Annotated in this window: 50 protein-coding genes, 14 tRNA genes and 2 riboswitches (1 of these 66 running past the window's edge); of the genes, 59 read left to right on the forward strand and 5 right to left on the reverse strand. The window is 47.5% G+C overall.

Going from position 1 to position 57,671, the window contains the following annotated elements; genetic code table 11:
- Window positions 1–24: 24 nt before the first annotated feature.
- From C7R94_RS17870 to guaA, 18 genes are all read left to right on the forward strand, one after another.
- A tRNA-Ser gene (locus tag C7R94_RS17870) sits at window positions 25–115 on the forward strand.
- A gap of 24 nt (window positions 116–139) precedes the next feature.
- Window positions 140–216: transfer RNA gene (locus C7R94_RS17875), tRNA-Met, on the forward strand.
- An 8-nt stretch (window positions 217–224) separates the two neighbouring features.
- Window positions 225–309: transfer RNA gene (locus C7R94_RS17880), tRNA-Leu, on the forward strand.
- A 14-nt stretch (window positions 310–323) separates the two neighbouring features.
- Window positions 324–397, forward strand: a tRNA-Glu gene (locus C7R94_RS17885).
- A gap of 87 nt (window positions 398–484) precedes the next feature.
- Window positions 485–560, forward strand: a tRNA-Val gene (locus tag C7R94_RS17890).
- A gap of 57 nt (window positions 561–617) precedes the next feature.
- Window positions 618–694 (forward strand) — tRNA-Met (locus C7R94_RS17895).
- Window positions 695–699: 5 nt separating this feature from the next.
- Window positions 700–776, forward strand: a tRNA-Asp gene (locus C7R94_RS17900).
- 35 nt (window positions 777–811) lie between these two features.
- Window positions 812–887 (forward strand) — tRNA-Phe (locus C7R94_RS17905).
- Between the two features lie 18 nt (window positions 888–905).
- Window positions 906–981: transfer RNA gene (locus tag C7R94_RS17910), tRNA-Thr, on the forward strand.
- A gap of 4 nt (window positions 982–985) precedes the next feature.
- Window positions 986–1,060, forward strand: a tRNA-Gln gene (locus C7R94_RS17915).
- 5 nt (window positions 1,061–1,065) lie between these two features.
- Window positions 1,066–1,141 (forward strand) — tRNA-Lys (locus tag C7R94_RS17920).
- A 67-nt stretch (window positions 1,142–1,208) separates the two neighbouring features.
- Window positions 1,209–1,290, forward strand: a tRNA-Leu gene (locus tag C7R94_RS17925).
- A gap of 51 nt (window positions 1,291–1,341) precedes the next feature.
- Window positions 1,342–1,417 (forward strand) — tRNA-Gly (locus C7R94_RS17930).
- A 7-nt stretch (window positions 1,418–1,424) separates the two neighbouring features.
- A tRNA-Arg gene (locus C7R94_RS17935) sits at window positions 1,425–1,501 on the forward strand.
- Between the two features lie 196 nt (window positions 1,502–1,697).
- Window positions 1,698–2,651 (forward strand): AAA family ATPase, encoded by a 954-nt coding sequence (locus C7R94_RS17940; protein WP_106783395.1) that lies wholly within the window; start codon window positions 1,698–1,700, stop codon window positions 2,649–2,651.
- Window positions 2,652–2,665: 14 nt separating this feature from the next.
- Window positions 2,666–3,871: a DUF58 domain-containing protein gene (locus C7R94_RS17945; RefSeq protein ID WP_047072440.1), complete on the forward strand. Its 1,206-nt coding sequence runs from the start codon at window positions 2,666–2,668 to the stop codon at window positions 3,869–3,871.
- A 4-nt stretch (window positions 3,872–3,875) separates the two neighbouring features.
- The gene (locus C7R94_RS17950) at window positions 3,876–6,110 is read left to right on the forward strand and encodes a transglutaminase TgpA family protein (protein WP_199197945.1); all 2,235 of its coding nucleotides are present in this window, start codon (window positions 3,876–3,878) and stop codon (window positions 6,108–6,110) included.
- A 20-nt stretch (window positions 6,111–6,130) separates the two neighbouring features.
- Window positions 6,131–6,233: riboswitch (purine riboswitch) on the forward strand.
- 158 nt (window positions 6,234–6,391) lie between these two features.
- Entirely contained in the window at window positions 6,392–7,930 is a 1,539-nt protein-coding gene (guaA, locus tag C7R94_RS17955; protein WP_047072477.1) for a glutamine-hydrolyzing GMP synthase, read from the forward strand.
- Between the two features lie 67 nt (window positions 7,931–7,997).
- Here the strand turns inward: guaA and C7R94_RS17960 are convergent, their stop codons facing one another.
- Window positions 7,998–8,474: an NTF2 fold immunity protein gene (locus C7R94_RS17960; protein WP_233220599.1), complete on the reverse strand. Its 477-nt coding sequence runs from the start codon at window positions 8,472–8,474 to the stop codon at window positions 7,998–8,000.
- Between the two features lie 146 nt (window positions 8,475–8,620).
- Window positions 8,621–8,722, forward strand: a riboswitch (purine riboswitch).
- A gap of 195 nt (window positions 8,723–8,917) precedes the next feature.
- Between C7R94_RS17960 and C7R94_RS17970 the strand changes: the two genes are divergently transcribed.
- From C7R94_RS17970 to ggt, 18 genes are all read left to right on the forward strand, one after another.
- Window positions 8,918–10,294 carry an NCS2 family permease gene (locus C7R94_RS17970; RefSeq protein WP_047072435.1) on the forward strand — a complete coding sequence of 459 codons (1,377 nt, stop codon included), beginning with the start codon at window positions 8,918–8,920 and terminating at the stop codon, window positions 10,292–10,294.
- A 294-nt stretch (window positions 10,295–10,588) separates the two neighbouring features.
- The gene (locus C7R94_RS17975; protein WP_106783514.1) at window positions 10,589–11,890 is read left to right on the forward strand and encodes a histidine--tRNA ligase; all 1,302 of its coding nucleotides are present in this window, start codon (window positions 10,589–10,591) and stop codon (window positions 11,888–11,890) included.
- Window positions 11,891–11,949: 59 nt separating this feature from the next.
- Window positions 11,950–13,446: a M1 family metallopeptidase gene (locus C7R94_RS17980; RefSeq protein WP_106783405.1), complete on the forward strand. Its 1,497-nt coding sequence runs from the start codon at window positions 11,950–11,952 to the stop codon at window positions 13,444–13,446.
- Window positions 13,447–13,465: 19 nt separating this feature from the next.
- The gene (locus C7R94_RS17985; protein ID WP_106783407.1) at window positions 13,466–15,004 is read left to right on the forward strand and encodes a M1 family metallopeptidase; all 1,539 of its coding nucleotides are present in this window, start codon (window positions 13,466–13,468) and stop codon (window positions 15,002–15,004) included.
- A gap of 182 nt (window positions 15,005–15,186) precedes the next feature.
- Window positions 15,187–15,675, forward strand: coding sequence for a 5-(carboxyamino)imidazole ribonucleotide mutase (purE, locus tag C7R94_RS17990; protein ID WP_012684280.1), 489 nt, complete (start codon window positions 15,187–15,189; stop codon window positions 15,673–15,675).
- A complete protein-coding gene (gene purK, locus C7R94_RS17995) occupies window positions 15,672–16,835 on the forward strand; it encodes a 5-(carboxyamino)imidazole ribonucleotide synthase (protein ID WP_106783409.1) in 1,164 nt (387 codons plus the stop codon). Before purE ends, purK begins: the two co-directional genes overlap by 4 nt.
- Window positions 16,832–18,127, forward strand: a complete 1,296-nt coding sequence (gene purB / locus C7R94_RS18000; RefSeq protein WP_047072425.1) for an adenylosuccinate lyase — start codon at window positions 16,832–16,834, stop codon at window positions 18,125–18,127. Before purK ends, purB begins: the two co-directional genes overlap by 4 nt.
- A gap of 376 nt (window positions 18,128–18,503) precedes the next feature.
- On the forward strand, window positions 18,504–19,067 hold the full coding sequence (locus C7R94_RS18005) for a GNAT family N-acetyltransferase (RefSeq protein ID WP_047072424.1): 564 nt from the start codon (window positions 18,504–18,506) through the stop codon (window positions 19,065–19,067).
- A gap of 421 nt (window positions 19,068–19,488) precedes the next feature.
- Window positions 19,489–20,004 (forward strand): sigma-70 family RNA polymerase sigma factor, encoded by a 516-nt coding sequence (locus C7R94_RS18010; protein WP_047072420.1) that lies wholly within the window; start codon window positions 19,489–19,491, stop codon window positions 20,002–20,004.
- Window positions 20,005–21,172: 1,168 nt separating this feature from the next.
- Entirely contained in the window at window positions 21,173–21,871 is a 699-nt protein-coding gene (locus C7R94_RS18020; RefSeq protein ID WP_106783414.1) for a response regulator transcription factor, read from the forward strand.
- Window positions 21,868–22,884: a sensor histidine kinase gene (locus C7R94_RS18025; protein ID WP_047072416.1), complete on the forward strand. Its 1,017-nt coding sequence runs from the start codon at window positions 21,868–21,870 to the stop codon at window positions 22,882–22,884. Before C7R94_RS18020 ends, C7R94_RS18025 begins: the two co-directional genes overlap by 4 nt.
- 249 nt (window positions 22,885–23,133) lie before the next feature.
- Window positions 23,134–23,904 (forward strand): ABC transporter ATP-binding protein, encoded by a 771-nt coding sequence (locus C7R94_RS18030; RefSeq protein ID WP_047072415.1) that lies wholly within the window; start codon window positions 23,134–23,136, stop codon window positions 23,902–23,904.
- Entirely contained in the window at window positions 23,879–25,765 is a 1,887-nt protein-coding gene (locus tag C7R94_RS18035) for an ABC transporter permease (RefSeq protein ID WP_106783416.1), read from the forward strand. Before C7R94_RS18030 ends, C7R94_RS18035 begins: the two co-directional genes overlap by 26 nt.
- Before the next feature lie 71 nt (window positions 25,766–25,836).
- A complete protein-coding gene (locus C7R94_RS18040) occupies window positions 25,837–26,307 on the forward strand; it encodes a nucleoside deaminase (protein WP_047072413.1) in 471 nt (156 codons plus the stop codon).
- Between the two features lie 184 nt (window positions 26,308–26,491).
- Entirely contained in the window at window positions 26,492–26,968 is a 477-nt protein-coding gene (locus C7R94_RS18045; RefSeq protein WP_047072412.1) for an Lrp/AsnC family transcriptional regulator, read from the forward strand.
- Window positions 26,969–26,992: 24 nt separating this feature from the next.
- Entirely contained in the window at window positions 26,993–27,574 is a 582-nt protein-coding gene (locus C7R94_RS18050) for a chromate transporter (RefSeq protein WP_047072410.1), read from the forward strand.
- Window positions 27,571–28,101 (forward strand): chromate transporter, encoded by a 531-nt coding sequence (locus C7R94_RS18055; protein ID WP_047072409.1) that lies wholly within the window; start codon window positions 27,571–27,573, stop codon window positions 28,099–28,101. The genes C7R94_RS18050 and C7R94_RS18055 overlap by 4 nt, the downstream gene beginning before the upstream one ends.
- Before the next feature lie 422 nt (window positions 28,102–28,523).
- Window positions 28,524–30,134, forward strand: a complete 1,611-nt coding sequence (gene ggt, locus C7R94_RS18060) for a gamma-glutamyltransferase (protein ID WP_106783418.1) — start codon at window positions 28,524–28,526, stop codon at window positions 30,132–30,134.
- Between the two features lie 49 nt (window positions 30,135–30,183).
- Here ggt and C7R94_RS18065 read toward each other — a convergent pair whose 3' ends face one another.
- Entirely contained in the window at window positions 30,184–30,651 is a 468-nt protein-coding gene (locus C7R94_RS18065) for a hypothetical protein (RefSeq protein WP_106783420.1), read from the reverse strand.
- Between the two features lie 115 nt (window positions 30,652–30,766).
- On the opposite strand from C7R94_RS18065, the gene C7R94_RS18070 reads away from it, so the two are divergent.
- The 11 genes from C7R94_RS18070 to C7R94_RS18125 all read left to right on the forward strand — a co-directional run bounded on the left by C7R94_RS18070 (window position 30,767) and on the right by C7R94_RS18125 (window position 43,594).
- Window positions 30,767–31,363, forward strand: coding sequence for a TetR/AcrR family transcriptional regulator (locus C7R94_RS18070; RefSeq protein WP_047072402.1), 597 nt, complete (start codon window positions 30,767–30,769; stop codon window positions 31,361–31,363).
- A gap of 17 nt (window positions 31,364–31,380) precedes the next feature.
- Window positions 31,381–31,713 (forward strand): hypothetical protein, encoded by a 333-nt coding sequence (locus tag C7R94_RS18075; protein WP_047072400.1) that lies wholly within the window; start codon window positions 31,381–31,383, stop codon window positions 31,711–31,713.
- Between the two features lie 374 nt (window positions 31,714–32,087).
- Window positions 32,088–32,507, forward strand: coding sequence for a response regulator (locus C7R94_RS18085; protein ID WP_047072399.1), 420 nt, complete (start codon window positions 32,088–32,090; stop codon window positions 32,505–32,507).
- A complete protein-coding gene (locus C7R94_RS18090; RefSeq protein WP_106783422.1) occupies window positions 32,504–34,708 on the forward strand; it encodes an NAD-dependent epimerase/dehydratase family protein in 2,205 nt (734 codons plus the stop codon). Before C7R94_RS18085 ends, C7R94_RS18090 begins: the two co-directional genes overlap by 4 nt.
- Window positions 34,701–35,678 carry a hypothetical protein gene (locus C7R94_RS18095; RefSeq protein ID WP_106783424.1) on the forward strand — a complete coding sequence of 326 codons (978 nt, stop codon included), beginning with the start codon at window positions 34,701–34,703 and terminating at the stop codon, window positions 35,676–35,678. The genes C7R94_RS18090 and C7R94_RS18095 overlap by 8 nt, the downstream gene beginning before the upstream one ends.
- Window positions 35,675–37,582 (forward strand): DUF2194 domain-containing protein, encoded by a 1,908-nt coding sequence (locus C7R94_RS18100; RefSeq protein ID WP_233220596.1) that lies wholly within the window; start codon window positions 35,675–35,677, stop codon window positions 37,580–37,582. The genes C7R94_RS18095 and C7R94_RS18100 overlap by 4 nt, the downstream gene beginning before the upstream one ends.
- Window positions 37,583–37,585: 3 nt before the next feature.
- A complete protein-coding gene (gene pelF, locus C7R94_RS18105) occupies window positions 37,586–38,992 on the forward strand; it encodes a GT4 family glycosyltransferase PelF (RefSeq protein WP_106783426.1) in 1,407 nt (468 codons plus the stop codon).
- A gap of 5 nt (window positions 38,993–38,997) precedes the next feature.
- Window positions 38,998–40,398 (forward strand): exopolysaccharide Pel transporter PelG, encoded by a 1,401-nt coding sequence (gene pelG, locus C7R94_RS18110; RefSeq protein ID WP_047072391.1) that lies wholly within the window; start codon window positions 38,998–39,000, stop codon window positions 40,396–40,398.
- A gap of 31 nt (window positions 40,399–40,429) precedes the next feature.
- The gene (locus C7R94_RS18115) at window positions 40,430–42,154 is read left to right on the forward strand and encodes a CotH kinase family protein (protein ID WP_106783428.1); all 1,725 of its coding nucleotides are present in this window, start codon (window positions 40,430–40,432) and stop codon (window positions 42,152–42,154) included.
- Entirely contained in the window at window positions 42,151–42,885 is a 735-nt protein-coding gene (locus C7R94_RS18120; protein WP_047072387.1) for a polyphosphate polymerase domain-containing protein, read from the forward strand. The genes C7R94_RS18115 and C7R94_RS18120 overlap by 4 nt, the downstream gene beginning before the upstream one ends.
- Window positions 42,886–42,907: 22 nt before the next feature.
- Window positions 42,908–43,594 (forward strand): DUF4956 domain-containing protein, encoded by a 687-nt coding sequence (locus tag C7R94_RS18125; protein ID WP_106783430.1) that lies wholly within the window; start codon window positions 42,908–42,910, stop codon window positions 43,592–43,594.
- Window positions 43,595–43,665: 71 nt separating this feature from the next.
- Here the strand turns inward: C7R94_RS18125 and C7R94_RS18130 are convergent, their stop codons facing one another.
- The 3 genes from C7R94_RS18130 to C7R94_RS18140 all read right to left on the reverse strand — a co-directional run bounded on the left by C7R94_RS18130 (window position 43,666) and on the right by C7R94_RS18140 (window position 46,737).
- The gene (locus tag C7R94_RS18130) at window positions 43,666–45,060 is read right to left on the reverse strand and encodes a DUF4832 domain-containing protein (protein WP_106783432.1); all 1,395 of its coding nucleotides are present in this window, start codon (window positions 45,058–45,060) and stop codon (window positions 43,666–43,668) included.
- A gap of 33 nt (window positions 45,061–45,093) precedes the next feature.
- Window positions 45,094–46,245 (reverse strand): response regulator, encoded by a 1,152-nt coding sequence (locus tag C7R94_RS18135; RefSeq protein WP_106783435.1) that lies wholly within the window; start codon window positions 46,243–46,245, stop codon window positions 45,094–45,096.
- A 171-nt stretch (window positions 46,246–46,416) separates the two neighbouring features.
- Window positions 46,417–46,737, reverse strand: a complete 321-nt coding sequence (locus tag C7R94_RS18140) for a thioredoxin family protein (RefSeq protein WP_047072380.1) — start codon at window positions 46,735–46,737, stop codon at window positions 46,417–46,419.
- Between the two features lie 222 nt (window positions 46,738–46,959).
- Between C7R94_RS18140 and C7R94_RS18145 the strand changes: the two genes are divergently transcribed.
- The 12 genes from C7R94_RS18145 to C7R94_RS18200 all read left to right on the forward strand — a co-directional run.
- Window positions 46,960–47,415, forward strand: coding sequence for a prepilin peptidase (locus C7R94_RS18145; RefSeq protein ID WP_106783437.1), 456 nt, complete (start codon window positions 46,960–46,962; stop codon window positions 47,413–47,415).
- 97 nt (window positions 47,416–47,512) lie between these two features.
- Window positions 47,513–48,352, forward strand: a complete 840-nt coding sequence (locus tag C7R94_RS18150) for a CpaB family protein (protein WP_106783439.1) — start codon at window positions 47,513–47,515, stop codon at window positions 48,350–48,352.
- A gap of 3 nt (window positions 48,353–48,355) precedes the next feature.
- A complete protein-coding gene (locus tag C7R94_RS18155; protein WP_106783442.1) occupies window positions 48,356–49,513 on the forward strand; it encodes a CpaE/TadZ family protein in 1,158 nt (385 codons plus the stop codon).
- 13 nt (window positions 49,514–49,526) lie between these two features.
- On the forward strand, window positions 49,527–50,915 hold the full coding sequence (locus C7R94_RS18160) for a TadA family conjugal transfer-associated ATPase (protein ID WP_047072376.1): 1,389 nt from the start codon (window positions 49,527–49,529) through the stop codon (window positions 50,913–50,915).
- Window positions 50,893–51,819 (forward strand): type II secretion system F family protein, encoded by a 927-nt coding sequence (locus tag C7R94_RS18165; RefSeq protein ID WP_047072375.1) that lies wholly within the window; start codon window positions 50,893–50,895, stop codon window positions 51,817–51,819. The genes C7R94_RS18160 and C7R94_RS18165 overlap by 23 nt, the downstream gene beginning before the upstream one ends.
- 4 nt (window positions 51,820–51,823) lie before the next feature.
- Window positions 51,824–52,759: a type II secretion system F family protein gene (locus tag C7R94_RS18170; protein WP_047072374.1), complete on the forward strand. Its 936-nt coding sequence runs from the start codon at window positions 51,824–51,826 to the stop codon at window positions 52,757–52,759.
- Between the two features lie 109 nt (window positions 52,760–52,868).
- Window positions 52,869–53,081, forward strand: a complete 213-nt coding sequence (locus C7R94_RS18175) for a hypothetical protein (RefSeq protein WP_016740291.1) — start codon at window positions 52,869–52,871, stop codon at window positions 53,079–53,081.
- A gap of 110 nt (window positions 53,082–53,191) precedes the next feature.
- Entirely contained in the window at window positions 53,192–54,625 is a 1,434-nt protein-coding gene (locus C7R94_RS18180; protein ID WP_047072372.1) for a vWA domain-containing protein, read from the forward strand.
- Between the two features lie 31 nt (window positions 54,626–54,656).
- Window positions 54,657–55,793, forward strand: coding sequence for a hypothetical protein (locus C7R94_RS18185; protein ID WP_106783444.1), 1,137 nt, complete (start codon window positions 54,657–54,659; stop codon window positions 55,791–55,793).
- A 15-nt stretch (window positions 55,794–55,808) separates the two neighbouring features.
- Window positions 55,809–56,663 (forward strand): hypothetical protein, encoded by an 855-nt coding sequence (locus C7R94_RS18190; RefSeq protein ID WP_106783447.1) that lies wholly within the window; start codon window positions 55,809–55,811, stop codon window positions 56,661–56,663.
- 23 nt (window positions 56,664–56,686) lie between these two features.
- Window positions 56,687–57,409 (forward strand): hypothetical protein, encoded by a 723-nt coding sequence (locus C7R94_RS18195; RefSeq protein ID WP_047072369.1) that lies wholly within the window; start codon window positions 56,687–56,689, stop codon window positions 57,407–57,409.
- On the forward strand, window positions 57,399–57,671 hold the 5' portion of the coding sequence (locus C7R94_RS18200; protein WP_233220600.1) for a TadE/TadG family type IV pilus assembly protein. Its footprint extends 174 nt past the window's final position; 273 of the gene's 447 nt are visible here — the first part of the coding sequence; the start codon lies at window positions 57,399–57,401; its stop codon lies off the right edge, out of view. The genes C7R94_RS18195 and C7R94_RS18200 overlap by 11 nt, the downstream gene beginning before the upstream one ends.

Below are 57,671 nucleotides of genomic sequence, written 5' to 3' on the forward strand. Positions count from 1 at the left end.
TCCGTCCCGAGGAGCCATATATACGGAGAGTTACCCAAGAGGCCGAAGGGGACGGTTTGCTAAACCGTTAGTATGCGCAAGCGTAGCGAGGGTTCGAATCCCTCACTCTCCGCCATATGTTTTAATCTCATAGCTTCATGGCGGTGTAGCTCAGCTGGTTAGAGCGTTCGGTTCATACCCGAAAGGTCGGGGGTTCGATTCCCTCCGCCGCTACCATATTAGTTGCGGTCGTGGTGGAATTGGCAGACACACCATCTTGAGGGGGTGGCGGGGCGACCCGTGCGAGTTCGAGTCTCGCCGACCGCACCATACTTCATAATCCTGGCCCGTTGGTGAAGCGGTTTAACACAGCAGCCTTTCACGCTGTCATTCAGGGGTTCGAATCCCCTACGGGTCACCTAGCAAAACGCCCATATCAATATGGGGCCCCCGCAAAGTACTCGGAATATGCTTCAGAGCATTAACGTCACTTTGTGGGGAATGTGGAGGCTTAGCTCAGCTGGGAGAGCATCTGCCTTACAAGCAGAGGGTCGGCGGTTCGATCCCGTCAGCCTCCACCACTTATATAATAGGGCAAGGAAGGTCAGTCAACACTGACACTCGATAGTCCTGATCGTCGCGGGATGGAGCAGCTCGGTAGCTCGTCGGGCTCATAACCCGAAGGTCGCAGGTTCAAATCCTGCTCCCGCAACCAAATATGGAGCTGTGGTGAAGTTGGAGTTCACGCCGGTCTGTCACACCGGAGGTCGCGGGTTCGAGTCCCGTCAGCTCCGCCATTTTTCTTAAAGAATGGCAAAGATTATTCATAAATGGCTCGGTAGCTCAGTCGGTAGAGCAGAGGACTGAAAATCCTCGTGTCGGCGGTTCGATTCCGTCCCGAGCCACCATTAATTAAATTCAACTGCGCCGGTATAGCTCAATTGGTAGAGCACCTGACTTGTAATCAGGGGGTTGTGGGTTCAAGTCCTATTGCCGGCACCACCATTGGGGTATAGCCAAGCGGTAAGGCAACGGACTTTGACTCCGTCATTCCTAGGTTCAAATCCTAGTACCCCAGCCATTTGCGAGCCATTAGCTCAGTTGGTAGAGCATCTGACTTTTAATCAGAGGGTCGAAGGTTCGAGTCCTTCATGGCTCACCAGTTTTTTAGCTGAACAAGCAAAGCTGCGTGATAGTAAAAGCAATGCCTTTTCTGTTCTAAGTAAAATGCGGGTGTGGCGGAATGGCAGACGCACCAGATTTAGGTTCTGGCGGGCAACCGTGGGGGTTCAAGTCCCTTCACCCGCACCATACTATGACAGAAAGCTTTGTCCTCAGTACTAACCTCATAAGATGTAACATGCGGACGTAGCTCAATTGGTAGAGCGTCGCCTTGCCAAGGCGAAGGTCGAGGGTTCGAGACCCTTCGTCCGCTCCATTTATTTGTGCCCTTAGCTCAGCTGGATAGAGCGTTTGACTACGAATCAAAAGGTCGGGAGTTCGAATCTCTCAGGGCACGCCATATTTCATATGAAATCGAAGAGTAGGAATAGATCCTACTCTTTTTTTTATAATTCGTTGTGTATTTTTGCAAATTTTAAGCATTTTTCCCTTGTATCTCCTATTTGCATCCATTACTTTAGAATTACGCTGAAAGCATGGAGGAACAGCTGTTACAAACCTGCGGAAGAATATCATGGAACAGGAGTTGTATCAACATGAACCCTATCAAATTGGAACAAGTAAATCCTGCAATAGCCAGTTTAATCGATAATATAGAAAAAGTATTGATTGGTAAACGTTCTGTAATTGAACTGATGGTAGCGGCTGTTCTAGCGAATGGTCACGTTTTGCTCGAAGATGTACCAGGCGTTGGGAAGACCATGATGGTGCGTGCATTGTCCAAATCAATCAGCGGTGAGTTTAAACGTATTCAATTTACCCCAGATTTGTTGCCAACGGATGTGACAGGGGTTGCTATCTTTAATCAAAAAAGTCTGGAGTTTGAGTTCCGTCAAGGGCCGATTTTTGCAAATGTCATTCTTGCAGACGAAATCAACCGGACTTCGCCAAAAACACAATCCGCACTCTTGGAAGCCATGGAAGAGCGCTCGGTAACAATCGATGGTGCTACGTATCGATTGGCAGAGCCGTTTTTTGTGATGGCAACGCAAAACCCATTAGAGTATGAAGGGACCTTCCCATTACCTGAAGCTCAATTGGACCGATTTTTCATGCAAGTAAGCTTGGGGTATCCAACGGTAGAGGAAGAAATGCGGATGTTGTCCAGATTCTCGTCAGCGAATCCATTGGAAGAGCTTCAACCGGTTATGACCACCGCCGAGCTTGCGGAACTACAACGCCAGGTATCGACGGTCAAGGTATCGGAAGGAATAAAAGAATACATCGTGCGTCTATGTCATCGTACGCGTGAGCATCATCATATTTATCTAGGCGTGAGCCCGCGCGGTTCCCTTGCTCTTTTCCGGGCTGTTCAGGCATTGGCATTCGTCCGTGGACGTGATTATGTCATTCCAGATGACGTGAAGGAACTAGTTCCAGTAGTGTTTGCACACCGTATGATTGTGAAACCAGAAGCAAGACTGGAAGGAGCAACCGTAGATCGGGTGTTGGCTATGATCTTGTCTGAGACCCGTGTCCCGGTAAGCTAAGGCGGTGATTGCAGATGAGACAGCAAAGGTGGGGTAAGCTCAAGGCGATTGCATTAGTCCTGATCACTTATGTATTCGCAAAATTTCAAGGTGGCTTCTCAAGCTGGTTTCTTTTCTATAGTAGTTTGGTGTTTCTCCTGTATGAAATTGTCGCTTATGTACTCATGTTCACGAAGCTAGAAGTCGAGCGTGAATTAGATCGCAATCGTTTGCAGGATGGGGAAGACGTCATTGTAACGATACGCCTGCGCCGGAGGATTTGGTTTCCGCTGGGCTGGAATATGGTTATGGAGCCGTTGCCGGCGAGGCTGGCTGGCGTGTATGAGCCTCATCGACAACTGATATTCCCGTGGTTCAAAAGGGAAGTCGAGTTTCGGTATGTCATACCCAATGTACCGAGGGGATACTATCGTCTCGATGAATGTGTAGTGAGTGGCGGAGATTTTTTTGGATTTTTTGAGCGTCGCAAGGTTTATTCGATATCGCAGGAGTTTCTCGTTTATCCAAAATACAAGGAATTGACCCATTGGGCCCTGGGTGACGGGAGCTTCAGCGGGACGGTGCATGTCTCCCATCGACGTTCTGACGATGTAGCAGCAGTACGCGGCGTTAGAGACTATCATCGGGGCGATCGATTGAGCCAGATTCATTGGCGCGCTTCCGCACGGGGGACGGGTCTGAAGACGAAGGAATTTGAACATCAGGCGATGAATCAGGCTGTCTTTTTCCTTGATGTAGAGAAGGCGAGCTACCAAGGGAAGCCTGTGCACTTGTTCGAAACAGCGGTGAAGCTAGCAGCGAGTCTTGTAGCTTACGCCAATCGGAATCAATACCATTATGGGCTCGTGTACAAGCAAGCAGAACGTATATCGATACCACCAGGGCTGTCCCATGCCCATTTCCTCAGAGTTTTTGACCAATTAGCACGTGTCGCGCCAGAAGGACAAGAGTTATTTGCAAAAATTGTGGGAAGAGAAGCATTGGAGCAACCTCAAGGGGTCACTTTGATTATTATTACACCGCATGTAGAAAAAACGTTGATCAGTCGTTTGGTCACACTCGCTCAAAAAGGCAGACGGGTGCAGTTGTTTCTCATGCAGAACGAGTCAACGATTTCGCATGAACAAAAGCAAGCGTTGCAGCTGCTTGGCGCAAACAAAGTAACATGTACGTCTATTCACATGGATGATCAAGAGTGGAAACGGATTGGAGGTGCATAGACTCATGAGCGTTTGGAAGCGTCCAACGATTTGGGAATGGGTCTTGGCCCTTTTTCTGTTCCTGATGTTAAGAGAGTGGCTGATTCCTCTACAGACATTGACCGATACGGGCGTTCTGTGGCCGTTTTATGCGATTGTGGGTGGAGTTGTTATCATTGACCTGTTGATCCCTTATCGGTGGTTAACCTTGCCGATCAAGGCACTGGGGCTAATGGTGCTTTTGCATGCTACTCTATTTGACAAACCGTTTTTTGACTCGGAATGGATTAGTGAATTGTACGGGCAGATGATTCATGATCTTCCGTTAGCGTTTCAACAGGATTGGGCCAACATGTCGATCTTGTCGCGGAATACCATGTTTGACCTTGTCTTGGTGTTATTAGCGACGATGTTAACGTATCTGGTGCTGGAACAGCGACAAGGCTTATGGTTTGTCTTTTTGACGGAGCTGTATTTGGCTGTGTTGGATACCTTTCTCCCGTATGATGCCAGTGCAGGGGTTGTACGGACGCTGATTATTGGTTTCCTGATGCTGTCCATTAGCCATCTGATGAAGATGACGAACATGGCAACATTGGCAGGGAAGAGAAGCCGAATCATGTTCAACTCACTCCTGGCTTCGGTGTTGGTCATTATGGCTTGCATAGGCATCGGTTATGCTGCACCGAAGGAAGGGCCGTCATGGCCTGATCCGATCGCCTTTTTAACAGGGAAAGGAAACGATACCCCTGTTGGCGTGATGAAAAAAGTAGGATACGATAACAACGACGAACGGTTGGGCGGTCCTTTCCTGCAAGATAACACATTAGTGTTTATTGCAAAGACGAACGAGCGCAGCTATTGGCGCGGTGACTCGAAGGACGTGTATACGGGAGTTGGCTGGGAAAAAGGCGATAGAGAGTATGAGTCAATCCTGGACCCGCAAACCTATACATGGGAGAATACGTTGTTCCAAGGGCTTGAAACGAAGAAGGTTCAAGCTACATTAGAATTTAAAGGCCCGCAGCAATTCCCGACTGTCTTTTATCAAGGTCAGCTGAAAAAGGTGAGCAACTACGCTCCACCAGAGGCAACCGTTGTTTATGACAAAATGAATCAGCAACTAGAAGTACGGGCGGGAAAAATCAACTTGGTTCAGCTGAGTGAGAAAAACGGTCGGCCAGAGTACGGCCCCAATCCGCTTTTGCTAAAACTGAATCAATACAAGGTCGAGGCAGAAGTGCCGATTGTCAGTGAAAAGGCCGTAACGAATGCCGGAACGAACTATCCGGATGAGATCAAAGAACGCTATTTGCAAGTGCCAGCCTCGGTGCCTCCGAGAGTGAGAGAGCTCGCTGCAACGATTACCAAGGATGCGAAGACTCCTTATGACAAAGTGAGAGCGATCGAGAATTACTTGCGCTCAAGTGGAAAATATAAGTATGAAACGAAAGACGTTCCAGTCGCTGCAGAAGGTCAGGATTTTGTCGATCACTTCTTGTTTGACAGCCTTCGAGGGTACTGTGACCATTTTTCCACCTCGATGGCGGTTATGCTTCGTACTCTGGATATCCCGACACGTTGGGTCAAGGGCTTCGCTCCTGGTGAACGAGTAGGAACGGATGCGCTTAACTACGAGACTGTAGAAGTGCGCAACAGGGATGCTCACTCGTGGGTAGAGGTATACTTCCCGGGGATTGGGTGGGTTCCTTTTGAAGCGACGAGTACATTCATGTCACCTGTTCGTTTTAATTATGATTTGGTCACCTCACAGCCTGAGATCCCCGTTCCGTTGCCAAATATGGCGAATCAAACGGACATCGACCGTGGGAATGGACGTTTCAATGAGCTGGAAGAGGGAGACAGCCCAGCAGGTAGTGGGATTAAAATTCCATGGCAAGTAAACGCGGGATTGGCAGTAGTCGCTGTCGTGGCAGGAATTATCGCGTGGCGACGCAGACAAGACATCCAGCTATGGTGGATGCGCAGGCAGCTGAATCAAGAGCGAGGCAGTGAGTTCCCGGATCGGTATCATTTACTGATGCGAATGATGGAGCGAGTCTACACGCGCAGACAGCCAGGAGAAACGTTGCGGGAGTACGTGGGCAGGATGACCCTGCCGGCAGACAAGCGACAAGACCTACGCTATTTGACGGAGCTGTACGAACGATCCGTGTATGGCTACAAAGAAATGGAACAAAAGGCGAGAACAATAGCAGAGCAAATACTTGAACGATTAATCCGTCAATTGAAGCCTTGAACAATGCCGTTCCATCTGCTAGAATGACGATCAATGAGACTCGTATAATGATCAGGAATAGGGCCTGAAAGTTTCTACCGCTAGACCGTAAATTTGGCGACTACGAGGAGAGCACATCGGATTTTTGTACATGCAAACCGCACATGTGTACACAAGCTGGGACGTTGCCTCCGTATTGTTTATCGGAGATAGCAGTCCCGGCTTTTTTGCAAATATGCGACAACTTCGCATGGCATGCCGACACTTGCACGTCCTGTATGTTACAGGAGAAGGGGGATATGATGGACAAGTCAATGGAAATGGTCGTCGTACTCGATTTCGGAGGCCAGTACAATCAGTTGATCGCGCGCCGTGTACGCGATCTGGGTGTTTACAGTGAACTGATACCGTTTAATACACCTGTTGAAAAGATTAAAGAGATGAATCCAAAAGGGATTATTTTCTCTGGCGGACCTGCTAGCGTGTACGAAGAGGGAGCGCCAACTGTAGACCCGGCGATTTTTGATCTGGGCTTGCCTGTATTGGGTATTTGCTACGGGATGCAGCTGATGAGCCATTTGACGGGCGGAAAAGTAGAACGTGCGGGTAAACGCGAGTACGGAAAAGCTGAATTGCGTATGCAGCAAAAACACAACTTGTACGACAAATGGGATGCAAACGAAATCGTGTGGATGAGCCACTCTGACAAAGTAGTGGAGCTCCCAACCGGATTTGTCATTGATGCAGTAAGCGACAGTTGCCCGGTAGCTGCAATCAGCAACCTTGAGCGCAAGCTGTACGGCGTACAGTTCCATCCGGAAGTAGTTCATACCCAAAAAGGTACTGAGTTCATTGGAAACTTCCTGTTCAACATTTGTGGATGTGAAGCGACTTGGAGCATGACGACGTTCATTGAGGACGAGCTGGTTCGCATTCGTGAAACAGTCGGCAACAAGCAGGTACTGTGTGCGTTGAGCGGCGGTGTGGATTCTTCCGTAGTAGCAGCGCTGATTCACAAAGCGATTGGCGATCAATTGACGTGCATGTTCGTTGACCATGGTCTTCTACGCCAAGGGGAAGCAGAAGGGGTCATGGAGACATTCGCTGAGAAATTCTCCATGAAAGTGATCAAGATCGATGCTCGCGAGCGTTTCATGAGCAAACTCAAAGGTGTATCTGACCCAGAGCAAAAGCGCAAAATCATCGGTAACGAGTTCATTTATGTATTCGATGAAGAAGCAGCGAAGCTGACAGATATGGACTTTTTGGCACAAGGCACGCTGTACACCGATATCGTGGAGAGCGGTACAGCAACTGCACAAACGATCAAATCCCACCACAATGTGGGCGGTTTGCCAGAAGACATGAAGTTCACGTTGATTGAACCATTGAAAACATTGTTCAAAGACGAAGTACGCAAACTGGGTACAGAGCTGGGCTTGCCAGATGAGATTGTTTGGCGTCAGCCATTCCCAGGACCAGGCCTCGGCATTCGGGTTTTGGGTGAAGTGACGGAAGAAAAACTGAAGATCGTTCGTGAATCCGATGCGATTCTGCGTGAGGAGATTGCCAAGGCAGGTCTCGATCGCGAAATCTGGCAGTACTTCACGGCTCTGCCAAACATGACGACGGTAGGGGTAATGGGTGATGTTCGTACGTATTCTTACACAGTAGGGATTCGTGCGGTAACGTCCATTGATGGTATGACTGCTGACTGGGCGCGCATTCCGTGGGATGTATTGGAGAAAATCTCTGTGCGTATCGTGAATGAAGTAGACAATGTAAACCGCATTGTGTATGATGTAACGTCCAAACCACCAGCAACAATTGAGTGGGAATAGGAACAAAAAAATGACTCTCTTTTATTCGCGTGATTTGCGAATAAAAGGGAGTTTTTTTGCTCCAGAATCATCTCGTTCCATACATCATGAGAAGCTTTCCATTTTCTTTTGCAAGAGCAATATAAATGACCCCACCTAGCCATCCTGGAGGAAGAGTTCCTTCGATAATCCAAGCTTCTGCAATAGGGTTGTAGCTAATAGCGAAGGGAGTTTCCTCCAAAAACTGAGAATAGTGCTCCGCTAAATAAGAGAAGATTGCCGTGGCAGCTGCATGTTCATCTGCAAGCTCACCAAAAGCAATTTCATCTCCAAACCGATCTTGCTGGAGAAGAGTGACGCGATCGGCGAAATAGAGTTCAAACCTCCCGAATAAATTCTCATCATACAAATCACGTTCTACAAAACCATATTCGATGACTTTTTCTTTTGGATGAACGTTGTGCTTGCTCTTTTTCTTATCGTCGACCCGTACGGTGATTCGATTGACTCGAAGCCGGTCACGTTCTCGTTCCTGCTTCGCTATTATTTGTTCCCAAGCATCCATAAAGTTCAATTTGGATCACCTCCATCTGGTTATGAATTATAACACAGGCTTTCTTGGAAAATATCCGGATATTAAACTCTTTATAAAAATGAACGTTCGTATTTTCGTTGACATTCCCTATGTCACCTGATACACTTCTCAATGTGAGCAGGTAATATAGGAAGGTTCGTATATTCTTGAGAATATGGCTCAGGAGTTTCTACATGGTCGCCGTTAACGACCCGGCTACGAACAAAATGTCATCGGGATTTGGTTTTGTTATTATATTTGGAATTATTCCCGGAGTGTTTTGTTTGACGGCCAGGCGCATGATAAGAGCGTCCGGGCCTTTTTTTGTGAAAAACGTCTCGACGGTTTTCATCAAAAAAGATGTGACCGTTTACGGTCGGCAAAAAACAGTTAGACTATTTTTGGCAACAAGATTAGTATGGGGGGACTTATAGGTGCGGAAGTATTTCGAGTTTGACAAGCTAGGCACCAATTACCGTCGCGAAATCATCGCAGGTATCACTACTTTTTTGGCAATGGCATATATCTTGGCTGTCAATCCATTCATTCTCAGTGGTGCGGATCTGCCGCCAGATTTGAAAGCAAACTACCCTGAATTCGGGGCTGTCTTTACCGCAACGGCTTTGGCTGCTGCTCTCGGAACACTGTTAATGGGTATTCTCGGACGTTTGCCGATCGGTCAAGCTCCGGGGATGGGTTTGAACGCATTTTTTACTTATACCGTCGTTCTGACGATGCAAATTCCTTGGCAACAGGCTTTGGCTGGCGTATTCCTTTCTTGTACGATCTTTTTGATTCTGTCCCTGACAGGTGTTCGTGAAGCGATCATCAAAGCGATTCCACAAAGCTTGAAGTACGCCGTTTCGGCAGGGATTGGTCTTTTTATCGCGTTTATCGGTTTGAAAAACGCAGGTATCATCGTAGCAAATGATGCCACCTTCGTAGCACTGGGACATCTGACCTTCTATCACGAGGGCATGAAGCCGGAAGAAATTTTGGCAGCGAAAAATGCATTGCTTGCCGTGTTTGGTCTGATCGTGACGGTCATTCTGCTTTCTCGCAAAGTCAATGCAGGTATCTTTATCGGAATGCTGATTACAGCGATTACCGGAATGTTTTTCGGACTGGTGAATCTGCCTGAGCAAGTTGTTTCTGCACCACCGAGCCTTGCTCCTACATTCGGTGCTGCGTTCCAATATCTGGGTGATCCATCCGCATTGTTCACCGTGAATATGCTGATTGTTGTTTTGACGTTTTTGTTTGTAGACTTTTTCGATGCAACAGGTACGCTCTTGGGTGTAGCAAACCAAGCTGGATTGCTCCGCGAAGACGGCAATTTGCCACGTCCAGGAAAAGCACTCGCTTCCGATGCGATTGCAGGTATGGCAGGTGCAGTACTCGGTACATCTACCACTACAGCTTATGTTGAATCGACAGCAGGGGTAGCGGCAGGCGGACGCTCCGGATTTACCGCAGTTGTCACAGGGATTATGTTCCTGCTGGCGTTGTTCTTCTCGCCGATTCTTGCGATTGTCACACCTGCGGTTACAGCACCAGCGCTCATTATCGTCGGTGTTCTGATGGCTTCTCACATTGCAAAAGTGGCTTGGGATGACCTGGATGAAGCGTTCCCTGCATTCCTGACCATTTTGTTGATGCCATTGACTTACAGTATTGCAACAGGTATTGCGACGGGCTTCATCGTTTATCCGGTGATGAAGGTAATGAAAGGCAAGGCTCGCGAAGTGCATCCGGCGATGTATGTGCTGTTCTTCGTCTTCCTGGCGTACTTCATCTGGTTGCGCGAATAGAATTTTTTGGGAATCAGGCTCTTCGTCCGCTGGACGGGGAGCTTTTTTTGCGCTATGATAGGAAAAATCTTTTTTCACGGAAGGATGGACCGATTCCCATGACAGGTCTTAACATGTTCCTTCAACAGCATCACCACACGTAGAGCGTTTGTATCTTCGGACATTTTTCCGCAGGTGCAAGCGCTTCTTGTGCTTCGTGCCTGCGGTGGTGTATTTAGGAAGCCATGCGGGCAAGAAGTTGCCTTGCATGGCTTTTTTGGTTTTCTCTATCTGATAAAGGAAAGGGTGTTACTCATGGAAAACGAAGTATTAAAAACGGTAAAAGGCACAAAAGATTTCATGCCGCAGGAGCAGATGCAACGAAACTGGATACGACGGACGCTCGAGGCTGTATTCGAGACATACGGCTGCAAACCATTAGAGACGCCTATGCTACAGCACTACGAATTGCTGGCATCCAAGTACGGCGGCGGGGATGAAATCTTGAAGGAAGTGTATCGCTTGAACGACCAAGGAGATAGAGTGCTCGGCCTTCGCTATGATTTGACTGTTCCATTGACGAAGGTAGTGGGCATGAACCCTGAGATGCGGATGCCGTTCAAGCGGTATGAGATCGGAAAAGTATTTCGGGACGGTCCGGTAAAAACCGGGCGATTGCGCGAATTTATCCAATGCGATGTCGATATCGTGGGAACGACATCGGTGCTGGCTGAAGCAGAATTGCTCAGCATGGCATTTGAGGCATTCAAGCGGCTGGGGCTTGACGTGTACATTGAGGTCAACAACCGCAAGCTGTTATCTGGGGTGCTTCAGGAGCTGGGAGTTCCCACCATGCGGGCCGGGGATGTCATGCTGTCGCTGGATAAGCTCGAGAAAATCGGCGTGGATGGAGTCCGTGATGACTTGCGGGAGCGAAACGTCGAGGAATCACTCGTGTTGGCAATTACGTCTTTCCTGCAAGAAGGGGTGATTACCCTGGATCTGTTGGCAGAGCGCTTTACATCTTCGCTTGTTCAGGAAGGGATTCGGGAGCTGCGCGATATGCTTGCCTATGTAAAAGGAGCGGGTGTGGGTGGGGAGCTTCGTTTCTCTCCATTTTTGGCAAGAGGCTTAGGGATTTACACGGGAATTGTGTATGAGATCTTTTTGCAGGATGGAAGTATAACGTCCAGTATCGGCAGTGGGGGACGTTACGATCAGATTATCGGTCGGCTTTTGGATGATGGAAGAGAGTATCCCGCTGTAGGGATTTCGTTTGGGTTGGATGTCATTCTTGCAGCGCTGGCAAATCGCAACACGGAAGAGCAAAAAGCTGCCGATGTACTCGTTATTCCCCTCGGGACAGAAGCATCCAGTCTTGGCCTGGCCAATCGATTGCGCGAGAGCGGCATTAGAGTCGAGCTGGAGTTGACAGGTAGACGACTGAAAAAAGCACTCGATTATGCAAACAAAGAAGGCTTTGCTTTTGCGCTGATCTATGGGGAAAACGAAGTGAACAGCGGGCAGGTCGTCGTCCGAGATATGCGAGAGGGAACGGAACAGCCGGTTCCTTTGGAGTTGGTTGAAAAGTGGTTGTCCGACAAGCTATCAGGGTAAAGAGGAAAGATAGTCTTTTTCTTCCATTTTTTGTACAGTAGAGAAAAGGGGGAGATGGCGTGAAGAAATGGGTCTCAATGGTCGGTTGTAGCTTATTGTTTTTGACGTGGATGTTGCCTGTGAATGCTGACGAGGGTACTGCGCTTACGCGTAAACCACTCTATCGGGCTGATGTGCGAATTGATCCAATCAAGAAAGAAGTAGCAGGAACCGTAACGATTACCTTTTGGCCAAAAGACCCTACTCGTGCTTATCTCCATCTTTACCCGAACGTATTTACAGAAGAGCATCAAGGCATGCTATGGGAGGAACTTTTAGGCAATGGTCCAACGCTTGGCTCATACACTAATAAAAAGCTCTTGGTCGATGGTGTAGCGGTTGTCGGCAAACAGACGAAAGATCTGAACATCCTCGAAGTGCCGCTAGAAGGACAGAAGGGCCCACGAAAGATTGTGATGGAGTTCGAGATGACTCTTCCGCGAAACGACGGCAGGATGTCGTACGATGACCAATCGATCTGGCTGGGGAACTGGCTCCCGGTTCTTGCGGTTTACGACAAGGAAGGCTGGCATCTCGATCCGTACGAGCCTGTCGGTGATCCATTTTACAGTGAGAACGCAGATTATGATGTGAACGTGACGCTGCCAAAAGACTATCAACTGGCTAGCACAGCGCCTGACAGGGCTGCGAAACAGGTTTCTGCTGGCGAGAGAGAAAAGACGATACAGCTCCGTGCAGAAAACGTGAGGGATTTTGCCCTCGTCGTCATGGATGCCTCCTATCAGCGAACGGAAACGAAGGTGGGCGAAACAGTCGTCCGAACATGGTGGCGGAAAACAGATGATCCGGCAACTGCTGCGCAGATTCATGAAGCAGCAGCGGAGTCTCTCGCCTATTTTCATCATCAATTGGGTGCTTACCCATATAGCGAGTTCGATGTGGTAAGGACTGGTGGCGCGATTAACGGGATGGAGTATCCGGCATTGGTCTTTCTTGACGGGCGTCATTTCTTTTCAGGGGAAGAAACGGGTATCGTCACGGTTGTCCATGAGACGGCACATCAGTGGTTTTACGGCTTGCTCGGAAATAATCAGGTAAAGGAAGCATGGCTGGATGAGGGATTCACGGAGTACGTGACGCTCTCGTATTTATCTCAGCAAGACCCGCTGTTGGGAGCAGAACGTGTGCGTAGACGGCTGGAGCAGGGCACCTCTGTTCAGTATTATGTGGCAGAGGAACTGCGCCCTTGGCAAGCGCTGTCTGCATTTCCTAATAATCAGAGTTATAGCGATCTCGTCTATTCCCGTCCGTCCTCGATGCTCTGGCTATTGCAGGGAGCGTGGGGGGAAGAAAGGGTACATGACGTTTTGAAGCAGTATGTTGAGAAATACCGTTATCAGGTGGTGACCGGAAAGGAATGGGAAGCATTTCTATCTGAGATGGCAGGAGAAGATGCAAGCGCCTTCTTGGACTATTGGTTGAGGGTAGACATGTCCGAGCAGGACCAGGCAGCAGCTTGGCTGGAGCGCCAACGTCTCAAGCATCAGAAGAAGTAATCGAAGGCAGGGGATCACGATGTGGCGGAAGCATTGGGTGGTCATCGCGGCAGTAGGAGTCGTTTTGACTGTATTCTTGACCGTCCGGCCTTGGACAGGGCAGGCTGTCTTAGATGCTCAGGAGCTTGTGCCGATTGACCACAAGCAGGCTGCAGTCACTTACAGGGCCGACGTACAAATCGATATGAACAAGCACGTGGTGAAGGGCATGCTGACGGCTCGCTTTGTCCCACAAGATGACCAAGCTTTTTTTCATTTATATCCCAATGCTTTTTCTGCGAATGCTACTCTCAGTGGAGAGAACTGGGAGGTTGTGCTGGGCAAACAACGTGAGCCTGGCGGTATCAAGATAAGCCAAGTACGGGTAAACGGAAAAAGTGTCGGTGTACAGTATGCAGGTAAGAACAATACGCTTTTACAAGTGCCCCTTCCTGAAAGGACATCGTCTGTTGAGACGGTAGTGGATATGAAATTTCAGCTCGAGGTTCCTTATAACAATGGCCGGATGTCTTACCATGATCATGCGATGTGGCTGGGCAACTGGCTGCCGATTATGGCGGTCAAGGACGCAGGAGGCTGGCGGCTCGATTTTTATTCCGCGATTGGCGATCCTTTTTACTCGGATGTGGCGAATTATCATTTGCGTGTGCAGTTATCAGAGGGGTACCAGCTTGCTACGAGTGGATTGGAGAGCGTGGCTGTCATCACCGAGACGAGACCGCAACGCCTAAAAATCTATGAAGTGGACGCATGGAACGTTCGGGATTTTGCCCTTGTCGTCATGGACAATACGTACCAGCCCATATCTGGACAGGTCGGGGATACTATCGTACGTACGTGGGTGCAGAAAAGTGATGACCCGCAAAACGTAGAACGAATACATGAGACTGCCAAGGAGTCTCTCGACTATTACGGAAAACAGTTCGGGGTGTATCCGTATAAGGAATACGATGTTGTCAAGACAGGAGGTTTCTTTGGGGGGATGGAATACCCGAGCCTCGTTTTTATTGCCCAGGAGTATGTTGACCGTAGCGACGCCATGGGGGAAGCGGTCGTAGCACATGAAACGGCACATCAGTGGTTTTACGGGCTGGTCGGAAACGACGAGGTGCGAGAGGCTTGGTTAGATGAGGGACTGACAGATTATGCGACGATGGTATTTTTGCAGCAAAAGTCCCCTGTACGTTCACAAGCGTATATTCAGATGCGGCTGGACCAAGCGCGTGCAGCGGAAGGATATGCGAACCAAGGAGTCACTGCAAAGTCGTCGGTGGAGGCTTTTCCAGATTGGAGGAGCTACAATGACCTCGTTTATGGGCGAGCAGGTGCCATGTGGTGGAACTTGAAGGAAAAATGGGGAGTCGAACGACTGCATCAGGTGCTGCGTCAATATGTACGAGATCATCAATACAAGCAGGCGAATGGGGAGCAAATTACAGCGCTATTGACTGCAGCTGCCGGGGCGGATGCCAGTCCCTATTTAGATTATTGGCTTCAGGTCGAGCTAGAAAAAGCCGAAGCGGCCAACAATTGGGTAGAAAAAGGCAAACACGAATAATTTTTGATACACTAATTTTAAATGTTCGGAAACGAGGTTGACAGGCAAACTTTCTCCCTGCTACACTGAATATGTTGAGAGAAAACGAGTGCGAATAGCCCAGGCGATGAGAGCGGCGCAAAAAGCCGTTAGTCGGTTGGGTTTTCTTCTGATGTTACAAAACGTAGGGGGCGAAATGGTTCATGCTACAGCCTTTGGTAGGAGTCATTATGGGCAGTACGTCAGACTGGGAAACAATGAAGGAAGCTTGCGCGATCTTGGACGAATTGCAGGTACCGTACGAAAAGAAGGTCGTGTCTGCACACAGAACGCCAGACTTGATGTTTACGTATGCCGAGACTGCTAAAAGTCGCGGCTTGGAAGTCATTATTGCGGGTGCGGGCGGGGCAGCTCATTTGCCAGGAATGGTGGCTGCTAAGACAGAGTTGCCTGTCATTGGTGTACCGGTAAAATCATCCAACTTGAATGGTCTCGACTCGCTTTTGTCGATTGTGCAAATGCCAGGGGGCGTGCCTGTGGCGACGGTTGCGATCGGAAAAGCTGGAGCCATTAATGCAGGGTTATTGGCTGCGCAAATTTTGGGGATCAAATATCCAGACGTACAAGAGCGGTTCGTGCAAAGACGTGATGATGTGCGCAATAAGGTGCTGGAGGCTAGTGAACTCGAATGACAACCAAAGACCGTAAGCAAATCAAACCAGGATCGACCTTAGGAATACTCGGCGGAGGACAGCTTGGACGGATGATTGCTCTTGCGGGACGAGCTATGGGCTACCGCTTTGTCACAATGGACCCGACAGCAGACGCACCATGCGGCCAAACAGCTGATCGGCAAATTGTCGCCAGCTACGATGATGTAGAAGCAGCGATGCAGCTTGCCTCAGTCAGTGATGTCATCTCTTATGAATTTGAAAATGTCGATGCACAGGTGGCTGAAGTGTTGGAGAGCCGCGCTTATGTACCGCAGGGGAGCCGCCTTTTGCGTATCACCCAAAACCGGATTCGGGAAAAGACTGCCATTCGCGAGATCGGCATCCCGGTTGCTCCGTTTTGTGTCGTAAATAGCTTGGAGGATTTGCAGAACGCCGTGCGTGAACTGGGGCTGCCTGCTGTTATGAAGACCGCAACCGGTGGCTATGACGGCAAAGGACAATGGGTATTGAGAAGCGAGGCTGAGCTGGAGGAGGCGTATGAAACGTTATCCAAAGCAGGTACAGAGCTGATAGTGGAACAATTTGTACCATTCCAAATGGAGCTGTCTGTGATTGCTGCACGCAATCCGGCGGGAGAACTGGCTGTTTTTCCAGTGTCAGAAAATATTCATCAGGAAAACATTCTGCATTTGAGCATCGTACCCGCTCGTATTTCGGCTCAAGTAGCAGCCCGCGCGGAAGAAATTGCTCGTACGATTGTAGAAAAGCTGGATGTGGTCGGACTCATTGCAGTTGAGCTGTTTTTGACCGAAGATGGTCAGTTGTATGTCAATGAATTGGCGCCTCGACCGCATAACTCTGGGCATTTTACCATGGATGCTTGTGTGACCTCGCAGTTTGAGCAGCATGTTCGGGCGGTTTGCAATCTGCCTTTGGGATCTACAGAGTTGCTCTCGAGCGTCGTGATGGTTAATATTTTGGGAGAGCATCTACAGCCTGTCATCGATCAGATCGACAAGCTGCCTCGCACAGCCAAGCTCCATTTGTACGGAAAAGCAGAGAGCAAGGCCAAGCGTAAAATGGGGCATATCAATGTGCTCGCCCCTACTGTAGAAGAAGCGCTCACCCTGATTGATGAGCTGAAAATCTGGACGAATACATCGGAGGTATTATCATGATCGAACGCTATTCCCGACCGGAAATGCGCGCCATTTGGACGGAAGAAAACAAATTCAAAGCGTGGCTGGAAGTAGAAATTCTCGCGTGTGAAGCATGGTCCAAGCTGGGCGTCATTCCTGAGGAAGACGTGAAAAAGCTGTGGGATAACGCTACTTTTGACATTAACAGAATCTATGAGATCGAAGAAGAGACACGCCATGATGTGGTGGCGTTTACCCGTGCGGTATCGGAAACCTTGGGCGAAGAAAAGAAATGGGTGCATTACGGACTGACTTCTACCGATGTAGTGGATACTGCTCTGTCTTACCTGCTGCGTCAGGCGAATGAAATTTTGGAGAAGGATATTCAAGACTTCATCGAGATTTTGGCCGACAAAGCACGTGAGCACAAGGATACAGTTTGCATGGGCAGAACACATGGCGTACATGCGGAGCCTACGACTTTTGGTTTGAAGCTGGCCCTGTGGCATGAAGAAATGAAGCGCAACCTGGCGCGTTTTCAGGCTGCGAAAAAAGAAGTGGCGTACGGAAAAATCTCTGGCGCAGTTGGAACATACGCAAACATCGATCCGTTCGTGGAAGCGTACGTGTGCGAGAAGCTGGGGCTGTCGGCAGCGCCTATTTCTACCCAAACCTTGCAGCGTGATCGCCACGCCGAGTACATGGCGACATTGGCACTGATCGCAACTTCTTTGGAGAAATTCGCGACAGAAATTCGCGGTCTGCAAAAGAGCGAGATGCGCGAGGTAGAAGAGGCATTTGCTAAAGGACAAAAAGGTTCTTCTGCAATGCCACACAAGCGCAACCCAATCGGCAGCGAAAACATTTGCGGTCTGGCTCGTGTCATCCGCGGTCACATGCTCACTTCCTATGAAAATGTTTCCCTGTGGCATGAGCGGGATATTTCCCACTCCTCTGCGGAGCGCGTGATTTTGCCAGATGCGACACAAGCATTGAATTACATGCTGCGCCGTTTCATGAACATCGTGAAAAACTTGACAGTGTTCCCTGAGAACATGAAGCGCAATATGGACCGTACCTTTGGATTGATCTACTCGCAGCAAGTCATGCTCAAGCTGATCGAAAAAGGCATGAGCCGCGAGCAAGCCTATGACACGGTACAGCCTCGTGCGATGCAGGCGTGGGAAGAGCAACGCTCCTTCCGTGCGATCGTCGAGGAGGATGCAACGGTCAGCTCTACACTGTCCAAGGAAGAGCTGGATGAGTGCTTTGACTACCGTTACCACCTGAAACATGTGGATACGATTTTCCAACGTCTGGGATTGATTTAAATGCAAGTGCCCTCGAATTTTTCGGGGGCTTTTTTTATTAAGAAGCCGTAGTGGGGGAGAAGCGCATTTCCAGTCTACGCTTCGGCCTACGCCCTGCTGGGGGACTGGAAATGCGCTTCTCCTGCGCAGCTTATTTATAATTGCTTGAAAGTGAATTCAAGGTGTGAAAGTACTACTAAGCAGAAACACCGTATAGCATGAAAACTGCTTTGAAATGACACGCAAAAACGGCTTTAAATGTTCAGTGAAAATAAAGTTTTAGACTGGCCTTAGGCATTAAGCTAACGGGCAGATTTGCGTAATAGCGTAACAAGTTGTTTTAGTAGCATAGTTTATGGTTGTTTTATATGATAGGAATAAACCAAAGGGGAATGTTATGAAACCAATTATGATTGATTTTCCAGATGAGTTTCATACTGAACGATTAGTAATTAGAATGCCAAAACCAGGGGATGGTAAGGTTGTATTTGAAGCCATTAATGCTTCGATAGATGAGTTGAAACCTTGGTTAAAGTTTGTACAAAATGAACAAACCGAATATGATATTGAACTTGCAGTTAGAGAGGCACATGTAAGATTTATAAGTCGTGAAAATCTAAGATTCCTTGTCTTCATGAAAGAAACGGGGCAATTTGTTGCTACGTCAAGCTTACATAACATAGACTGGGATGTACGGAAATTTGAAATTGGATATTGGATAAATACACGTTTTAGTGGCAATGGGTATATGACTGAAGCAGTTGAAGGTATTTGTGATTTTGCTTTTAGTCAGTTGAATGCCCGAAGATTGGAAATACGTTGTGATACTAAAAATACTAGAAGTAAGTTAATACCTGAGCGATTACACTTTGAACTTGAGGGTATTATCAAGAACGAAGATTTATCGGTTGATGGAAGCGAATTGAGGGACACATACATTTTTGCAAAGATACAACGATGACATGTTGGATTAAACTAACGGGGAACGTTAGTTCAACAAAGACAGCGACAGTCTAAGACTTTATTTTTTCAAGTCTTGGGCCGTCGCTGTTTCTTTGTTTAGTCAGTCTAATACTTATTTTTCGAAGGCTAGGCGTTTAAGTCCATAAGAAATGCGTAATATCAAGGTCGCCAGTCTATGACTTTATTTTCTTCGAACATTAAAGACAACTTAAAAAATTCCTTAAGAAATTTTTAAAGATTTCTTTTGAAAGTTGTAACCGAAATGAAACCTCTTCCGTACCTACTTGTGCGAGCTTACAACGAGCCCATAAGTACCTTACAAAAGTGTAAGCTTCCTGAAATATAACTCGATGGTTCCTGCTTCGTTTCGACCGTACAATGAAATCAATTCATACGGATCACGAAACGGGAGATCGATTATGACGACAGCAATCATGTATCCAAAATTAAGTCACCAACAAATTTACGAAGATTACTCTGCTAAAATATATCGCTATTTCCGCTACCGGGTAAAAAACGTCTGGGATGTGGAAGACCTGACAACGACTGTGTTTATTAAGGTGTACTCCAAGCTTGAGCAGTACGATGGCCGCCATCCTTTTGGTGCCTGGATTTTCCGAATTGCGCACAATGCTTTGATTGACTACATGCGCAAGAAGCGTGAGAGTCCGGTGGATCAGGACACATTTAGCAATATGGTCGCAACAGATAAGCTGCCGGAGGAGTGCCTTCTGAATCAGGAGACAACCGAGGGTTTATGGGATAAGGTGCACACGCTGACAAAGGATCAACGCAATGTGATCGCCCTGCGCTATCTCGGAGATTTGCGAATGAATGAGATCGCGGAAATCTTAGGTAAGACAGAGGCTTCGGTGAAAATCTTGCACTTCCGTGGGATTAAGAAGCTCCAGCAATTGATGACAGAACAAGCTTAAGGGGGGGCAACAGTCCTGCCCTTTTTTTATTGAGGAGCTGTAGTGGAGAGAAGAATATTTCCATGCTAGGCTCCAGGCTCCGTCCTGCTGGGGGTTGAGACTGTCCGCTCCGAAGGGATTCGCGAGGAAACGCAAAAGTGGTAGCCGCTTCGTCGCTTGGGCACGGTTGCGTTTCTTTTGCCCGCGAATCCCTTCTCCGCTCAGTAGGACTCCACAAGTCGCTACGCCTGGAAATATTCTTCTCTGTCGGTACTGATGACATCCTTACATTCTTTTAAGGCTTTTAAAAACCGATTAACACAGAAAGCTCGTAGAGGAAACAGGAGAAATAAGCGAAGATCTTAGGGACACCGACCGAGGCGGAATGAAAAAAAGAGAAACAAGCTCTTAGCGTCCACCTCTGAGAGGCCCTCAGAATGGGCGACTTTGGACGCGGGTTTCGCTTTTTTTCATGGAGCCGGGCAGTCAATCCCACAGCGGGTGGACCTAGAAGCTGAGCGTTTTCTCCTGTTTCCTCCCAGCACTACAGCAACAAATAGAGATTCCTATTATGTAGCTGCGGTAGGGAGAAGAATATTTCCATGCTAGGCTCCAGACTTCGTCCTGCTGGGGGTTGAGACTGTCCGCTCCGAAGGGATTCGCGGGGAAACGCAAAAGTGGTAGCCGCTTCGTCGCTTGGGCACGGTTGCGTTTCTTTTGCCCGCGATTCCCTTCTCCGCTCGGTAGGACTCCACAAGTCGCTCCGCCTGGAAATATTCTTCTCTGTCGGTACTGATGACATCCTTACATTCTTTTAAGGCTTTTAAAAACCGATTAACACAGAAAGCTCGTAGAGGAAACAGGAGAAATAAGCGAAGATCTTAGGGACACCGACCGAGACGTAATGCAAAAAGCGAAACACGCCTTTAAGCGTCCACCTCTGAAACACATCCTGAAAGGACCACTTTGGACGCGGTTTCGCTTTTTGCATGGAGCCGTGCAGTCAATCCCACAGCGGGTGGACCTAGAAGCTGAGCGTTTTCTCCTGTTTCCTCCCCTCCACAACAGCAACGTACACCAAGTTTTTTTAAGTGGACATCTAAACGCTAAAGGCTTGGCGTAGTCTAGTTTTCTAATGGTATAGTAAAGAATAAAATGGAGGAGACTCAAGACGAGAGGAGTATGAGTGATGTCCACAATTATGATTGTAGAAGACGACCCGAAAATCAACCAGCTGCTGCAAGAGCAACTGGAAAAATACGGATTCCAAACAGTCAATGTTGAACATTTCGATAGAGTCATGGAGGTATTTACCCAATCGCGCCCTGATCTGGTTCTGTTGGATGTGAATCTACCGAAATTTGACGGATTTTACTGGTGCCGGCAAATGCGTCAGGAGTCCAACTGCCCGATCCTGTTCATCTCAGCACGAGAAAGTAAAATGGACCAGGTGATGGCCTTGGAAAATGGGGCCGATGACTATATCACAAAGCCGTTTGACTACGATGTGGTATTGGCCAAAATCCGCAGTCAGCTCCGCCGTGCTTACGGACAATATGCTCCGCAAGAAGGGGAGCGAACGGTTGAAGTGGCGGGGCTCAAGCTGTTTTTGGAGCGAATGGAGCTGTCCATGTACGATACCAAAATTGAACTGAGCAAAAAAGAAGCGTTACTGCTCGAAGCCTTGATGAATCAACATCCACGTGTCGTCAGCCGTGAGCGTTTGCTAGAAAAGCTGTGGGATGAACAGTTTGTTGATGAGAACACGCTGAATGTCTACATCACACGCGTGCGCGGCAAGCTGAAGGACTTAGGCTTAGAGGGAGCTGTCGAGACTGTTCGCGGTTCTGGTTATCGCTTGCGTGCGACTTGGGAGGAAGCACAATGAAGCTGTTCCTTCGAGATCAATGGCCATTCGCAGCGTTTTTTCTCGTCCAATTGATCTTATTGATTATGATTTTTGCGATGGATGGGTACTGGAATGAATCATTGATGATCTACGTCATGTTTTTATCTGTTTTTTTCGCGGGGGCTTTTCTCGCCATCCGGTATTTGTCTCACCGCACAATCTATCAGCGACTGAGCAAGCCGGTAGAGTCATTAGAGGAGCTGACCCAGACATACGGGAATTCACCGTTGTGCCGCGCGATGGATGACATCAGTCAGGAGCAGTACCGACTTTACAAAGAACAGCTTCATGCCTATGAAAACAAGCAACGGGACCATACGACATTTATTCAGCAGTGGGTTCATCAGATGAAGACACCGATTTCGGTTATTCATCTGTTGCTGCAAAATGAAGACGATCCAACAGCTGAGAGCGTCCGTGAAGAAGTGGACCGGATCAAGCGTGGACTGGAAACCGTTTTGTACATAGCTCGCCTCGACCGATTTGAACAGGACTTCCTGATTGAGCCCGTAACTCTGCGTTCCTTGGTGCAGAATGTGCTGGCTGAAAACAAGCGGCTGTTTATTCGCAACCAGGTGTATCCCGAGGTAAAAGTGGATGAAAATTGGAGAGTGGAATCGGACGATAAGTGGCTTGCTTTTGTCCTGAACCAATTGTTGACGAATGCCGTTCGTTATTCAGCAGGGAAAAGCAACAAGGTCACCATTCGTGCTTATGAACGCGGAGGACATGCCATACTGGAAGTGCAGGATTATGGAATCGGGATCCCTGCCGAAGATATTCACCGCGTGTTCAAGCCGTATTTTACGGGAGAAAACGGGCGCAAATACCCTGAGTCCACCGGGATGGGTTTGTACTTGGTGAAAGAAATTTGCGGGCGGCTCCATCATGGGGTGGAAATGGAATCAGAAGTGGGCGAGGGGACAACCGTACGTATCGTCTTGTCTGCCGTCGTACCAACCTTACAAGAAAGTAAGGTAGCTGAAAGTTAATTCGATAGTTGCACTATGCGCACTTTCGTATAGTTGAAGAGGTAGTTCAAAAAGTCGTCTTTTGATCACGAAGTAATTAAGAAAGCTCATTCGACATCGAAAGAGGCGTTCACCTTTAAAGTCTGGTGCTCATGTAGGTTTCTACACTCCGCTCCTCCTTTTGCAGGTTCACGCTTCTTTCTCGGTGCTGAAAAGACGACTTTTTGAACATGCACTTGAATTTGGAAGTGCAAGAAAGGGGAATGGCGCATGGAAATGCTTGCTGTAAAAAGCTTGAGTAAAATATACGGGGGCAAGGTAACCTACCGCGCGCTGACCGATATCGATTTTTCGATTCGCAAGGGCGAATTCGTCGGTATTATGGGCCCTTCAGGCAGCGGCAAGACTACGCTATTAAACATGATCTCCACTATTGATACACCAACTTCTGGTGCGGTTCTTTTGAACGGTACGAATCCGCATCATTTAAAAAAGGATAAACTCGCTCTGTTTCGTCGTCGTGAGCTTGGTTTTGTGTTTCAAGATTTCAACCTCTTGGACACGTTGACGATCGGGGAAAATATCGTGTTGCCGCTGACGCTGGACAATGAGAAAGTATCGGTGATGGAAGAAAAGCTGCAAAGTGTTGCGGAGAAGCTAGGGATTCAGGACATATTGGAAAAGCGGACCTTTGAGGTATCTGGGGGGCAACGCCAGCGGACGGCCATTGCCAGGGCGATCATTCATTCCCCGTCGCTTTTGCTCGCTGACGAGCCTACAGGAAATCTTGATTCCAAGTCTTCGCGCAATGTGATGGAGACACTGGAAGCGATCAATAAGAGAGACAATACCACCATGATGATGGTGACGCATGATGCTTTGGCGGCCAGCTATTGCCATCGGGTGATTTTTATTAAAGACGGGCAGCTCCATAACGAGATGTATCGTGGTGAGAGTCGACAGGTATTCTTCCAGAAAATTATTGACTCATTGTCGTTTTTGGGAGGGAACACCTATGACCTTTCGACAATTCGCGTGTAATAACGTTGTACGAAATAAACGGATTTACGCTGCGTTTTTCATGAGTAGCGTTTTTTCTGTCCTCATTTTTTTCGTCTATGCGATGTTCATTTTTCATCCGGAAATTATCGGACAGGAGATTCATGAATCCGTAGCCACTGGGATGATGGCAGCTGAGTACGTTATTTTTCTGTTCTCCTTCTTCTTTCTCTTTTATTGTGTTGGTGCTTTCCTGAAAAAGAGGGAGAAGGAGTTCGGCATTCTTTTTATCCAGGGCATGACACCGTTACAGCGGAACATGCTGATTTTTATGGAAAACATGCTGATTGGCATTGTCTCGATTGCCATTGGGATTGGGCTCGGGCTGGTTCTCGCCAAGCTGTTTTTCCAATTCGCCGGATTTTTGCTTGATGTAAAAGCACTCGGGTTTTACTTCCCGTGGAAAGCGATCGGTTTGACAGTGGTGGCGTTTCTCATCTTGTATGCAGCCATTTCGCTGTTTACCGTCCTCGTGCTACGAAGCCGCAGTCTGTTGGATCTGTTGCAAGGAAGCGGTCGGCCTAAGCGTGAGCCGAGGGCATCGTTAGTGCTGTCTCTGGTCGCGGTAGCTTTGTTGGGAATGAGCTATGCCTTAGCCCTCACTGCTGACGGCGTGAATGTACTCGTGCTGATGCTTCCGGTCATTGCACTGACGACTGTAGGAACGTACCTGTTGTTTACTCAGCTGAGCGTCATCTTCATCGATTTTCTAAAGAAGCGCCGATCTTTCTATTGGAAACGTACGAATCTCCTGACGCTCTCTGATCTGGCCTATCGGATGAAGGATAATGCCCGGATGTTCTTTTTGGTCAGCATCGTCTCTACCGTTGCTTTTTGTGCGATTGGCACGCTGGCAGCGTTGGCTGGGTCGATTCAGATCACGGTGATGAAAACACACCCGTTTGCGTTTGAATACCAGTCCAAAGAAAGCGATGCGGAGAGAGCGAAGCATCTGTCGTTAATCGAAACGAGCTTGCAGCAAAGTGGCTTTTCCTTCGAAAAATATCAAGTGGCTATGCGAGTTTTGCCCGAACGGGTTCAGGAGGAAAGGGTCGGAGTAGTCAAGCTGTCTGACTACAATCGGCTGGCGGTAGCTTCCAATTCGACTGTACTCGAAATGACGAATAAAGAGGCCTTCGTACTGCTCAATTGGATTGGTGATTCGGTAGCGAGCAAAACGCTGCAAGTGGGGAAGGCACAGCTCGCAGTCAAAACAGATACGAATATGACTCCATTGATCAGAGGGATTGAATTTGAGCGATTGGTTGTCGTGCCGAATCAGGTGTATGACCAGCTTCCGAAAATGAAGGAAGAAGAGCGCTTTGTGTACGAGGTGCCAAGATGGAAGGAAACGCAGGATCTTAGTCTCAAGCTTCAGGAAGATATTAGTCATGTCGAAGATAATTACTCGTTTTCAGCTCGTGCGCCCTACTACCACTCCATGAAACAAATGGCGAACATGGGACTCTTTATCGGGTTGTTTGTGGGCGTGTTGTTCTTTGTAGCCGCGGCAAGCTTTCTCTATTTCCGTCTGTACACGGATCTGGAATACGACAAAAGGCATTACGGAGCACTTTCCAAGATTGGTCTCACGGATGCGGAGTTGACGCGGATCGTTACGACTCAGGTTGCCCTGTTGTTCTTCGTGCCGATTGTGGTGGCCATTATTCACAGCATGGTGGCGTTCGTTTCACTGCAAAGCTTGTTGAAGCTGATTCTTGTCGCGTCTGTGTTTAAGCCGACTGCGATTGTGTTATGCAGCTTCGTTGTTGTTCAAGGTGTGTATTTCTGGATTATTCGAAACCGTTACTTGTTCCATTTAAAGCAATCAATGAACCGCTAGTGACTTTTTCCAGCATGTCCAGATGAGCAGGAACATAGGATAAAAGGAGAAGGATGCGAGGGGGCAAGCGGATGGAACGAGAGACGTGGATGGGGCAAGCCGTACAGATAGCGTTTGAAAATGTACGTGATAAAACAGGCGGACCATTTGGAGCCATTGTCGTGAAGGACGGGCACGTAATCGGGCGAGGACGCAATGAAGTGACGGCGAGCAATGATCCTACGGCACATGCCGAAATTCAAGCCATTCGAGAAGCATGTCGTCATCTCCGGACCTTTCAGTTAAACGATTGTGACTTATATACGAGCTGTGAGCCGTGTCCGATGTGTCTGGGAGCCATCTATTGGGCCAGACCGCGCAATGTCTATTACGCTTGCACGAAAGAAGATGCGGCGCATGTCGGTTTTGACGATCAGTTTATTTATGAACAGATTGTTCTCCCTCATGAAGAGCGCAGCATTCCTTTTCAGAGAATAGATCTTGCGAACAGACGGAGTCCATTTGAAGCATGGTCTCAATCTCTGGACCGTATCGAATATTAATAGAGAGCCTCTCCTAGCGGAGCAGGTTCTTTTTTTCGTTTGAAATTGTCAGATAAACTATTGCGCTATGTCGAAAGTCGTATTATAGTAGCAACAATATTTGTGGAATTCGACCAAATTTTATAAAATTAAGCTGAGATAAGGTTGTGTATTGTTAAAAAAAGACGAATAAAGGTGTGTTTGTATGGAGGAAACTTTTCGAAGATCACTTTATCCTGAATTAGATGACATCGACTATGGGATCATTCGAGCCTTGCAAGTAAATGCGCGCTTGCCGTTTACTCAGATTGCAAAAGATCTCGGGGTCACGGAAAAGACAATCCGCATGCGCGTCCAGCAATTGCAGGACGAAGGTGCCCTGAGTCTGGTCGGTATTGTCAATCCAGTCAAGGCAGGGTTTCACGTACAGGCGATGATTCAAGTGGCTGTGGATGCGGAAAAGCTGGATGATGTGGTTGCTGCTTTAACGGATACCGTAGAGATCAGGCTCATCGTACTTACTTCTGGTGAATATCAGCTTTTCACACAGGTGCTCGTAACAAGCAATGAAGAATTATCTCAATTTTTGATCAAAAAACTGTATAAGATTCCTGGCATCTCCAAAACGAATGTCATTAACGAATTGAAAATACTGAAGTCCAAATACAACTTTATCCGCTAGTTAGGCAAGGATGGAGGTACAGCTATGATTTACTGGCAATTATTTCTCGCCTTTTTCCGCATCGGAATCTTCGGGTTTGGGGGAGGACCTACGATGGTTCCTCTCTTTTACACCGAATGTGTGAAAAAGTACAAATGGGTGACAGATGAGGACTTTTCCGACAATCTGGCGCTCGGCAACGCTCTACCAGGGCCCATTGCGACCAAGCTGGCCGCATTTATCGGCTATCGGGTAAAAGGCTGGAAGGGTGCATTGGTGGCAAACATCGCAGTAGTGATGCCAATCGTCCTTGTGATGATCGGTTTGCTGCAAGTCATATATCAATGGAAGGATGCGCCGGGTGTATACGGCATGATCCAGGCAATCGGTCCGGTAATCGCAGTCATGACAGGCGTCCTTACATGGGAATTCCTTTCAAAGGGCTGGAAGGGGGCGTCCAGTAAAACAGGTGTGAGCCTTTCCCTCGTACTCTCACTCGTAGCGTTGCTCTTCCTTGATTGGCATCCGGGCATTGTAGTAGGGATTGCGCTGGCCGTTTCATTTGCCTACTCTACTTGGTCTGTCCGCAAGCGCAAGGGCAAGGACGGCAAGGAGGGAGTCGCATGATCTACCTGCAACTATTTTGGGCCTTTTTCATCTCGAACATTTTGGGGTACGGGGGAGGACCACCGAGCATCCCCTTGATCCAAAATGAAGTGGTTGACCATTACCAGTGGATGACTGTACAGGAGTTCGGAGAAATGCTGGCTGTGGGAAATGCGTTGCCCAGCCCAATCGCGACCAAACTCGCTGGATACATTGGCTATCAGGTAGCGGGTGTACCAGGGGCAGTAGTCGCATTATTTGCAACAGTTGCTCCGACAGCGATCGCGATGGTCTTGCTGATGGGTTTTATCAACTTATTCCGCAGTGCTCCACAGGTAAAAGCGATGACCCAGTCGGTACGGCCAGTCGTTACTGTCTTGCTCGGAACGATGACGTATCAATTCCTGATGGGAGCAGTCGAAGGCATTGGCTGGATGCAAACAGGAATTTTGACAGTGGCATCCTACCTTCTGCTCGAAACATGGAAGGTCCATCCCGCTTTTGTCATCTTGGGAGCGATGGCTTACGGGTTTGTTTTCATCGGCTAGGAAAGTTTACATACGCTGGTGGCAAGAAAAAGCACAGGGCTCGTAGACCTTGACAACGCCTACCCAGTCGGAACTTCAAAAAGGGGACCACGTTTGTCGAACACTTCTTCCTTGAGAAACGTCCGCCCGTAGGGTGGCTTTGGCTCGACGGTCCCTTTTTAAACGTATAGGAATTTATCATACAAATTCCGGAACGCATGAAAACTTTCCGCTTAGACGCGGTCGCTCCTCCTTGGAATGGCCTCGGTAGAGGTTTTCTTAAGTGGAGACGGACAGTGAATCCCCCATGCTGGCGTGTCAGAGTCGAAGAGAACTGTGCTTTTTCTTCTCCTCCACTATGTTGACTCAAACCAAAAGGAAAAGAAAAAGGCTCCTCATAGGTCTTTCTTATCGGCTAAACGAACGATTTAGGAGGCAAAACCATGGTTAATTACGACGCAATGGAATACCCATATGCATCGAAGCGTGTGACGACTTTTGCCAAGAACGGTATGGTGGCGACCTCACAGCCACTGGCGGCACAAGCAGGTCTCGATATTTTGAAAAAGGGCGGAAATGCGGTGGATGCAGCGATTGCAACGGCTGCGTGTCTGACTGTAGTAGAACCGACCTCGAACGGCATTGGGGGAGACGCATTTGCCCTCGTGTGGATCAAAGACGAGCTGCATGGACTGAATGCAAGCGGACCTGCTCCACAAGGAATCTCCATCGAGGCATTAAAAGCAAAAGGTCTGGAAGAAATGCCGACCTACGGCTGGACCCCTGTTACGGTGCCTGGTGCGCCTGCTGCCTGGGCCGCCTTGTCCAAACGTTTCGGACGCCTTCCGCTGACAGAGGTTTTGCAGCCAGCGATTGATTATGCGGAGGAGGGGTATCCGGTATCGCCGACATTGGCGCATTATTGGCATGCCGCGCATAAAAAGTTTTCCCAGCAATGCAAAGGGGAAGAGTTCGCGCATTGGTTCTCTACCTTTACACCAGATGGCAAAGTGCCAAAAGCGGGCGACATCTGGAAGTCGCCAGGTCATGCGGAGACGCTGCGTCAAATCGCAGAAACAAATGCAGAGAGCTTCTATCGCGGAGAGCTGGCAGACAAGATCGACGCGTTCTCCCGTGAGTGCGGCGGCTATTTGCGCAAAGAAGACCTGGCTGCTTATGAGCCGGAATGGGTGAAGCCGATTGGAGTCAACTACCGTGGCTATGATGTGTGGGAGATCCCGCCGAATGGGCAAGGAATGATCGGTCTGATGGCCCTGAATATTCTGAAGGGCTTTGATTTTGACGCAAAAGACACAATAGAAACGTATCACAAGCAAATCGAAGCGATGAAGCTGGCCTTTGTAGATGGATTGAAGTACATCACAGAAGAGAGCAAAATGAACGTTTCTAAGGAAGCATTGTTGTCAGAGGAATACGCTGCCACTCGACGTGCACTGATTGGTCATGAAGCCTTGACGCCTGAGCCGGGTCAGCCGAAAACGAGCGGCACGGTCTATTTGGCCACTGCTGACGGTGAGGGCAACATGGTTTCCTTTATCCAAAGCAATTACATGGGCTTTGGTTCTGGGGTAGTTGTGCCGGGGACAGGGATCGCCATGCAAAACCGGGGTCATAACTTCTCGCTGGACCCTGCTCATGACAATTGCTTGGAGCCAGGCAAAAGAACGTTCCACACCATAATCCCAGGCTTCTTGACGAAGGATGGAAAAGCAGTGGGGCCATTCGGCGTAATGGGCGGCTTCATGCAGCCGCAAGGACATGTGCAGGTGGTTATGAACACGATCGACTTCCATCTCAATCCGCAAGCTTCGCTCGATGCGCCGCGCTGGCAGTGGGTGGAAGGCAAAACGGTGGAGCTGGAGCGTCATTTCCCGGAGCATTTGGCACAAGCTCTGGAGCGCAGAGGCCATACGATCAAGTGGGCGCAGCTCGGCAATTACTTCGGACGTGGTCAAATCATTTGGCGTGATGAAAATGGTGTGCTGAGTGGTGGAACGGATATGCGCGCAGACAGCAGTATTGCTGCTTGGTAAGGAACTAAAATACTTTTTTCAGACATAATGCCAGAGCTTGCTGCTGACATTATGTCTGAGTTTCATCTAAAACAAGAAAATCCACGCGTACTCCCTCTTTTGGCCAAGCTTCTACAATATAATCATTGTTTTTCCTCACAATGGCAGCATGACCGTGATTCCAACCACTTGTTTCGTTGTCATAAGTAATAAGTATATCACCAACAGTCCCCATTTTTCCGCTCGATGCAAGGGCTGTTAGCTTGGCTTGTTCATTTTGAATTTCTTTATATTTTTCAGGTGCATTTTTCTTTAAGTCATCCAAATTATTAATTTCTTGTCTTTTTTTCGCTTTACTTCTTTGCTCTTTATTGAATTTTGTTTCCTTTTCTTCCTTTGCTAACTCCTCTTGTACTTCAGAAGATGTTAAGTCTAAAAGCCCTACCTGAGTACCATTGGAAGCATGAGCAAAAATGGGGAGGCTAGAAATGCTGAGGGCTGTGATAGTGAGAGCAATAAGCTTATTTTTGAAATGCACTAAGAACAACTCCTTTGAATAAATTAATACTAACCGGTTAGTATTTGTAATGCAATATAGCATGAGAGGGATATGGAGTAAATAGAATATTGTCAAAAAAGGGAGTATATGTAAAATGGATAAAGTAAGCAAACATGCGCAAAAAAGCAACGAATCTTATCAAAGGTTGATGGATGCAGCTTTCAAGGTTTTTGGGCAATATGGCTATGAAAAAGCTTCGATTGATTTATTGGCAAAGGAGGCTGGATATACAAAAGGGACATTTTATTTGCACTTTAAAAGTAAAGAAGACTTCTTTTTAGAATTTATGGATCATAAGTTGTCAGTTTATAAGCAGAATTTTCTACCTTTGTTAAATTCCAATACCACCTTTGAAAGCATAATTAGTCAAGGCATAAATATATTCTATAAGTTAAGCAATGAAGATAATTGGATTCCGCTTTTTTTTGAATTTTGTTCTATTGCTGTTAGGAATGAAAACGTCAAAGAGAGGATGTCTATCTATTATCGGGAATGGTTTAAATTAATATGTATGGTCTTGGAAAAGGGGAAACAAGCTAATAAACTTTCTGCAAATCTAGATTTGGATATAACTTCAAGAAAGATAGTTGCCGTACTTGATGGATATAATCTTCAAAATAGCTTTGTTTCGAATGGTTATTCGCTCGATGAAGTAGAGCAACTGATCAAACAAATCCTGGAGCTTGACTGATGGAAAGGAGGGCTACCATGGAAACCTTACCTCCATGGGTGTGGAATGTCTATTATATATTTATTCTCATAACAATAATCAGTAGTATTGTGTATCTAATTCGGAAACGGCGTACCCTTTTTTCGGTGATCACTCTATTTTTCTCTATTTTCGGTCCAATTGTATTTTTTTTGCAGTCTTTGGTGCGCGGTTCTGGTACGGAAATTGATAACCTGTTGTCCGAACTTACCCAAGGGGAAATATGGGCATGGTTTGTTATCCTTGCTTTTATAGAAATAGTTGCGTGGTATCTCACACTTGCTAAAGATCTTCTTGGTAAAAGGGAACAAAAGAACAATCTTAGAACGTAAGGAAAATCGTAATGAGCTTAAGGTCAAAACTTCTCGCTGGGCCCTGCTCACGACAATTGCCTGGAGCCTGGCAAAAGGACATTTCACACGAGTAATCCGGGCTTCTTGACGAGGTAGATAGTAGAATAGTAGGAAGAAGAACAGGGATTAGTTGCCGTATAGGTAACTGTCCCTGTTCTTCTATTTTGTCTGTTGTTCAGAAATTGTTGAGATGATCCTAGTAGAATGGGTAAAGCTACGGAATAGAGGGCTTTGTGCCTATGAAAATAAAAGGTAATAGGCAATAGTTTTGGTTGGTACTGTTATTAGGAATATATTACTATAATAAAATAGTCCAAAGGGTATATGGATAGGATGGGAGACAGCGTTTTTGGATGAATAGCATTCTGATTGTTGATGATACGGCGTTTACGAGACATGTGCTGCGGAACATATTTGAGTCGTTAGGATTGCATGTCGTTGCGGAAGCTGCTTCGGGAGAGGAGGCTGTTAGAAATTACTGCTTGTACAAACCATCACTCGTCACGATGGATATCACCATGCCCGGCATGAACGGTTTGACTGCTTCACGCAAAATTATGGAGTTGGACAAGGATGCCAAGATCATTATTTGCTCAGCAGTGTCTAGGAACGATACTGTCATCAAGGCGATTCAGGCAGGGGCGCGGGATTTCATAGCGAAGCCGCTGCAACTGGAGCGAATCGAATGGGCTGTCCAAAAAGTGTTGGGAACAGGGGTAGATGTCCGTCGTGGGGATAGACAGGTGAAACAAATAGCTGAGGTGTTAGTATGAAAGTCTTGATCACAGGTGGTTATGGGTTCATCGGTTCTTTTGTCGCGGAGAGATTTTATAAGGAAGGGTATAAAGTTTTCATCCTCGACAATCTCAGTTCAGGCAATCAGAGGAACGTCACATTTCCGCATAAGGCATACGAACTGGATGTAGCGGATAAAAAATGTGATGAAGTATTTAAAAGCAACAGGTTCGATGTCGTCGTACATTTAGCGGCTCAAGTGAGTGTTGCTGCATCCATGGAAGATCCTTTGCTGGATACGAATACGAACATTCTTGGACTCGTGAATATGCTGAAGCTATCGAGCAAATATGGCGTGTCCAAATTTATTTTTGCGTCATCAGCCGCCGTTTACGGCATGAATGAAAATACACCGTTACTTGAAGATTCAGCGTGTGATCCGGTATCTGTTTACGGAATAAACAAGCATATTGGCGAATTGTATTGCCGCAAATGGACGGAAATGTACGGCTTGCGAACGGCAGCCTTTCGCTTGGCAAATGTGTATGGCCCCAGACAAAGTTCAGTAGGGGAAGGCGGCGTCATCTCTACTTTTTTAACCCAGATCAACCATGGGAAAGAAATCGTTTTGCACGGGGATGGCAGCCAAACGAGAGATTTTATTTATGTAGAGGATGTAGCTGATGCCATTTTCCGTTCCGTTACCACGGATGATACCGGTGTGATGAATTTGTCTACGAATCAGGAGAGCAGTATTAATGAGCTGATTGACATTCTCGGGGCTAACCAGCCTCTCCAGGGAATATTACACAGGGAGAAACGCCCAGGAGACGTGGATAAGTCGGTTTTGGACAATTCGCGGGCAAAGAGAAGACTAGACTGGGTTCCGATGTATTCATTGGCAGAGGGACTGGAAAAAACGGCGCAGTGGTATCAAGCGACCATCGCAGAGAAAGAACAAGAGCAGGAGAGCGAAGCGAAGAAAACGATCCAATGGCTCCATTCATGGGATGCAAGGCCGTACATAGAGAACATTCTTGCTTTCCTTCTGGTGATTTTCGCCACAGTTGGAACGGTTAATAGCGGTGTCTTTGATCTCAAGCTGATTTACATCGTGTTGATTGGCGCTATTTACGGAACGAAGCAATCCCTCTTGTCTGTCATCCTGGCTTGTGGACTTTTCATCGGAGAAAGCCTGCATAACGGTCGCGATGTCGTATCGCTCTTATATGACGCGAATGTTCTGTTTCATATCGCTGTCTACTTTATTATCGGGATTGCCGTCGGTTATTCCATCGACAAACGAAACAGGGACGTATTGTCAAAGGAGCTGCAAAGGCAAGCCATTGAAGAAAAGTATGATTTTTTAAAGGACATTTACAATGATGTGCTGTTGGTCAAGCAAGAATTGCAGCAGCAGATCGTGAATTCGGAAGACAGCTTCGGAAAAATCTACAACATTACCAAGGAGTTGGACAGTCTCGAGCCTGAACGCGTATTGCAGAAATCAGTTAAGGTATTGGAAAGAATCATGAAGTCCGATGAGATCGCCATTTATACAATGAATCAAAATGGCTCTTTCTTGCGATTGATGGCCAAATCGAATAAAGCGGGCTTTGATCTGCCACGCTCGCTGAAAATGAGTGAGCATGCTTATCTTACTGAATTAATGACAGGGAAGAAGATCATCGTGAATAAAGAGATGCGTCACGACATGCCCCTTATAGCAGCTCCTATTTTTGACAAGGGAAAAATAGTTGCGGTGGTCACATTGCAACAGCTCGGATTTGAAAATTTCACCATGTACACCCAAAACCTGTTCCAAGTCGCCGTTCAATTGATCTCATCCGCTTTGTCCCGTTCTCTCCGATACTTAAACTCCACACAAAAGGACCGCTACCTGAAAGATACCTCTATCCTGATTCCTGCTTATTTTTCAGCAATGGTGAAGAACAAAAGGGATGCCAAGCAACAATTGAACACCGACTTTACCCTCTTGGCAGTGGATTTTGGGCAAATGGATCTTCAGACACTTTCTACCTACATCGCCAGTTCTCTTCGCGAAGCAGATTATATGGGAATGGACGAAGCAGGAGATGTCTATATTATTCTCTCCAATTCCAATGAGCAGGAAGCCAATATCGTGATTGATAGACTTGGTAGACTCGGTATTGCTTCGAGAATTGTGCAGGAAAAAGATCAGGATCGCTTCTCCTTGAAGGATGGGGCCTATGCTTAATCTAGTCCTCCTCCTCCATGTCTTGGTGTCTGTTGGTTACAGTTGGGTGCAAAGCCGCGGCAAAAACAAGCAGGTGCTTATTATGCGAATGCTTGTTACTGGCTTTCTTCCCATTTTTGGACTCTTGTTATTGGGGATTACCGATGTGTACAAACGAACATCGAAAAAGAATGTGAATGAACTGATGCTAGAGAGCGATTTGCTGAAACTAGCGGAAGGATCGAATATTTTCCGAAGAGCGGACATGGAAAAGGAAATGAACATCGTACCGGTTGAGGACATTTTGTTTTTGAACGACACTAGCACGCGCCGAAAGATGCTGATCGATGTCTTGAAAGAGCAGACCATATGGCAGATCGGCACACTGGAGACAGCTTTGCAAAACGAGGATTCGGAAACGGTTCACTACGCGGCAGCCGCTCTAACGGAAATGCGGCGCAACCTTCAGCTTCAACTGCAGGATTTATCAGTGAAATACGAGGAGAACAAGCAGGATCTTGAGGTTTTACGCGCCTACGCAGACGTTTTGAAGAAGTATCTGGACAGTTCACTCATTGATCAACGCACCTTTGTGAAATACAGCTACACGTATTCGTTTGTTCTGGAGTCATTATTGGACATTTATCAGGAAGAAGAAAGCTATTTTGTGGACAAGATCAATTGCGAGCTGGTGAACCAGTCCTATGAAAAAGCCGCACAGTACTGTCAATTGTTTCATGAGTATCATCCGGGAAGCGAGCAGCCATATGTCATGTCGCTTAAGCGCTTCTTTACGATCAGAGACTACGCAGGTTTTGTGGCAGAAATGAATCGGTTAAAAAGCTCGTCGGTTAAAATCTCCCACGCTACGCTGATGATGATCCGCTACTGGAACAATCAGGAAGATGATGAGCAAGACAGCACTTGGGAGGAAGTCGCTGTTGCACAGGAAACAGAGACGATTTCGAAAGAGATGAGCGATACAAAATGAGAATGACAAGGTACACGAGAAGGAAAAGGGACAGAGAAAAGGACAGAGAGTGGAGCAAGGCGAGGTCCAACGATATTTCCCTGAAAAAAAACATCTACATCATTCTGATCTTTGTGGCGATTCTGGGGATCACCATAGAAGCTACCCGATCTCAGTTCATCCTTCAGGTAAGCAGCAATAAAGCGGGAGGCTCGGGAATGCAGACTGACGAGCCGAAGCAAAACGCGATCAGTCAGGAGGAAATCGCCAAGCTAGCAAGGGAGAAATTCCTTATTCTGCAAGATTCCAAGGATGAGAGCAGCATGGCAATCGCGAGGAATATGGAGCAAGTGCTGCAGTATATGAAAAAGGAGTACGATCTCGCTGACGTTAAGCAGTTCTCGAAGCCCGATCCCCAATACATGACGGTCATTGTCACCATAGAAAATCTGGGCATGTTAGCTAATCTGGATGCGATGATGCAATATGCGCACAATGGTGGAAATGTGTTTTTTTCACGTATGCCTGAATACAATGACAGCTTGTACCGTATATACCGAAAACTAGGGATCAATTCCATCAACCCCCCTATTGTGACAAACGGCATTCAGATGACATCCAATCTCTTGATCCAAGGAGAAGATGCAAAAATCGGCGCAGAATTCATTGAGAATTCCTCGATTCCTGTAGAGCTGGATAGGCAAGCGAAGGTTCACGCTGTTTCTGCCGAGAATATGCCACTGCTATGGGAGACCCAGTATGGACAGGGAAAGGTCATGGTCTATAACGGGACGAATATGCAATCTGCAATGAACAGAGGACTTATTGCTGGTAGCATCAGTTCACTGAATCAAGATTTCATGTACCCCATTTTCAATATGAAAGTCATGTATATTGACGATTTTCCGGCTCCTTTTCGCCAGGGGATCGAGCCGAGTATTTACCGAGAGTACCGCAAAGATATTCCCAGCTTCTTTCGGGATGTGTGGTGGCCGGACATGATCAAGCTTGCTGCCGATTACGATGTGACCTACACGGGAGCTATTATCAAAACCTACAATAATCGAGTTGCCGCCCCCTTCACAGATACAGAAGGAACGGATTCAAACAATCTGATCACGTACGGCAGGGATTTGTTGAAATTGGGTGGCGAATTGGGCATCCATGGATACAACCATCAATCGCTGGTAACCGATCAGGCGACGGCGAGCCATTACGAGTATAAGGCTTGGCCTGATGAAGCAAGCATGGCTGAGTCGCTTGCGTACCTGGACGATTATATCAAGAAGGTTTTCTCGTCGTATGACATACAGGTGTATGTTCCACCTTCCAACGTGATGGGAGAGGAAGGGCGTCGAGCGCTGAAAAAGTCCTTCCCTGATCTGAGGATCATTGCCTCCTTGTATGCGGAATCAGACAGTACACACGAATACATCCAGGAGTTTTCCGTGGCCGAAGATGGCATTATAGAGCTGCCCCGTATTACCTCCGGATACAGTCGCACAGACATTCATGATTGGTACATAACGAATGCGATCACATCCATCGGTGTTTTTTCTCATTTTGTTCATCCAGACGATGTGTTGGACAAGGGGAGAAGCAATAACAAGTCGTGGCCGGAATTGGTAAAAGACTTTCAATTCATGCTGGAAGAAATTTACGAGCAGTATCCATGGTTACGTAGTCAGACTGCTTCCGAAGCTGCAGCAAGCCTTAAGAGCTATGTGCAAACGGATGTGTATATCACGCATACGGATAAAAAAATGACAGGCTACATGAACAATTTCTCCGGCGAAATGTATTACATCTTGCGGACAAACAAAAAAATAACGAGCTTGGTCAATTGCACGGTAGAAAAAATAGAGGAAGGCGCCTATCTCGTGCATGCAACGGGTGCCAAATTTGAAATAGGACTGGAAGAGTAAGCGATGAAAATTTGTCTGATTGCCGAAGGCTCTTACCCTTATATTACAGGGGGTGTCTCTAGCTGGATTCATTCCTTAATCGCTAGCATGCCAGAGCATGAGTTTATCATTTATGCGATTGGTGCAGAAGAGAAAAACAGGGGGAAATACGTCTACCAGCTCCCCTCGAATGTGATAGAAATTAGAGAGGTATTTCTGGATGCCTATCTGAAAGAAGAGGCTGCACCGGGCAAGCGTCTGGGTCTGACTGAGGATGAGCAGCAAGCGTTGCTTTCGTTGCTTGATGGGAGCAAGGGAGACTGGCGTGCTCTTTTTTCCGTGTTGTCGGGGAGTAAGGTGCCATCCGTAGCTGAGTTGCTTACAAGCAAGGACTACTTCGAGGTAATCCAGCGGCTTTGTGAGGAAAAATACCCGCAAATTCCTTTTACTGAAATGATTTGGATGATTCGTTCGATGGTCTTGCCGTTATGCCTGGTCATTCAAAACGGCATGCCAGAAGCGGATCTGTATCACAGTGTTTGCACGGGATATGGCGGTGTAGCAGGGAGTCTTGGGAAGTATCTGCATGCAAAGCCGTTTTTGCTGACGGAGCATGGAATCTATACCCGCGAGCGGGAAGAAGAAATTATCAAGGCAAACTGGATCAAGGGTCACTTTAAGGACATTTGGATCGACTACTTTCATAATCTTTCTGCATGTGCCTACTCCTACGCGGATGAGGTAATCACGTTGTTTGAGCGAAACAAGGAAATTCAGATCGAGCTAGGCTGTGATCCTTCCAAAGTATCCGTGATCCCGAACGGTGTAAAAGTGAGTGATTATGCTGACATCGTGGAAGAAAAAAAGGACGACACAATCACCATTGGTGCTGTTGTCCGCGTGGTACCCATCAAGGATATTAAAACAATGCTGCAAAGCTTCGGACTCGTCAAAGAACAAGTACCACACGCACGCTTTGTTATCATGGGCCCGACGGATGAAGACGAGGAATACTACACAGAATGCCTGCAATTGGTCGACAGCCTGCAACTGGAGGAGGTTACGTTTACGGGTGCGGTCAATGTGAAACAGTATCTCGGTAAAATGGACATGCTTGTTTTGACCAGCATCAGTGAAGGTCAACCGCTCGTTATTTTGGAAGGGATGGCATGCAGAAAGCCTTTCGTCACAACGGACGTGGGAAGCTGTCGGGAATTGTTGTACGGCAATGGTGACAACTATGGCAACGCAGGGATAACGGTACCCGTCATGCATTTTACTCAAATTGCCCAAGCAATCATTACGTTGTGTCAAAACGAGCCATTGAGACGCCGTATGGGCAGATGCGGTTTCCAGAGAGTGTCTGCTATTTACACACATGAGAACTTCTTGGCGGGATATCGCAATATGTATCGGAAATACGAGGTGTAAGAAACATGGCGGGCATTGGCTTTGAACTGAAGAAAATGTTTGGGAATAGAGGGTATTTGTCCAGTGTGAAGGCGTATGCATTTTCTTCGCTGGTGACAGTTGGACCGATGCTGATTTGTATGGTCATAATCACGGTGCTACAACAAATCCTCCTTCAATTAAATGTAAGCTATTTGGAAAGGATGTCTTTTCTAGCAGCTGTTGTTTATGCATTCGTGTTTTCGCTGTTAATTACCTGCGGCTTTTCAATGGTCATTTCTCGCTATATTGCAGACAAAATTTACTTGCGTGAGTATAACGACATCATTGCTTCTTTGTATGGAGTTATCGCTGTTTGCCTGGGCTTGGGGGGAATTCTCGGCGGTGCTTTTTACTGGCTCGCTCCTTTGCCGTCTGGCTTTAAGCTCGTGGCCTACCTTCTTTTTGTGGAACTGATCGTCGTTTGGCTGCAATCCGCCTATTTGTCTGCATTAAAGGATTATATGCGCATTATTCGCGGGTATTTGGCGGCTGTTGCCTTTACGCTTCTGGCTGCGTTTCTACTGTCGATTCTGACTGAAATGGAAAAAGGAATCGCAATGCTGATTTCTTTGGATATTGGCTTTTTTATCATGATCGTTCTGTCGATGGTTCATCTGGAGAGCTATTTCCCGAAGCGAGAGAGGAACTACTTTGATTTCCTGAAGTATGTAAAAAAGTACCCAAGTCTGCTGGGCGTGGGTCTCTTTTGCTCTCTCGGTTTTTATGTGCACCATTTTATTTATTGGCTGGGGAGTCCGCTTCAAGAAGTCGTAGCGGATACTTACGTGATCGCGCCTTTTTATGATGTGCCTGCGTTCTACGCCTCCTTGAGCATATTGCCTACGATGGTCATGTTTGTTGTATCTGTGGAGACCGCTTTTTATGAGAAGTATCGAGCGTATTACGGGACGATATTGGGCACAGGCTCAGTGCAGGATATCAAGCGGGCAAAGACAGACATGGTCCAAACACTGATGCAAGAGCTCAGCTTCATGATGGAAGTGCAGCTGTTCTTTTCCTTCGTTGCATTAGCTCTGGGCATTACGCTGCTTCCGCACATCGGTTTTACGTCCGAGCAGATGGAGCGGTACAACATCCTGGTTATAGCGGGATACTTGTACGCTGTTATGTTTGTAATCGTACTGATGCTGCTCTATTTTGACGATCGGAAGGGGGCGCTTGCGGTGACGACCTTATTTCTCGTGAGTACGTTTGTCATCACTATAGCGATGCTGCCCCTTGAGAACTACGGTTTTTCATTTTTTATTGCTTCGTTTCTTGCGCTGGTAGCCAGTCTCGGCAGGCTGATCTATTACTTGAAAAATATCGATTATTACACCTATTGCCTACAGCCGCTCTTTGTCAAAGGAAAGCGAATGGAATAGATGGGGACTGATGGATTGGGGAGGACTTAGGTTGAAGAAAAAACGATTCATGCTGAGCTTGCTCGTAGCATTAGGAGTTGTATCGACTGGTTGTACTCAGGATGTGCCTGAACGGCCAGTGTCAGATACCTCGGCAGCAACGAGCCAGATGGCACCAACTCAGCAGATGAATGAGGGTCTGATTGAGAATAGAAGCGTATACGATCAGGATGTGGATGGGAGCATCGTCCATTTGTATGTGACGATAGTCAACGAAGAAAATTCGAAACTGAAGACGACTACCTTTACGGAACTCAATGTAGCTCCTAGCGGACGGAATGAAAAGGGGGAAGATCTGCAAGCCAAAGTCATTATGCAGGAAGGGACGGCGGAGGGGCCAATTCAAGGCTACTTTGGTTTTGGCGAGACGAGAGCGAACGGAACGATTGAGCTACGGGGGGAATCGAGCAGGAGAGCGGAACAAAAATCGTACAAAATCCGTTTGTTCGACAGTGCCGGATACTGGCGGGATCAACGCAACATCAACTTAAGCAAGCACAAGTCTGACATGACGCGTGTTCGACAAAAGCTTAGCTTTGATTATTTCGAGCAGATACCGAATATGACCAGCTTGCGGACGCAGTTCGTTCAAGTGAAAATCAAGGATTTGACCAAAAAAAATCCGGACCGGGACTTTGTAGACTACGGTCTGTTCACTCAAATTGAACAGCCAAACAAAACATTTTTGCAGGCGCACGGATTGGACCGGAACGGGAACTTGTACAAGGCAATTGATTTCGAGTTCCATCGCTACGAGGATCAGATCAAGCTGGCAACCGATCCTACTTACGACAAAAAAGCATTTGATAAAATTTTGGAGATCAAAGGCAGTGAGAACCATGAAAAGCTCATTGCCATGCTGGAGGATCTCCATAATCCTGCAATGAATACGCAGGACTTTTTGGACAAGCATTTTGATCGGGAGAACTACTATACATGGCTTGCATCCAACCTGTTGATGGGGAATCACGACGCGGCTGTTCACAATTTTTATTTATACAGCCCAAGCAACTCGAACAAATGGTATTTCCTCCCGTGGGACTATGACTCAACATGGGGATTTTTCGAAGAAGAGCTCAAGCGCAGTCCAGAAAAAGGGCTCGGTCAATGGCAATTTGGCCTCTCCAACTACTGGGTGTCAAACCTGCATCGCCGCATTTTCAAAGATCCGGAAAACATCAAGGCGCTAAACGAAAAGGTTGAAGAAGTCAGCAAGATCATTACGAAAGAGCAAACGGAAAAATACTTGAAGAGCTATTATCCGATTGTGAGCAAGTACGTTCTGCAACAACCTGATTTATATAATTTGCCGTTGGATGTTTCCTATTTTCACAATGAGCAAGCACTTCTCTCTGGTGAACCGGAGCGTAATAAGAAGAGGTACTATGAACGCCTAGAGAATCCGATGCCCTTTTTTATGGGGGAGCCAAGAAAAGAAGGAGACAAGCTCATTTTTTCCTGGGACCATTCCTATGACCTGCAAGGAGACGATCTGACCTACGATTTTGCCGTCAGTTACGATCCTGCGTTTACGAAGATACACACACAGGCAAAGGGGCTGACAGGAGTCCAATACACGATAAATGATCCGGGAAAAGGCCGCTTTTTCTGGCGCGTGATTGTACGGGACAGCAAAGGGAATACACAGACGGCATTTGACAGAGTAGAGCCGGAGGATGCGATATATCATGGGGTGAAGGAGTTCATATTGAAATGAAAGGAATCCAGAGTACTGGCATTCAGCTCGGCAACAAGCGATTGCGGCATGAGTTGAAGTATTATCTTCGGCTGAGTCATTACGAGCCGCTACGGCAGAAATTGCGGTTGATCGCAACTCCTGACCCCTATTCTGTAAGTGAGGAAGGGTATCATATTCGCAGTCTGTATTTTGATGACTATCACGATACGGCCCTCTATGAAAAAAACTATGGGGTTTTTCAAAGAAAGAAGTACCGCATCCGCATCTACAACAAAAGCGATACGGTCATCAAGATGGAGCGAAAGAGCAAGTTTGGCGGATACATTTGCAAAGAATCAGCGTCGATTACGCGGGAAGAGTATGAGCGGATTTTTGCAGGTGATGTTGATTTTCTGCGCGAGACAGAAAGTGCTGTGCTGCGAGATTTTTATTTGTCGTGCAAGAATCATCTGTTTCGGCCTCGCGTCATTACGGATTATGTTCGAGAGGCGTATTTGGTGAGAGAAGGGAATGTCCGAATTACATTTGATAAGTACTTGAAGGCAAACGTTAATTCACTCGATATTTTTGATGAACACATCATGATGGTCAGAGCGATTCATCAGCCCATGATGATCATGGAAGTGAAGTACGATCAGTTCCTGCCATTCAATATTAGACATTTGCTACAAAACCTGAGTAATCAGCGGTCGGCTATCTCCAAATATGTCATTTGCAGAGAGGAAACCAAAAAGTACCATAATCTTTAGTGTGAGGAGAAGTCGAGAAACTATGGACACGACCAATACGATTAATTTTCAAGATATCATCAAAAAAAGCGTCTTAAAAATGGACCAGTTCGCCAGCATCTCGATCATTGATACCATCATAGGTCTTGTGCTGTCGGGATTGCTTGGTTTGTTCATCTACTATATTTACAAGAAAACGTTTCGTGGCGTCGTCTATACGCACACCTTTAACATCACGCTGGTGGCCATGGCAATGCTTACTTGCCTGATTATCATGACGATTAGCACGAATATCGTGCTCTCTCTCGGGATGGTCGGCGCATTGAGCATTGTGCGGTTCCGTACCGCCATCAAAGACCCGTTGGATATTGTCTTCATGTTTTGGTCTATCTCGGTAGGCATTGCGACGGGAGCAGGGGTGTACCCGGTTTCCGTTCTAGGATCTCTGGTGGTGGCGGCTGTCATTGTCGTATTATCCAAGCGACAAATGAGAGATGTTGCTTATCTGCTCATTATTACCTATCGGGATCAAGCCAATGACGGGGTCAAATACCAGCTGAACAAGCTAAAATACACTTTGAAATCAAAGACAGTCAACAAAGAGATGGTGGAATTGATTGTAGAAGTAAAAATCAAAGGAGATAATACGGCATTTGTTCAAGATATTTCAGAGGTAGAAGGTGTGAAAAACGTATCATTGGTCAGCTACGATGGCGATTATGCACCATAAATGATGCTACAAAAAATCCCTTTCTGACGACTCCTTTACAGGCTGTCAGGAAGGGATTTTTTCTTTGATGATCAGTCTCGTACTTGAACCTTGCCTAGTGTGTATCTTCCGTCCGCTCTTTTTCCTTCCATGGCAAATTGAATACCCGGTTCTTCCGTATGGGGATCGAGGATAGCCACACAGAGTGTGTATGTTCCTTCAGGTAAATCATCCGGGATTTCCAAGCTTTGCTTGACGGTTTTCTTGCCGGGAAGCCATTTGCGGATGTCTTCGTCCGTTTTGGTCTTGGTTACGATCTCGCCATCTTCATCCATGAGTGACAGCTCGAGAATCCACGGAAAATAAAAAGGAGCAACACCGCGGTTTTGCCAATCCATCGTTACAGCGAGGCTTTCTCCGGGCTCGATTGTTTTGGCATGTGTCTCTTTGGTGATGGAGAAGCGGTAGCCAATCGTGTTTAAAAAGCGGTCCAAATTTTGTTGTTGTTCGCCATCTTTTTCGAACTGTGCAGGGGTATTGGGGCCAAGCCAGCTAATATGCGAAGCTTTGGCTTGCGAGATCACCTGGTTAATGGAGGAGCGAGTAAAGTAGCTGTTTAACGAATCGGATGGAGAGAACTCTCCACCGCTTGGTGCATACTTCCAAAAATCAGGCATGGCAGGCATTTTTTCTTTGGTGAGCCAGGATACATAGCCCTTCTGTATCCAGGACAGGTAGCTGTCTGTATCATCTTTGTTGCCGAACATGTCGTTAAACAGGCCCAGTTTGTACTCCTTGGCGACTGGATGTGGTCTTCGCATCAGTAGCATGGAATCAGGGAATTTATCCAGATACGGTTGGACGTACTGATCGGTGATTTCTGTCGCAGGGAAAGGAATAGACGTATCTGTGTGCCATTCTCCCCAGTGACCGACGCTTCCCAGCTGTATGAAAGCAATGCGGGGATCGTCCTTGTAACGCTCGCCCAGAGCATCAATCAACTGTTTGTGGTATTTGATGACCAATGGATTGCTGTAGTTGGGACTATAGCCTTTGCCATAGTCGTTTCGATACCACTCGCCATCTTCAAAGTTGTCATTGTCCCCGCCGATCTCGTTGTATAGCCAATCCGGTATCTCCATGTCTGATTTGTTATCGGGAATATCCATAACGATACGGAGGATGAACTTGACATCTTTTTCTGTCCATTCTTCAAACCGGATCGCATCTTCTACCTCATCAAATGCATAATCCCCTTTGGTGGGCTCGAGCATCCTCCAGGTAAGATTGGCGTAGACGAGGGTGTGTTCTTGCTCATGATTACTCGTCCCTGAGTCGGGAGCCAGTCCCATATACGGGTTTTGGAGCACGTCTTGGGTTTGTTTTGGTGAATAGCTCGCCGTTCCATAACTGGAGGCGGCGGCAGAGGAAGGTAGAATGCAAAAAGTAGCGAGAAGTACGCTGTATAGACCACTTCTGATCTTCATGAGTGCCCCCTAGATCTTGTGAGAGAGTATCAATTACTTTCCTTCTGTCTCCTGTTTCCATATGTGATACCACTTGGTGATATGCTCGTTTGCAGCAGAGCCGAGTTCAGTCTCCCACCGAGAGGTCAGGAGTTGATACTGTTCTTCTACTGCCGCATGATCGTCCAAAGAAGCGTACAACTGCATCAAGATCATGTAGCTGTCTTCTTCAAGCGGGTGCAAATTCTGAATGCGTTGGTTGACGTTGATCGCCTCCCGTACTCTGCCATGTCCCAAATAAAAGCTGCTCATTGTTTTGGCGAGCTGCAGCCACATTCTGCGGAGTCTTTCCCGCTCATACTCTGCCCACAAATAGTCGTAGTCTCCGAAATAATCGCCTGTATACGTCGCGAGCACTTGCTCATACTCCTGGATATTGGCAAGAGAGAGGGGGAGTAATTGTTTGAGACGACTCTCCCATTCCTCCACATCGATCGTAGCCGAATCAATCGTCAGCTTATAGCCGCCTTCTAAATTCCCTTTGTTGATCGATATCGTTTGCAGACCATAGCGTTTCAAGGTTTGCCGGATGAGGTAAATCGTCGTATATAGCTGGGTCACGCCTTTGCTTCCGTCATAGTCCGGCCACAATAGCTCGATAATCGAATCCTTGTCGATCATCTTGTTGCGGTGATGCAATAAATACGCGAACAGCTCCCGGGCTTTATTCGTGCGCCACTTGATCTCTTGCGGCTCCTGATTCGGCTGGTGAAACAAAATACTATTGAAGCATTGGATGGAAACGACTGATTCTTCTTTAACAGGCGCGGCTTCTTTCGCGGACCTGATTCTCTCACGAAGACGGTCCATTGTCTTTTGCAAGCGTTGAAGCTGTACGGGCTTCATGATGTAATCCAGCGCGCACAGTTCAAAAGCATCAACGGCGTACTTATCGTACCCTGTGACAAATACGATCTCCGGGGAGTTATCGATTCCTTGCAGACGTTCTCCGATCTCCAGTCCACTGATGCGCGGCATATTAATATCTAAAAACACGACATCTGGTTGAAGGGATATTGCTTGATCGATCGCTTCGAGAGGATTGGTGTAGGCTCCGACTACCTTAACGCCGCCAACATCTTTTTCCAGCAATCGTTGCAGATGCATCAGGGGTAGTTGCTCGTCGTCTACCAATAAGGCTCTCATCCACTGTCTCTCCTTCAAAAATCGATAAAATACAACAGATTGTTCTGCGAATCTGATTTGTTCATACTTTCTACTCTATCACCAAAAGAGAGGTTATCCAAATCTTACGGTGGAAGGAAATGTGAATTTTTATCTAAGTGAATTGCGGTCATGCTTTTTATTATTCTTCGCCTAGGTCGCCTCCACTGTCAACTTCAGAATATGCTCCAACTCATCAAACGAGACAAACCGGGCTTGTCGGAACATTTCTTTTCCGTCCATAAACAGCAGGATCGCCGGAGCCGTAAATACGAGAAACTCACCGGAGAGATTAGGTATTTTTTCCATGGATGCAACCATACTTTTCACTTGTGGGTATTGTTTTAGCAGTTCTACCGTTCTTGCGTAGGTGACATCGCAAACGCCGCAGTTTGTCGTTTTAATGAACAGCAGGCTGAGGGGATGGCCCTCGATGTCTGTAAGCAGTTCAGTCAGTTCTAGATATTCCTGCACAGTTCTCCACCTCTTGTTTCGTCGTCCTCACACATCATCATCAGCTTAACCTACGATTCGACAGATTGAAAAGGAAAAACGTCCCGCACAATCTCAGGAAATAAAGAAATGAAAGCGATTTTCAGTAAAATACCTAAAAAAAATTGGGTATTTTTGCAACAATTTTCTAAAATCCTCCGTCTGTAATGGTGAATTTTTCCTAAAAAGCAGGAAGGAGGACATATGGTGTTATCCATGTATGTCATCATTCCCATTCTTTTCATAATGGCAGTCGCTATGTATACCGACCTACGCAGTCGTCTCATTTATGACTGGCTGACGCTCCCGGGAATCATTTATTTTCTCCTCGTGCATGCGTTCCTTCATCCGGAAAAATGGCTAACCTATGCGATAGGCGCTATCGTGCTGGGCGGAATCTCACTGCTCATGGCGGTGATCAGTAAAGGGCAGATGGGCGGAGGCGATATCAAGCTGCTGGCTCTGGTGGGAGCGGCGGTTGGATGGCAAGCGGGATTGATAGTACTCATGCTTACGTATTTGCTCGCGGGAGTCAGTGTACTTCCCATGTGGGTCATATCCAAGATGACGGGCAGAATGAAGATTGGCCGAGAGATACCACTGGCGCCATTTGTTGCTGGCGGAACCAGTTTGATGCTGGTCATGGTCATGTATTACTAGTCTTTTTCTCATAAGGGTGTCGATTCGGAATCTTGGTAATAAAACGACAAAATATGACACATGAATGGATTTTTCAAAAAAGAGAGGGAATCTTCAGATGTTGGAATCAAAACGTAGAGCAATCATCTTCCTTGTATTATCGTTCCTACTTGCTGCTCTGGCGGGCTTTCTGTTTTTGCAAAAAATCAAGGACTTGAACGCGCAGCTTGGCGAGATGGTGGAAATTTACGAGGCGAATGCAGACATTCCATCTCGGGCACTGATTCAACCCGACCAATTGACGGTAAGGGAAATCCCCAAAAAGTATGCGGATGATTCGTATGTGATCGATAAAGCCAGTTTGAAAAATCAAGTCACGATTGTCCCTTTGTCGAAGGGGGATATCATTACGAAAAACATCATGAAGCCGGCGAACGTTGTTCGGGACGAGAACAACAGGCTCGTGACGGTATTTTCATCGAATAATATCGTCTTCGACCAGGAGTTAGAAGCGCTAGACCGGGTCGACATCATCATCTCGCATGAGGTGAGTGGAAAGCCCGTAACGGAAGTGTTCATGAAAGACGTGCCGGTCGCCATGGTAGCGAAATCGGAGAATAGCTTCAAGGGCGTGGCTTTGGAACTGCCGTTTGAGGAAGCGCCGAAGTTCATTCACCAGCAGCATTACGCCCAGATGGTTCGCATTTTGAAAGCGAATGTGGGCAAAGGAGACTTGGGCATTCCTGATCCGTTTGTGGAGCCTACGCCGGAACAGACGAAACCGCCTGGCAAACCAGCCGACGCCAAGCCGGGGACACCAGCAGTAACGCCACCTGCGGCACAGCCTGCCGTCCAGCCCGCCGTCCAGACACCACCAGCGGCTCCGGTTCAGCCACAAAGCAAACCAACTTCGGTACCACCGCAGCCAACTAATCAACCACCGAAAACCGGAGGATAAGTCATGAACAAAGATATGAAAATTCTCGTCGTTGCGGATTACGACTCTGTAAAAGACATGCTGAGGGAAATTCTGTCCGTTTACGAGCAAGTACGATACACGACTTCCAGCGAAGTGAAAAAAGAAATTGACCGCATTGGACCCGATGTCGTTTTGCTCGTGCAGCCGGAAGACGGAGCAGGAGTAGAGCTGGTGCAGTATATACAAGGCGAGCTGCCGGAGGGCATTGTCATTTATCTCACGGAAAGACAGGATTTTGTCTTGCTGCGAGATGTCGTCCGTGCGGGTGCGGTTGAATATATCGTCATGCCTGATGAGCTCAACCTTTTGTCTGATCGTCTCGACAAAATATCCGATCTATCCCTCATCAAACAGAGAAAAAAGGGCGCGGATGTATCCGGCAAGGCCTTTGTGCGAGGACGGGGGAAGGTGTACTCCTTTTACAGCGGAAAAGGGGGGAGCGGGCGAACACAGCTGGCAACAGGCTTTGCGCAAGCATTGAAGCTGGAATCTACGGCAAGTGTGCTGCTCATCGACCTCAATCTCCAATACGGCGGTGTAGAAACCTTCTTGTCGTTTGAAAACAACCGTACATTGGGCGATTTGATGCCGGTTATGGACGAAATCAACGAATTTCATATTCGCAACGTGGCGCAGAGGGAGAACTATTCCAAGCTGGAGGTGCTTGTCAGCCCGCGGGATGCCGAAATAGCCGAGAATATGTCCGAAGCCTTTGTCACCAGGCTGATCCGCGCCAGTCGCCGCAGTTATGACTTTGTCATTATTGACCTGCCAACGCATATGAACGAGCTAACCTTTGCTGCTTTGTCTGAGTCGGACATGATTTACTACGTGATGAATCTGGACACACCGTCCGTTCAAATTTATCGACTCGTGGAAGACTTGTTCAGACGTCTTCGGATTGATACGGCAGGCAGGCTCGAAGTGATCGTCAACCAGGTGGGACGGGATAACGAGCTGAACGTATCGGATTTGAAAGGATTGTTCAACGCTCCGATTACTGCTGAAATCAGCAGAGATCATCAAGGAGTGCAAGCGGCCGTCAATCAAGGCCGACCATTGCAAAAAGAACCGAATGAGAAGAAGCTCTCTCCGGCTGCGAAAGACATCAGAAAATGGGTACTCAAGAAACTGTCATAAAGGTGGGAGTTAGATGGCTTTATTCCGACGCAAGCAAGAGCAGACAGCGCCAGGGGATGAGGCAAAGCAGACGACACTCGCTGCCACACTAGCAGCTCCTTCCTTCAATCCGTATATTGACGAACTGGCTGAGCATTACAAGACCCGACTCTTGCGTGAGACCAACCTGGAGAGACTGACTAGTCTACGTTCAGATGAGATGCGTCTCGCGATCGAACGTCTCGTATCACAATACATGTCGGAAGAGAAGGTAGTCATTCCACGAAATGAAAAGGAAATACTGCTCACTCGTCTGATCAATGAATCAGTGGGGCTTGGGCCGCTCGAACCGCTGCTCGCAGACCCGGAAATCACGGAAATCTCGATTAATGGGCACAGCCTTGTTTACGTCGAGAAGCGGGGAAGGCTCGAGTTGACCGATTTAAAATTTCGCGATGAGGAACATTTGCGGCATATTGTAGACAGGATTGTCGCACCGCTCGGCCGCCGAATCGACGAAAGCTCACCGATGGTCGACGCCCGATTGAAGGACGGAAGCCGCGTGAATGCGGTCATCCCTCCGATCAGCCTGAATGGGACACTCGTTTCGATTCGTAAATTCCGCAAAGAGCCATATTTAATGGATGACCTGATGCAGTTCGGTTCCTTCAGTGAACCGATGTCCCAGTTTATTCAAGCCGTAGTGGAAGCCAAAATGAACGTCTTGATCTCAGGCGGTACGGGGAGCGGTAAGACGACGTTGCTCAATGCGACAGCAAAAGCCATTCCTCACTATGAACGTGTCATCACGATTGAGGATTCGGCCGAGCTGAAGCTGACTCACCCCAACTGTATTGGCATGGAGGCACGCCCGCCCAATATGGAGGGAACAGGAGAAGTCACCATTCGTCAGCTCGTGCGAAACTCCCTGCGGATGAGGCCAGACCGCATCATCGTCGGGGAGGTACGGGGTGCGGAAGCATTTGACATGCTGCAGGCAATGAATACGGGACATGAAGGCTCGCTAACCACGGTACACGCCAATTCACCGCAGGATGCCTTCAACCGTTTGGAAGGGATGGTCGTCATGGCAGGGATGGATTTGCCCTCCACGATCGTCCGTGAATATATCGTCAGTGCGCTGGATATCATCGTCCAGGTCACACGTCTGTCTGACGGAACGCGGAAAATCGTTTCCATTTCAGAAGTGGCGAAAACCGAAGACAAACGGGTAGAGGTCAACGAGATTTTTCGTTTCCAGCGAAAGGGTATCGGCGCAAACGGGGAAGTGCTTGGCTACTTTACGGCAACCGGAGTGATCCCGCGCTGTTTGGAGAGGCTCCAAGTATTTGGAATCAATCTCGACGAATCCATGTTCAGGGCGGAAGGAGGGAAGCAGCGTGACCATGCCTATTCTGTTTAGTCTTGCGGTGTTGTTTGGTATCTGGGGCCTCTATGAATATCTCGGTTACCGGGCCAAGAAGACCGAATGGAAAAAGAAAGCAGAAGAATGGTTTGAGGTGAAGGGCAAACGAAAAAGCGTCGTCATCGTCTGGGGGGACAAATTCGACCAGACGCTTTATGCCAAAGAAATACAAAAAAAGCTGATCAAAGCGAATTTCCCCCTTGCGCCCTCCGAGTTTTACGGAATTTTGATTGTAGGGACTATGGGACTTGCTTTCTTGCTCAGTAACGTTGTGAATATTCCCTTTCCTTACAACATTATTATTGGTGCAGCGGTGATGTATCTCATACAGAACGTGTTGTTCTTTGTAAGACGAAATAAGTACCAGGAACGGTTGAATGAACAGCTGTCCGAGGTGTGCCGCCTTTTGGCAAACTCACTGCGGGCAGGACTTACGCTCTCACAGGGGATCACGCTTGTTGCGAAAGAGATGAATTACCCTGCTGGCGAAGAGTTCAGCCGCATGGCGCGCGAGCTGCAGCTTGGGGTTAGCTTTGACCGGGCGCTCTCTGACATGGAGAAACGGATACCGACGCGGGATTTCCGTATCTTTACTGCTACGCTGCTGATTCAACGGCGCGCAGGGGGGAATTTGAGCCAAGTGCTTCAGGAAATGGCGGAGACATTGGAGGATCGCCGCATTGTGAATCAGGAGATCAAGACGATGACCGCAGAACAGCGATACGTCTCCATCTTAGTGCCGATTATGCCTATTGCCCTGGTACTGATGATGAACATGATGAACGAAGGCTTTATTGATCCGTTGTTTTCTGGATTTGGTCTTTTTCTTCTGGGGTTGTTCGTAATCGGAACTCTCCTGTCCTATATCCTCGTAAAGAAAGTGACCAACATAAAGGTGTGAAAACATGGATGCTCTCATAATTACATGCGTGTTCTTGTTTCTCTTGCTGTTCGCCATCTGTCTGAAGGAGTGGTATCGCTACTCCATCGAGAAGCAAAAACTGCTCACACATGTCCATGAGGTGACCGGACACAAAAACTACGGAGTGCGCAAGAAGGAAACTTCATCCGAACGTCTGGTCAAACGCCTGCTTCGGTATGGAGACGACTATGCGGTCATGGGTCAGCGCATCAACTTTTTTAGTGAGTCACATGAGGTTGAGGACTGGCTCTTGAAGGCTGGACGCCCGTTAGATTTGACAGTTGCCCAATTTCAAGGAGTCAAAATATTTATGGCTTTGCTCGGCATCATTGCCGGCACGCTGTTTTTCATTCTTGGCTTTCCCTTGTCGCATCTGGGCCTGATCGCATGGCCGTTGGTTGGATACTTTCTGCCTATCCTTCTGTTGAAGAACAAAGCCCGCGATCGTCAAAATCAGCTTCGTTATGACCTGCCGGAATTTCTCGATACCGTGAGCGTCACCCTGCAAGCAGGGGTAAGTCTCGATCAGGCATTGCGCGAAGTCATCAAGTTTTTTGACGGACCGATTCGGGAAGAGTTTTCCCGTTTCAATCAAGAGCTGGATCTGGGTGTACAGAGGGAAAAGGCGTATGAACAATTGCTTCGACGCAACGATAATCCGGAGTTTCAAATGCTGATCAAAGCGCTCATTCAGGGGATGCGCCTGGGGGTACCGATTGCCGTCACCTTCAAGGCACAGGCCGAAAACATGCGAAGAATCCGTAAAGAGCTGATCAAGGAAAAGGCGGCCAAGGCGTCGCCGAAAGTAACCCTGATCACAACGTTTGTCGTGACTCCTACAGCGATTATCCTGATTGGCGGTTTGATGGTATTGAATATTTTAGAGAACCTCGATTTGTTCTCTGGCATCATGCCATAATGTATGTTTTGACTTTATGGGAGGTGATGCCTGTCACCAAGATGGGATGAGTAATGTGAACAATGTGCCTTATCAAATTTATTTTAACCATGAGGGGAGAAGATTTTTTATGAAAACCATGATGCAAAAACTGTATGTAAAAGTCCAAGGAGCCCTGCAAAATCAGAAAGGTGCTCAAGCCATTGAATGGATTGCGCTGGCAGGTGTGGTGATCGCCGTATTTGGAGCAGTAATCACTTACTTCAAAGGTAATCCTGACGGTGTGGGAAAATCAATTGGTGAAACGCTTGGCAATATCATCGGAGACTTGGATGGGAAGTAATCTGAGTGAATGCTGTTTGGTTACAAGCGTTGGAAAAGTTGGCGGTGAAGGGCTTTCCTTCACCGCCACACATACATAGTAAATCTGTAGGAAGCAGGAGGTAGCAGTCGATGAGATTTGTGAAGGGAATTTTTGCGGCCATCCTCCTTTTTAGCCTGCTCACGGCGTGTTCTCAAGAGGCAGGAAATCAACCGGAAACTCCACAGACCACGGATGGGCAGCCACCCTCTGTTCCATCAGGCACAGAAACACAACAGCCTCCAGACAAGACTGGTGAAACGAACACCGAGATGAGCAGAGAAGAAAAAATAAAAGCGTTGGAGGCAATGGTAAAGGCTGGCCCCTTGCTAAAACGGGAAACAACAGAGGATTTTTTGAACACTCCTCCTGGGCTTTTTGCGGGGAAGTCGTATGACGACAACAAGGAAGAGATAGAAACGGAATTAAAGAAATTCCCTTATATTGAAAATCCAGACGAAGAAATCGCGAATCTGTATTACCTTGCCCTTTTAGGTTTGTTCGCGGAGAGCTATCCCGATCCGCAACAAATTATTGATGATATGAAGATGGATTATTTCGGAAGTCCGGAAATCGAAGATCCTCGCTACCAGTACAAGGAAAACTACAATGTGGAGATTATTCTAGACGCAAGTGGCAGCATGGGTGCAATGGCGAACGGCAAGACAAGGATGGAGGCTGCCAAAGATGCAATCAAAGCCTTTGCTGAATCATTGCCGCCACAGGCCAATGTGGCTCTGCGCGTATACGGACACAAGGGCAGCGGGAAAGAGTCTGATAAAGCGCTCTCTTGCGGCAGCAGTGATTTGGTATACGGAATGCAGCCTTACAACAAAGAAAAACTGCAGAGTTCCTTGAATCAGTTTCAGCCTGCGGGATATACCCCGATTGCCTACTCCTTGCAGGAAGCAATGAAGGATTTGAGCAAATTTTCCGGGGACAAAAACACCAATATGATTTACCTGGTTAGCGACGGTATCGAAACATGCGGCGGAAACCCCGCCGAAGCAGCAAAACAACTTTCCCAATCAGCGATCACTCCGATTATTAATGTAATTGGTTTTGGTGTGGACGGTCCAGGGCAGCAACAGCTAAAAGAAGTGGCCAAGGCAGCAGGAGGCCGCTACGTACTGATTCAGGATCAAAAAGAACTACAGGAAGAATTCAATCGTGGGAAAGAGATTGCAGACAAATGGAAAAAGTGGAAAGCAGATGCGTCCTATCAGGCTTTTGACACGCGCATATCACGTAAGACAGACATCAGTTCGTTCGCAGCAGACTGGAGAATCATTGCTGGCGATGAAAGCTACAATATGAATTCTGCCATTACGACTATGGGTGCGGATGACATGATTCCGGATGAACTTGCCAATCGTCTCCGAACCATGAAGGACGAACAGAAGGATATAGCCAAGAAAAAGGCGGACGAATTGGAGGATTTTCTGGATTCCTTGAACGATAAGTCCTATAAGGAAACCGTGAATGCGATCAACAATAAGTTTGCGCAGAATACGAAAACGAACTAAAGTCGAAATCTCCAAAAGGAGGTTTGTATAAGTGAGGAAATGGATTAGAGGCCCAATTGCAGCGGCTACCTTTGCTTTTCTGATTCTTTTGATGAATCTGCTTCCGCTTGCGGCTTTGGCATCATCTGTTAACCTGCAAGCGCCGAATTACAATGCGCCAAATTGGCAGCAACCGAACATGCAGGCGCCAAACTGGGAGCAGCCGAACGTGCAGGCGCCAAATTGGGAACAGCCGAATGTGCAGGCGCCGAACTGGGAGCAGCCGAATGTGCAGGCACCGAACATGCAGGCGCCGAACTGGCAGCAGCCAAATCTGCAGGCTCCAAACGTCAATCAACCGAACCTGCAAGCGCCGAATGTCAATCAACCGAACCCGCAAGCGCCAAACGCAACCGCCCCGACAACGAATATAGAAATGCAGCCACCCGGCGCAAACTCTGACGGTTCGAAACCGATGACGGAGACGCTGGAATACGGTGCAATCAAATGGACGTTCAAAGACGTAATGGGCGGTACGCTGGCATACAGCGCTGATTTGCTTATGAACGGCGAAGTAGATATGGCGACGGGACTTCGGGGCAAAGGCATGTTACTGGGAGACCTGGCAATAAAAGGCCTTGATTTAGCCTTCAAGAATACGCCGTATGCAGGTACTGTAACAGGCATGGGTGTTGATACACTCGACGGGATGAACGCATGGGCCAACTATCAGTTTGTGTTGGCGCAATTGCCGAATAACAGCTTCCGGGATATTTTCCAAGGCGGTCAGCTCACGAATTCGGCAAATCCATCCGGCGTCAGGATGCCGGGGATCGTGAAAGGTTTGAATGTTGGCGTAGCAGCTATCAGCCTTCCGTTTGATGTTATCGATACATTTGGAAGCTTTGGCATGGCGTTTGACCCGAGTCAGAGTGAAGCCACACAAAATGAGAAATTTGTGGATGGCGTCGGTAATTTCGGCAGTGTGCTGATGGACGCAGGGGTCATTGCTTCCGTCATACCAGGCGGGCAGGCCGTAGGTGGTGTGCTTGTTGTCACTGGTGCCGTTTTGTGGGGATTGAGCAAACTCGTGAAGTACGCTGACAAGCTAGCCGGCGGAGCGATTACTCGTGGAATCCGGGATGGGGTCGGAAAAGCTGTTGGCTGGGTGAAATCCTTATTTGCGTAACGGAGGTCCTTTGCTATGAAAGTCGTGAATACACCACAGGTTCAGGCTCAGATCGAGCGGAATAAGCGTTTCTTAGAGAGGACAGAGCTGTATAATTACCCGGCCTACGTAGACGGACAATATTACTACCATGTAGCGTACTGGAAATGGGGAAAAAAAGACGCTGTCGGGTACTTGGTGCTGCGACCGGATGGTGAAGTGGTTCGCCGCAAGGAAGCAGAGCCCGTCGTAAAACTGTTTTTGGTGCATGCACATGCGGGGCGCAAGATTAAGAACAATCTGGCCATTGATAAAGAGAAGCCGATCGAGATGTACGAGCAAAAATACGAGTATCTGAGGGCGCTTTTGCCCAGCTGCCAGGATAAGATGGACACGGTGCTTAGGCAAGATGCAGAGAAGCTGATCGACGTTTGCAAAACCATGATGGAAAGCCGGGACCAGTTGCGTGCCATTTATGCTCGAGGGATGGATCTGCTCAATCAATTTTTCGCTCGCAACTACGTCATCGCGGGAGAGGAAACGGCATTGCGGGATGTGTTATTTGAATCCGACTACATTCTGTATGATCGCATTCGCAAGCAGGTGCTGATCAAAGACTCGGTGGATCGGCTTTACCAGTTTTTCCAATCCAATCGAGTAGAACTGGATCGGATACAGGAGCAGAAACGAAAAAAGCTAATCGACCTGCTCTCTGTATACAAAGACAAAACACTGCGAAATATTGCCGATGAATCCGTGAAAAGCTTTGAAACGCATACGACAGGGAAACATGAGTCTTTCCATTCGGTTGAACAGTTGCGGGAGGCCCACGAAAAGCTTAATATGACCATCTTGGAAAACGGGCTGATGGATAAACTGCGAAACCCATAACAGGAAAGGTGAGAGAAACCCATATGCATCCCTTCAAAGAAAGCATTCGTTTTTATGCACGGAACATCGAATCTTTGCTGCTCTTGTCCGCCGTGCTCGTGGTTCCATTTTTTATCATCCACAACTTTACACTGAACTACCTGAACCTGATCGCCGCGATCACGGGTGCCAAATTCGTTGCAAGCTTTTTCAATCTTTTTTTACTTCTTCTGTTTTTGCTGATCCTCCAGATTCCTTTCGCCCAGTATGTCCAGAGTGATTTGGACGGAGATGAGCGCCCGGTTCGAAAGGCATTTCGAGCCTTTTTCGAACACAGCTTTTCCGTGTTCGTTTTCGGGATCGTGTTTAGCTTTCTTGTATCCGCAGGAATGATGCTATTCATGATACCTGGGTTGATCATTCTGGTTCTATTTTATTTGACTCCGTTTTTCGTGGTGCTGAAAAAACAATCAGCTTGGCGCTCTTGGCGAGGTGCCCTGGAAATGGGGAAAAAGCATTTTTTGCAAATCTTTGGCTTACTGTTGCTAGTGAGCTTGGTGGAATGGCTAATCAGTTTGGCGGGTCTGTTCCTCGTCACGTCCATCACCTCGACCTTCGGAGCGGTTATGTTTATCGAGCTTTTGCTCAACGTGATTGTTCTTCCGTTTTTTGCGGTCATGTTCATGATGTACGTGAATAAGTGGAAAGAAGAAGCGGCAGGAGCAGAAGCCGCTGTGTCGGGAGGATTGCTGCTTGATGAGAGGTAGCTTGCAAATAAGCGCGAAAGGAGATGAGCGAAGAATGCGCCTGAAGAGGATTGTTGCGAATGAAAAGGGCTCCGTCACCGTGGAGTTTATCGCCATACTGCCGTTCGTCTTTCTGATCATGCTGATTTGCTGGCAGTTTCTTGTGGGTGTCTACGGCGTAATCATCTCGCAGTCGGCAGCCAATGAGGCGGCGAAGGTGTACGCCATAACGGGGAATTCGGGAGAAGCCATGCAAGCTGCCAAAAACGTGGTGAACGCGGCA

The organism is Brevibacillus sp. NRRL NRS-603, assembly GCF_003013445.1.
GTDB classification, from domain to species: domain Bacteria; phylum Bacillota; class Bacilli; order Brevibacillales; family Brevibacillaceae; genus Brevibacillus; species Brevibacillus formosus.

Excerpts from the sequence above, each read along its gene's own strand:
- C7R94_RS17940 (WP_106783395.1), top strand. The coding sequence starts at position 1,698 with ATGAACCCTATCAAATTGGAACAAGTAAATCCTGCAATAGCCAGTTTA.
- C7R94_RS17945 (WP_047072440.1), top strand. The coding sequence starts at position 2,666 with ATGAGACAGCAAAGGTGGGGTAAGCTCAAGGCGATTGCATTAGTCCTG.
- C7R94_RS17950 (WP_199197945.1), top strand. The coding sequence starts at position 3,876 with ATGAGCGTTTGGAAGCGTCCAACGATTTGGGAATGGGTCTTGGCCCTT.
- guaA (WP_047072477.1), top strand. The coding sequence starts at position 6,392 with ATGGACAAGTCAATGGAAATGGTCGTCGTACTCGATTTCGGAGGCCAG.
- C7R94_RS17960 (WP_233220599.1), bottom strand. The coding sequence starts at position 8,474 with ATGGATGCTTGGGAACAAATAATAGCGAAGCAGGAACGAGAACGTGAC.
- C7R94_RS17975 (WP_106783514.1), top strand. The coding sequence starts at position 10,589 with ATGGAAAACGAAGTATTAAAAACGGTAAAAGGCACAAAAGATTTCATG.
- C7R94_RS17985 (WP_106783407.1), top strand. The coding sequence starts at position 13,466 with ATGTGGCGGAAGCATTGGGTGGTCATCGCGGCAGTAGGAGTCGTTTTG.
- purE (WP_012684280.1), top strand. The coding sequence starts at position 15,187 with ATGCTACAGCCTTTGGTAGGAGTCATTATGGGCAGTACGTCAGACTGG.
- purK (WP_106783409.1), top strand. The coding sequence starts at position 15,672 with ATGACAACCAAAGACCGTAAGCAAATCAAACCAGGATCGACCTTAGGA.
- purB (WP_047072425.1), top strand. The coding sequence starts at position 16,832 with ATGATCGAACGCTATTCCCGACCGGAAATGCGCGCCATTTGGACGGAA.
- C7R94_RS18005 (WP_047072424.1), top strand. The coding sequence starts at position 18,504 with ATGAAACCAATTATGATTGATTTTCCAGATGAGTTTCATACTGAACGA.
- C7R94_RS18010 (WP_047072420.1), top strand. The coding sequence starts at position 19,489 with ATGACGACAGCAATCATGTATCCAAAATTAAGTCACCAACAAATTTAC.
- C7R94_RS18020 (WP_106783414.1), top strand. The coding sequence starts at position 21,173 with ATGTCCACAATTATGATTGTAGAAGACGACCCGAAAATCAACCAGCTG.
- C7R94_RS18025 (WP_047072416.1), top strand. The coding sequence starts at position 21,868 with ATGAAGCTGTTCCTTCGAGATCAATGGCCATTCGCAGCGTTTTTTCTC.
- C7R94_RS18030 (WP_047072415.1), top strand. The coding sequence starts at position 23,134 with ATGGAAATGCTTGCTGTAAAAAGCTTGAGTAAAATATACGGGGGCAAG.
- C7R94_RS18035 (WP_106783416.1), top strand. The coding sequence starts at position 23,879 with ATGACCTTTCGACAATTCGCGTGTAATAACGTTGTACGAAATAAACGG.
- C7R94_RS18040 (WP_047072413.1), top strand. The coding sequence starts at position 25,837 with ATGGAACGAGAGACGTGGATGGGGCAAGCCGTACAGATAGCGTTTGAA.
- C7R94_RS18045 (WP_047072412.1), top strand. The coding sequence starts at position 26,492 with ATGGAGGAAACTTTTCGAAGATCACTTTATCCTGAATTAGATGACATC.
- C7R94_RS18050 (WP_047072410.1), top strand. The coding sequence starts at position 26,993 with ATGATTTACTGGCAATTATTTCTCGCCTTTTTCCGCATCGGAATCTTC.
- C7R94_RS18055 (WP_047072409.1), top strand. The coding sequence starts at position 27,571 with ATGATCTACCTGCAACTATTTTGGGCCTTTTTCATCTCGAACATTTTG.
- ggt (WP_106783418.1), top strand. The coding sequence starts at position 28,524 with ATGGTTAATTACGACGCAATGGAATACCCATATGCATCGAAGCGTGTG.
- C7R94_RS18070 (WP_047072402.1), top strand. The coding sequence starts at position 30,767 with ATGGATAAAGTAAGCAAACATGCGCAAAAAAGCAACGAATCTTATCAA.
- C7R94_RS18075 (WP_047072400.1), top strand. The coding sequence starts at position 31,381 with ATGGAAACCTTACCTCCATGGGTGTGGAATGTCTATTATATATTTATT.
- C7R94_RS18085 (WP_047072399.1), top strand. The coding sequence starts at position 32,088 with ATGAATAGCATTCTGATTGTTGATGATACGGCGTTTACGAGACATGTG.
- C7R94_RS18090 (WP_106783422.1), top strand. The coding sequence starts at position 32,504 with ATGAAAGTCTTGATCACAGGTGGTTATGGGTTCATCGGTTCTTTTGTC.
- C7R94_RS18095 (WP_106783424.1), top strand. The coding sequence starts at position 34,701 with ATGCTTAATCTAGTCCTCCTCCTCCATGTCTTGGTGTCTGTTGGTTAC.
- C7R94_RS18100 (WP_233220596.1), top strand. The coding sequence starts at position 35,675 with ATGAGAATGACAAGGTACACGAGAAGGAAAAGGGACAGAGAAAAGGAC.
- pelF (WP_106783426.1), top strand. The coding sequence starts at position 37,586 with ATGAAAATTTGTCTGATTGCCGAAGGCTCTTACCCTTATATTACAGGG.
- pelG (WP_047072391.1), top strand. The coding sequence starts at position 38,998 with ATGGCGGGCATTGGCTTTGAACTGAAGAAAATGTTTGGGAATAGAGGG.
- C7R94_RS18120 (WP_047072387.1), top strand. The coding sequence starts at position 42,151 with ATGAAAGGAATCCAGAGTACTGGCATTCAGCTCGGCAACAAGCGATTG.
- C7R94_RS18125 (WP_106783430.1), top strand. The coding sequence starts at position 42,908 with ATGGACACGACCAATACGATTAATTTTCAAGATATCATCAAAAAAAGC.
- C7R94_RS18130 (WP_106783432.1), bottom strand. The coding sequence starts at position 45,060 with ATGAAGATCAGAAGTGGTCTATACAGCGTACTTCTCGCTACTTTTTGC.
- C7R94_RS18135 (WP_106783435.1), bottom strand. The coding sequence starts at position 46,245 with ATGAGAGCCTTATTGGTAGACGACGAGCAACTACCCCTGATGCATCTG.
- C7R94_RS18145 (WP_106783437.1), top strand. The coding sequence starts at position 46,960 with ATGGTGTTATCCATGTATGTCATCATTCCCATTCTTTTCATAATGGCA.
- C7R94_RS18150 (WP_106783439.1), top strand. The coding sequence starts at position 47,513 with ATGTTGGAATCAAAACGTAGAGCAATCATCTTCCTTGTATTATCGTTC.
- C7R94_RS18155 (WP_106783442.1), top strand. The coding sequence starts at position 48,356 with ATGAACAAAGATATGAAAATTCTCGTCGTTGCGGATTACGACTCTGTA.
- C7R94_RS18160 (WP_047072376.1), top strand. The coding sequence starts at position 49,527 with ATGGCTTTATTCCGACGCAAGCAAGAGCAGACAGCGCCAGGGGATGAG.
- C7R94_RS18170 (WP_047072374.1), top strand. The coding sequence starts at position 51,824 with ATGGATGCTCTCATAATTACATGCGTGTTCTTGTTTCTCTTGCTGTTC.
- C7R94_RS18175 (WP_016740291.1), top strand. The coding sequence starts at position 52,869 with ATGAAAACCATGATGCAAAAACTGTATGTAAAAGTCCAAGGAGCCCTG.
- C7R94_RS18180 (WP_047072372.1), top strand. The coding sequence starts at position 53,192 with ATGAGATTTGTGAAGGGAATTTTTGCGGCCATCCTCCTTTTTAGCCTG.
- C7R94_RS18190 (WP_106783447.1), top strand. The coding sequence starts at position 55,809 with ATGAAAGTCGTGAATACACCACAGGTTCAGGCTCAGATCGAGCGGAAT.
- C7R94_RS18195 (WP_047072369.1), top strand. The coding sequence starts at position 56,687 with ATGCATCCCTTCAAAGAAAGCATTCGTTTTTATGCACGGAACATCGAA.